Source organism: Mesorhizobium sp. A623, from assembly GCF_054489405.1.
In genome coordinates, this window is record NZ_JBTMXB010000031.1 from 1 (window position 1) to 53263 (window position 53263).

42 protein-coding genes and 12 pseudogenes are annotated in these 53263 nt (G+C 59.4%); 22 read left to right on the top strand and 32 right to left on the bottom strand.

Features of this window, described 5'->3' with window-relative positions; all coding sequences use genetic code 11:
- Positions 1-231: 231 nt before the first annotated feature.
- The 3 genes and pseudogenes from ACX3P1_RS22215 to ACX3P1_RS22225 form a co-directional block, all read right to left on the bottom strand.
- Complete coding sequence (locus tag ACX3P1_RS22215; RefSeq protein WP_459081816.1) at positions 232-630, bottom strand: helix-turn-helix domain-containing protein; 399 nt, start codon at positions 628-630, stop codon at positions 232-234.
- 75 nt (positions 631-705) lie between these two features.
- Positions 706-876, bottom strand: a pseudogene (locus ACX3P1_RS22220) (acetyl-coenzyme A synthetase N-terminal domain-containing protein); the annotation flags it as partial.
- Positions 877-988: 112 nt separating this feature from the next.
- A pseudogene (locus tag ACX3P1_RS22225) lies at positions 989-1156 on the bottom strand (transposase); the annotation flags it as partial.
- A gap of 84 nt (positions 1157-1240) precedes the next feature.
- On the opposite strand from ACX3P1_RS22225, the pseudogene ACX3P1_RS22230 reads away from it, so the two are divergent.
- The 3 genes and pseudogenes from ACX3P1_RS22230 to ACX3P1_RS22240 form a co-directional block, all read left to right on the top strand.
- Positions 1241-1387, top strand: a pseudogene (locus tag ACX3P1_RS22230) (c-type cytochrome); the annotation flags it as partial.
- A 407-nt stretch (positions 1388-1794) separates the two neighbouring features.
- Positions 1795-1896, top strand: a pseudogene (locus ACX3P1_RS22235) (DUF982 domain-containing protein); the annotation flags it as partial.
- 11 nt (positions 1897-1907) lie between these two features.
- A complete protein-coding gene (locus tag ACX3P1_RS22240) occupies positions 1908-2039 on the top strand; it encodes a DUF982 domain-containing protein (protein WP_459081780.1) in 132 nt (43 codons plus the stop codon).
- A gap of 625 nt (positions 2040-2664) precedes the next feature.
- Here the strand turns inward: ACX3P1_RS22240 and ACX3P1_RS22245 are convergent.
- Complete coding sequence (locus ACX3P1_RS22245; RefSeq protein WP_459081781.1) at positions 2665-5550, bottom strand: Tn3 family transposase; 2886 nt, start codon at positions 5548-5550, stop codon at positions 2665-2667.
- Positions 5551-5675: 125 nt separating this feature from the next.
- On the opposite strand from ACX3P1_RS22245, the gene ACX3P1_RS22250 reads away from it, so the two are divergent.
- The gene (locus tag ACX3P1_RS22250; RefSeq protein WP_459081817.1) at positions 5676-6290 is read left to right on the top strand and encodes a recombinase family protein; all 615 of its coding nucleotides are present in this window, start codon (positions 5676-5678) and stop codon (positions 6288-6290) included.
- A gap of 51 nt (positions 6291-6341) precedes the next feature.
- A pseudogene (locus ACX3P1_RS22255) lies at positions 6342-6760 on the top strand (arginase family protein); the annotation flags it as partial.
- Between the two features lie 57 nt (positions 6761-6817).
- On the opposite strand, the pseudogene ACX3P1_RS22260 reads toward ACX3P1_RS22255, so the two are convergent.
- From ACX3P1_RS22260 to ACX3P1_RS22275, 4 genes and pseudogenes are all read right to left on the bottom strand, one after another.
- Positions 6818-7333 (bottom strand): annotated as a pseudogene (locus ACX3P1_RS22260) (MFS transporter); the annotation flags it as partial.
- A 12-nt stretch (positions 7334-7345) separates the two neighbouring features.
- Positions 7346-8149, bottom strand: a complete 804-nt coding sequence (locus tag ACX3P1_RS22265) for an NAD(P)H-dependent oxidoreductase (RefSeq protein WP_459081782.1) — start codon at positions 8147-8149, stop codon at positions 7346-7348.
- A 72-nt stretch (positions 8150-8221) separates the two neighbouring features.
- On the bottom strand, positions 8222-8593 hold the full coding sequence (locus tag ACX3P1_RS22270) for a carboxymuconolactone decarboxylase family protein (RefSeq protein ID WP_459081783.1): 372 nt from the start codon (positions 8591-8593) through the stop codon (positions 8222-8224).
- A gap of 132 nt (positions 8594-8725) precedes the next feature.
- Positions 8726-9175, bottom strand: a complete 450-nt coding sequence (locus tag ACX3P1_RS22275; protein ID WP_459081784.1) for an EthD family reductase — start codon at positions 9173-9175, stop codon at positions 8726-8728.
- Between the two features lie 106 nt (positions 9176-9281).
- On the opposite strand from ACX3P1_RS22275, the gene ACX3P1_RS22280 reads away from it, so the two are divergent.
- Entirely contained in the window at positions 9282-10208 is a 927-nt protein-coding gene (locus ACX3P1_RS22280) for a LysR family transcriptional regulator (RefSeq protein WP_459081785.1), read from the top strand.
- 106 nt (positions 10209-10314) lie between these two features.
- Positions 10315-11031 (top strand): annotated as a pseudogene (locus tag ACX3P1_RS22285) (Tn3 family transposase); the annotation flags it as partial.
- A gap of 53 nt (positions 11032-11084) precedes the next feature.
- Here the strand turns inward: ACX3P1_RS22285 and ACX3P1_RS22290 are convergent.
- Both ACX3P1_RS22290 and ACX3P1_RS22295 read right to left on the bottom strand, forming a co-directional pair.
- On the bottom strand, positions 11085-11546 hold the full coding sequence (locus ACX3P1_RS22290) for a LysR family transcriptional regulator (protein WP_459081786.1): 462 nt from the start codon (positions 11544-11546) through the stop codon (positions 11085-11087).
- Positions 11547-11836: 290 nt separating this feature from the next.
- Positions 11837-12784 carry a LysR family transcriptional regulator gene (locus ACX3P1_RS22295; RefSeq protein WP_459081787.1) on the bottom strand — a complete coding sequence of 316 codons (948 nt, stop codon included), beginning with the start codon at positions 12782-12784 and terminating at the stop codon, positions 11837-11839.
- Positions 12785-12945: 161 nt separating this feature from the next.
- On the opposite strand from ACX3P1_RS22295, the gene ACX3P1_RS22300 reads away from it, so the two are divergent.
- From ACX3P1_RS22300 to ACX3P1_RS22325, 6 genes and pseudogenes are all read left to right on the top strand, one after another.
- Complete coding sequence (locus ACX3P1_RS22300; RefSeq protein ID WP_459081788.1) at positions 12946-13734, top strand: NAD(P)H-dependent oxidoreductase; 789 nt, start codon at positions 12946-12948, stop codon at positions 13732-13734.
- 343 nt (positions 13735-14077) lie between these two features.
- Entirely contained in the window at positions 14078-15091 is a 1014-nt protein-coding gene (locus ACX3P1_RS22305) for a zinc-dependent alcohol dehydrogenase family protein (protein WP_459081789.1), read from the top strand.
- A 111-nt stretch (positions 15092-15202) separates the two neighbouring features.
- Positions 15203-16399, top strand: coding sequence for an alpha-hydroxy acid oxidase (locus ACX3P1_RS22310; protein ID WP_459081790.1), 1197 nt, complete (start codon positions 15203-15205; stop codon positions 16397-16399).
- 58 nt (positions 16400-16457) lie between these two features.
- Positions 16458-17183, top strand: coding sequence for a DJ-1/PfpI family protein (locus ACX3P1_RS22315; protein WP_459081791.1), 726 nt, complete (start codon positions 16458-16460; stop codon positions 17181-17183).
- Positions 17184-17214: 31 nt separating this feature from the next.
- Positions 17215-17646, top strand: a pseudogene (locus ACX3P1_RS22320) (fumarylacetoacetate hydrolase family protein); the annotation flags it as partial.
- 72 nt (positions 17647-17718) lie between these two features.
- Positions 17719-19074 carry an ISKra4 family transposase gene (locus tag ACX3P1_RS22325; protein ID WP_459081818.1) on the top strand — a complete coding sequence of 452 codons (1356 nt, stop codon included), beginning with the start codon at positions 17719-17721 and terminating at the stop codon, positions 19072-19074.
- A 55-nt stretch (positions 19075-19129) separates the two neighbouring features.
- Here ACX3P1_RS22325 and scpB (ACX3P1_RS22330) read toward each other — a convergent pair whose 3' ends face one another.
- The 5 genes and pseudogenes from scpB (ACX3P1_RS22330) to ACX3P1_RS22350 all read right to left on the bottom strand — a co-directional run bounded on the left by scpB (ACX3P1_RS22330) (position 19130) and on the right by ACX3P1_RS22350 (position 22921).
- Positions 19130-19834 carry an SMC-Scp complex subunit ScpB gene (scpB, locus tag ACX3P1_RS22330; protein ID WP_459081792.1) on the bottom strand — a complete coding sequence of 235 codons (705 nt, stop codon included), beginning with the start codon at positions 19832-19834 and terminating at the stop codon, positions 19130-19132.
- Positions 19835-19839: 5 nt separating this feature from the next.
- Complete coding sequence (locus tag ACX3P1_RS22335; protein ID WP_459081819.1) at positions 19840-20862, bottom strand: DUF1403 family protein; 1023 nt, start codon at positions 20860-20862, stop codon at positions 19840-19842.
- Between the two features lie 333 nt (positions 20863-21195).
- A pseudogene (locus ACX3P1_RS22340) lies at positions 21196-22160 on the bottom strand (3'-5' exonuclease).
- 88 nt (positions 22161-22248) lie between these two features.
- Complete coding sequence (locus ACX3P1_RS22345) at positions 22249-22572, bottom strand: helix-turn-helix domain-containing protein (protein WP_459081793.1); 324 nt, start codon at positions 22570-22572, stop codon at positions 22249-22251.
- Positions 22559-22921: a type II toxin-antitoxin system RelE/ParE family toxin gene (locus ACX3P1_RS22350; protein WP_459081794.1), complete on the bottom strand. Its 363-nt coding sequence runs from the start codon at positions 22919-22921 to the stop codon at positions 22559-22561. Before ACX3P1_RS22350 ends, ACX3P1_RS22345 begins: the two co-directional genes overlap by 14 nt.
- Before the next feature lie 225 nt (positions 22922-23146).
- Here ACX3P1_RS22350 and ACX3P1_RS22355 point away from each other — a divergent pair, with 225 nt between their 5' ends.
- From ACX3P1_RS22355 to repC, 4 genes are all read left to right on the top strand, one after another.
- Positions 23147-24178, top strand: coding sequence for a site-specific integrase (locus tag ACX3P1_RS22355; RefSeq protein ID WP_459081820.1), 1032 nt, complete (start codon positions 23147-23149; stop codon positions 24176-24178).
- Between the two features lie 486 nt (positions 24179-24664).
- A complete protein-coding gene (gene repA / locus ACX3P1_RS22360) occupies positions 24665-25882 on the top strand; it encodes a plasmid partitioning protein RepA (RefSeq protein WP_459081795.1) in 1218 nt (405 codons plus the stop codon).
- A complete protein-coding gene (gene repB / locus ACX3P1_RS22365) occupies positions 25879-26859 on the top strand; it encodes a plasmid partitioning protein RepB (protein ID WP_459081796.1) in 981 nt (326 codons plus the stop codon). The genes repA and repB overlap by 4 nt, the downstream gene beginning before the upstream one ends.
- Before the next feature lie 219 nt (positions 26860-27078).
- The gene (gene repC / locus ACX3P1_RS22370) at positions 27079-28278 is read left to right on the top strand and encodes a plasmid replication protein RepC (protein WP_459081797.1); all 1200 of its coding nucleotides are present in this window, start codon (positions 27079-27081) and stop codon (positions 28276-28278) included.
- Between the two features lie 15 nt (positions 28279-28293).
- Here the strand turns inward: repC and ACX3P1_RS22375 are convergent, their stop codons facing one another.
- A complete protein-coding gene (locus tag ACX3P1_RS22375) occupies positions 28294-28926 on the bottom strand; it encodes a YdeI/OmpD-associated family protein (protein WP_459081798.1) in 633 nt (210 codons plus the stop codon).
- 71 nt (positions 28927-28997) lie between these two features.
- The gene (locus ACX3P1_RS22380; RefSeq protein WP_459081799.1) at positions 28998-29192 is read right to left on the bottom strand and encodes a hypothetical protein; all 195 of its coding nucleotides are present in this window, start codon (positions 29190-29192) and stop codon (positions 28998-29000) included.
- Between the two features lie 340 nt (positions 29193-29532).
- Here ACX3P1_RS22380 and ACX3P1_RS22385 point away from each other — a divergent pair, with 340 nt between their 5' ends.
- Together ACX3P1_RS22385 and scpB (ACX3P1_RS22390) are read left to right on the top strand one after the other, a co-directional pair.
- Complete coding sequence (locus tag ACX3P1_RS22385; protein WP_459081800.1) at positions 29533-30519, top strand: DUF1403 family protein; 987 nt, start codon at positions 29533-29535, stop codon at positions 30517-30519.
- Positions 30520-30521: 2 nt separating this feature from the next.
- Positions 30522-31238, top strand: a complete 717-nt coding sequence (gene scpB / locus ACX3P1_RS22390; RefSeq protein WP_459081801.1) for an SMC-Scp complex subunit ScpB — start codon at positions 30522-30524, stop codon at positions 31236-31238.
- Between the two features lie 649 nt (positions 31239-31887).
- Here the strand turns inward: scpB (ACX3P1_RS22390) and ACX3P1_RS22395 are convergent.
- The 11 genes from ACX3P1_RS22395 to ACX3P1_RS22445 all read right to left on the bottom strand — a co-directional run bounded on the left by ACX3P1_RS22395 (position 31888) and on the right by ACX3P1_RS22445 (position 48967).
- Positions 31888-32460, bottom strand: a complete 573-nt coding sequence (locus tag ACX3P1_RS22395; protein WP_459081802.1) for a phospholipase D-like domain-containing protein — start codon at positions 32458-32460, stop codon at positions 31888-31890.
- Complete coding sequence (locus ACX3P1_RS22400; protein ID WP_459081803.1) at positions 32457-34529, bottom strand: hypothetical protein; 2073 nt, start codon at positions 34527-34529, stop codon at positions 32457-32459. The genes ACX3P1_RS22395 and ACX3P1_RS22400 overlap by 4 nt, the downstream gene beginning before the upstream one ends.
- Before the next feature lie 142 nt (positions 34530-34671).
- The gene (locus ACX3P1_RS22405) at positions 34672-39012 is read right to left on the bottom strand and encodes a helicase-related protein (protein WP_459081804.1); all 4341 of its coding nucleotides are present in this window, start codon (positions 39010-39012) and stop codon (positions 34672-34674) included.
- A complete protein-coding gene (locus ACX3P1_RS22410; RefSeq protein WP_459081805.1) occupies positions 39009-41513 on the bottom strand; it encodes a hypothetical protein in 2505 nt (834 codons plus the stop codon). The genes ACX3P1_RS22405 and ACX3P1_RS22410 overlap by 4 nt, the downstream gene beginning before the upstream one ends.
- Before the next feature lie 245 nt (positions 41514-41758).
- On the bottom strand, positions 41759-43363 hold the full coding sequence (locus tag ACX3P1_RS22415) for an HsdM family class I SAM-dependent methyltransferase (RefSeq protein ID WP_459081806.1): 1605 nt from the start codon (positions 43361-43363) through the stop codon (positions 41759-41761).
- A gap of 576 nt (positions 43364-43939) precedes the next feature.
- Positions 43940-44701, bottom strand: a complete 762-nt coding sequence (locus ACX3P1_RS22420) for a protein phosphatase 2C domain-containing protein (protein ID WP_459081807.1) — start codon at positions 44699-44701, stop codon at positions 43940-43942.
- A gap of 1 nt (position 44702) precedes the next feature.
- Entirely contained in the window at positions 44703-45410 is a 708-nt protein-coding gene (locus ACX3P1_RS22425; RefSeq protein ID WP_459081808.1) for a hypothetical protein, read from the bottom strand.
- Positions 45407-45976 (bottom strand): hypothetical protein, encoded by a 570-nt coding sequence (locus ACX3P1_RS22430; RefSeq protein ID WP_459081809.1) that lies wholly within the window; start codon positions 45974-45976, stop codon positions 45407-45409. Before ACX3P1_RS22430 ends, ACX3P1_RS22425 begins: the two co-directional genes overlap by 4 nt.
- A gap of 245 nt (positions 45977-46221) precedes the next feature.
- A complete protein-coding gene (locus ACX3P1_RS22435) occupies positions 46222-47256 on the bottom strand; it encodes a CBASS cGAMP-activated phospholipase (RefSeq protein ID WP_459081810.1) in 1035 nt (344 codons plus the stop codon).
- Positions 47253-47708 (bottom strand): hypothetical protein, encoded by a 456-nt coding sequence (locus ACX3P1_RS22440; RefSeq protein WP_459081811.1) that lies wholly within the window; start codon positions 47706-47708, stop codon positions 47253-47255. The genes ACX3P1_RS22435 and ACX3P1_RS22440 overlap by 4 nt, the downstream gene beginning before the upstream one ends.
- Positions 47708-48967, bottom strand: a complete 1260-nt coding sequence (locus ACX3P1_RS22445; protein ID WP_459081812.1) for a nucleotidyltransferase domain-containing protein — start codon at positions 48965-48967, stop codon at positions 47708-47710. Before ACX3P1_RS22445 ends, ACX3P1_RS22440 begins: the two co-directional genes overlap by 1 nt.
- 213 nt (positions 48968-49180) lie before the next feature.
- Here ACX3P1_RS22445 and ACX3P1_RS22450 point away from each other — a divergent pair, with 213 nt between their 5' ends.
- The 3 genes and pseudogenes from ACX3P1_RS22450 to ACX3P1_RS22460 all read left to right on the top strand — a co-directional run.
- Positions 49181-49501, top strand: coding sequence for a helix-turn-helix domain-containing protein (locus ACX3P1_RS22450; RefSeq protein ID WP_459081813.1), 321 nt, complete (start codon positions 49181-49183; stop codon positions 49499-49501).
- Positions 49498-50421, top strand: a complete 924-nt coding sequence (locus ACX3P1_RS22455) for an ImmA/IrrE family metallo-endopeptidase (protein ID WP_459081814.1) — start codon at positions 49498-49500, stop codon at positions 50419-50421. The genes ACX3P1_RS22450 and ACX3P1_RS22455 overlap by 4 nt, the downstream gene beginning before the upstream one ends.
- Positions 50422-50524: 103 nt before the next feature.
- Positions 50525-50810 (top strand): annotated as a pseudogene (locus ACX3P1_RS22460) (transcription elongation factor GreA); the annotation flags it as partial.
- Between the two features lies 1 nt (position 50811).
- Here ACX3P1_RS22460 and ACX3P1_RS22465 read toward each other — a convergent pair.
- The 4 genes and pseudogenes from ACX3P1_RS22465 to ACX3P1_RS22480 all read right to left on the bottom strand — a co-directional run.
- Positions 50812-51183, bottom strand: a pseudogene (locus tag ACX3P1_RS22465) (1,3-1,4-beta-glycanase); the annotation flags it as partial.
- 538 nt (positions 51184-51721) lie between these two features.
- A complete protein-coding gene (locus ACX3P1_RS22470; protein ID WP_459081815.1) occupies positions 51722-52015 on the bottom strand; it encodes an I78 family peptidase inhibitor in 294 nt (97 codons plus the stop codon).
- Positions 52016-52843: 828 nt separating this feature from the next.
- Positions 52844-53047: a DUF982 domain-containing protein gene (locus ACX3P1_RS22475; protein WP_459081821.1), complete on the bottom strand. Its 204-nt coding sequence runs from the start codon at positions 53045-53047 to the stop codon at positions 52844-52846.
- 39 nt (positions 53048-53086) lie between these two features.
- Positions 53087-53197: pseudogene (locus ACX3P1_RS22480) on the bottom strand (DDE-type integrase/transposase/recombinase); the annotation flags it as partial.
- Positions 53198-53263: the final 66 nt, after the last annotated feature.

Consider the following 53263-nt stretch of genomic DNA (forward strand, 5'->3'; position numbering starts at 1 on the left):
CACGTGAGAAACGGGATGCTGTCGCCCGTCGAATTCGAACGGCAGCAGAAAACGTAACCTGGGAGCGTCTACAAAACTCGGGGCTATTCAGATCGATGAACGAGGAATGGTGACTTTCGGCTTATAACGAGGCCTATCCATTCAAAGAAACAGGGCCGCTGGAGAGATGGCTAGACGGGTATCCCGGAGGCTGATCGAGTGAACGTTGAGACCGCTGGCGTGTAATCGGGATTATGCGGCAGCGTGACCCTTATCTTGATCTCGGCTTTCCTCCAATTGCAGCAAGAGAACTTCCACCCTCTGCTGCGAGATAACGGCGTTCGCTGACGCGCTGCGCAGTTTCTGAAGAAGCGATTCGGAATCGTCCTGGACGTTCCGGTCCACAGGCCCGGAACCCAGGCCGGTCAGCAGCCAAGAAGGGCTTACACCCAAAACACCGGCCATCATGGCCAGCCGGTTAGAGCGAGGGCTGGAGCGGTCGCATTCCCATGCGTGCCAAGTAGACGTTTGCACACCAAGTCGACGTGCTGCCTGGGCCATGGTCAAATGTGAAGCCGAGCGTGCAAGAGATATTCGTCCACCGATCGTGTCGTCGGATGCTACGTCGTTGTCTTCGTTTTGGGTAAACATAGCTTGTCTCCTTCGGTTGTTGGTGAATCTCCTACTGTCGCGCCATGGCGAAGCGGCGGCAACCCCCGCCATGGCGCAACAATAGGAAACGTTGGTCTCGCCGTCTTCGAACCATTTGATCGAAACGTCGCCGTCGAAGGACGCATTCTTGACCTTGGTGTAGGGCTTGAACCAGTCGATGCGCTTGCCCTGCTCGCCCCAAAACTTGTCAGGATTCTTGACGCTGTCGGCGTACCATTCGAGATACGGCCCACGTCGCGCGTGCCAACGCGCATTGGCGGGTACCAGAGGGCAGCGCCAGTCTCGCGATTTTTCAAGACCCTCACTCCCACATGTTGGCGCAGTGATATCCGACCAAGACCTCGGCAGCCCCTTCCAGAAGCTGCGTACGCCAGGACGTGATCTGATTGGCGTGGATGTCATACTGATCGGCCAATTCGGCCAGCGTCTTCTCGCCCTTGATCGCGGCAAGCGCAACTTTCGCCTTAAAGGCCGGGCTGTGGTTCCGGCGCGGTCGTCTGGTCATGGTCTCTCCTGTTCACGGGCATCATGCCGATCTCAGGCAGAATTTCCACTTATCACCGATGCCCAGATTTCTCGAACCAGCTCTGGCGTGGTCTGGGACAAGGCCACGCTGACCAAGTATCTCCACGATCCCAAGGCGTTGGTCAAAGGCAACAAGATGGCGTTCCCCGGACTGAAGAACGACGAGGATGTCGCAAACGTCATCGCCTATCTGAAGCAGGAACCGCAGTAGTCTGTTTCGCCCCGTTCTGCGGGCGGTGTGTGCGGCGGCCATCCCGTTCGGCTTCGTTGGCGGATAGGTTGCAACTGTGCAGTTGACGTGCAAGCTGAGGTCGGTAGCAGGAGCCCTGCAGCCGAAATAGCGATCGCGGTTGATGGCGGCCAGACGACCGAAACCGGCAGCGGCGTCGGCAGCGGTCGAGCGGGTTTCTCTAAATGCAGGGGTCCTATCAGCAGCACTTAGAGACCGTCGAGTTCGCGCCGGGCGCCACAGAAATTCGCGATAATCGCCTTGATGCAAGTCACGCGCGATAGTAGTTATATCAACTTGCTTGAAATCTGTGGTTGTAGTGGCCATATTGGGGATGAGGTGCCTTGCCAGATCGGCGCCCAGTTGCTTGCTCAAAAATGGAGGAAGTGATGAGTGATACAGGCTTTTCCAACCCAGTTCGGCTCAAAGTCAGGAACACTGGTCGCCGTATGGTTGCCAACCCCTGGGAGGCCATCGAGGTGTTGTACGGCCATTGGCCGCAATGGCGCACGTGCGTACCTACCGCTCTGCATACAGGGCGTGCCGCGATGCGATTGATGGCTTACGGAAGCCTCCTGAGGTGAGGCGTGCCTTCATGGCAGTCGCCCGTCGAGCTGGGATATTGGTCTGTTAGGGCCGCCGAGGCCGAGACTCTACAGAAAAGAAGTAACGATTTCTGGGTTCGTGTCTCCGCCAGTTTCCTTGTCTTCTTTGAATTGAACTGGGTTAGCCCCTGCCATTTCGGCATGCGAGGTGCGCTCCGCGGAGGCGATGCTGTGCCGACCGGTCGAGGCGAGAAAATAGCAACTGGGAAATCAGATCGTGTTGAATAGTTTTGATTTTGTATTGCATCACAGAGCACGATAACAATTTTATAGAATTGTCGTGTCGATTGATTATGCGGATCTTTTGATAGAATAGGAATATAGTATTGCTTGATTATATTAATGAAATCATCGATGCGCACGGCGTTACGAACATGGAATTACGCATTTCGACGCTAATTGGTGCTTTGTATATAGGTTATTTGAATCTTTTCATTATCTCGTGGTAGGAGTACTGGAACTCGACGCGAACCGGAAAATGGAACGAGGTGCTTGAACTCAAATAACGCTCAATTTCGCCAATCTCGGGGTCCGGAAAGCCAAGATAGAGGCTCGCATCGGATACCCCAACTGCCAACATAGGAGTGCGACCATGGCCTTGACGAACTGGGCGGAATACAAGGGGTTATTTGCGGGATGGGGCGAAATCCTACTTTAAGCGATGGGCCACCTATACTCTCCGATTAAATTTATATGTTCCCAGCCAAGCGGCGAGACGTGAGCGAGGAGTTCAGGCGGAACTGGTAAACCGGCATTGTCTCGACTTTTGACGGCATCGCCTAGTTTCAGGGTATTCCAGAAGATGATGATAGCGGTGAGAAGATTGAGGCCTGCGATTCTGTAGTGCTGGCCTTCGGTGGAACGATCACGGATTTCACCGCGCCGATAAAAATTAACTGCTTGCTTCAAGGCATGATGTGACTCGCCTTTGTTCAGGCCGACCCGTGCACGCCGCTGCATACCGACGTCCATGATCCAGTTGATCATGAAAAGCGTGCGTTCGATCCGGCCAACCTCCCGTAAAGCGACAGCCAGTTCGTTTTGCCTGGGATATGATGCAAGTTTCCGTAAGATCTGGCTGGGTAGCATGATACCGGCAGTCATCGTGGCGGCAACACGCAGGATATCCGGCCAGTTCCGTTCAATGAGAGGTTCGCTGAGCTTGCCGCCGATCAGCGGACGTAAATGGGCTGGCGCACTTGCTGGATCAAAAGCATAGAGCCGTTTGGACGGTAAATCCCGGATATGCGGGATAAATGCAAAGCCAGTGATCGAACAGGCGGCAAAAACGTGATCGGTAAAGCCACCTGTATCGGCATATTGCTCGCGGATTCGTTTGCCTGTCTCGTTCATCAGGAGGCCATCGAGAATATAAGGGGCTTCACTGGCTGTGGCGGGGATCACTTGTGTAGAGAATGGAGCATACTGGTCCGAGACATGGCTGTAGGCCTTGAGTCCGGGCTCGTTTCCATACTTGGCATTGACTAGATTCATTGCCTCGCCTTTTTGGCTGGCCCGGAAAAACTGTCCGTCGCTTGATGCGGTCAGGCCTGTGCCCCAGAAGGCCGCCATGGGTAGTTTGGCGTGCGCTTCAACAACCATCGCCAAGGCCCGGTTGTAAGCCTCGCCTTCTACGTGCCAACGCGCTATACGCATCAGTTCCCAGAAGCCGTGCGTGTGAGTTGCTTCGGCCATTTTGCGCAGACCGAGGTTGATCCCCTCGGCCAGAATGACATTCATCAGGCCGATCCGGTCGGCGCATGGCGCCCCAGTGCGCAAATGCGTGAACGCATCTGAAAAACCTGTGATGGTGTCGACCTCAAGCAACAGATCGGTGATCTTGGTATCGGGCATGCGTTTGTAGAGATCGAGCACCATATCCTCGGCGCCGCCCGGCACATCAGCTTCCAGTTTGTCGACATGGAGCACACCGTTTTCAATGGAGCCGCCAGGAATCGTGCCATTTCGGGCCGCGCGCCCCAGGGCTTTGAGCGCAATGTCCAGCCGTGATCTTCGGTCTGATAACCATTCCTGAGGTCGCAAGGGGATGGCAAGATGAGCAGTGTGAGTGACAGCCTGTGCTGGAACCAACACCTGCTTCAGATCGCCATAACGGCGCGACTGGGTCAGCCAGATATCGCCGGACCTGAAAGCATCCCGCAGATGAAACAGCACACTGACCTCCCAAAGCCGGTGATCGTCATTGGGTTGCGCGCGCAGATGGCGATGCCATTTTGATCCGTTCCGTAGAAAATCCCGTGGATGCTCCTTGCCATCACCGCGGCGCAATATCTGCACCGCGTTCAAGAGAGGAATGGCGACCGCTGCTGCGTGAATATCCAGCAGCATCAACATTCTTGGCGTATAGCGGCGAAACCGGTGATATCCAGTGAGCACGTGACTGAGAGGGTCTGTAGCCAGCGTGTCCGTCAGTCTTGATGCAGTGGCGACAAGCAAACGCAACCCGTCCCAGCCTGGCTTTGTGCTGATGACAGCATCGAGGGCCTCGCCATCATCTTGCGCTCCGATCAAGGTTCCGCCCAGTTCCGCGAAAGATTTCAAGGTCTGGCGAACGGCGATCTTTTCATCGGCAATTTTGGCCTCGCAAAGCCGCTCCGCCGATCGGTAGAGCTTGCCGACAATACGGTCATGCGTCTCGATAATGGTGTCAGCCAGCTTGGATTGCCATTCCGATGCACAGACAGCAAGGATCGCAAGGCGGCGCTCCACTGGCAAGTCCCGCATACCATCGGCGTAGTAGCGCTCCCCGTGTCTGCGCAGACGTGTTACCCGATGAGCCGGCACGTCCAGAAAGAGATCGTCCGGAAGGTGAATTCCTTGCAAATATTCTAGCTTGTCCATCAGGCGATTGGCGTCAGCCGAATTGTTGCCAGGCTCGATCTGTCGCAGCCAGACGAAGCGGGTCACCCGGCCATCCACAGTATCAGCAAGCAAGCCCAACAGTTCTTGGCGAACGTCAGGAGCAAGTCGATCGGCGATTCGTGCCTCTATCCGGCGCTCAGCATCGACCAATGCATCCGCACACAATCGTTCAATTGTGGTGACAGCTGGCAGAATGATCAAGCGATGCCGGCAGGCCTCCACGAACCGATGCACCAGGTCCTCGTTGGAGACAGCGTGCTCTGCTTCTTTGTAAATCCACTCTTTCAGATCACCCGCTTCACGCCCGGTAAAAGAGCAAAAGCCGTATATCTGGCGCAGCTCCGCAAGATGTTCGTGGCGCGTTTCTTCACGAACGGCATAGTCGAGAAGATCGTCTCCGTTCAGTCCAAGCTGCGCTCCGATGAATTCTACAATCTCGAGGGGGATGATTTCCCCTGGCGCCAGTATACGGCCAGGATAACGCAGGACGCAAAGCTGCAGGGCGAAACCGAACTTGTTATGAGCCCGGCGGCGGTGCCTGATATGTTCGAGATCTTCGTCGCTGAGGGTATAATGCCTGAGGAGGCCTGCCTGTTCTACGGGCAGGCGAAAGAGTGCAGTCTTCTGGCGGTCGGTTAAAATGATGCGGCGCGGCATGCTTGTACCTTATTCTAAATTCATCTAGCTTTAAGGGGCTTTGTTTATGATGCCAGTTAAGATACAGTTTGCATGAACAAATCAATCGCGTCTTCTTCACCGCCTCAAACCAACGTTTAAGAAACATGCTGATCGGATATGCCCGTGTTTCCAAAGCTGATGGGTCGCAGTCCCTCGACTTGCAGCACGACGCGCTACGCGCTGCCGGCGTCGAACAGGACAACATCTATGAGGATCGCGCTTCCGGCAGTCGTGATGATCGGTCCGGGCTGACCGCCTGCTTGAAATCCTTGCGCGCCGGCGATGTGTTGGTGGTTTGGAAACTCGATCGCCTCGGGCGGTCACTTGCCCACCTCGTCAATACGGTAAAGGATCTAACAGACAGAAATGTCGGCCTGCGGGTGCTGACCGGAAAGGGCGCCCAGATCGATACCACGACCGCATCCGGTCGCATGGTGTTCGGCATCTTCGCCACCCTGGCCGAGTTCGAGCGCGACCTGATCCGCGAGCGCACCATGGCAGGTCTTGCTGCCGCCCGGGCGCGAGGCAGAAAAGGCGGACGAAAGTTCGCCCTCACCAAAGCGCAGGTGCGCCTTGCACAGGCCGCCATGGCTCAACGCGACACTTCCGTCTCCGATCTGTGCAAGGAACTCGGGATCAAGCGCGTCACTCTCTATCGCTATGTCAGCCCAAACGGCGAACTCAGAGATTATGGAAAGCGCGTTCTCAATTTAACGTAGAAGCACAGACCCTTCGCAAACGCATCCACTTCAGTGTCATAGGATCGCAAAATGAACGCCTCACATGCTTTCCTCGGCTTCGCCGATTACCTTGCGGACGACCAAACGCCACGTATCGTGATCTTCGGCGTCGGTCACGGAAGCACTTACCCGGCAAGGATAACAGCGGCCATGCCCAAGCTGCGGATGCCATCCGCGCCGCGAGCCAGGAAGATGCCTCGCTTGTCGAGCATTGGGATTTCGACCTCAACGGCCCGCTGTTCGACGGCAAGCCGGTGTGTTGTATCGATGCCGGCGATATTCCTACCACGACGTATGACAATGCCGGCAACCGGGCCAAGATTGAGGCGAAGACGCGCGAGATCCTGGCATTGCCAGCCATACCAATCCTGTTTGGCGGCGATTGCTCCGAGACCTTTCCATTTCTCGCCGGTTTTGGCATAGAGCGCGAGCAACTTCGGTTGTTGCAACAGCCTGAACTGAGAGAGGAAGCCCGCCGACGGTTCAAAGGAAATCTGGCGCGGCAGCAGAATTTGCAGAAACGTCGCTGCCAGCGTGCCCAGCCCGGCGATGGCAAAGAAGGGCGCGCGCCAACCAAGTCGCTGGCCGATGAATGTTCCTGACGGAACGCCAACCACCATGGCAACGGTGAGGCCGGCGAACATCAGCCCGCGTGACCGTTCCACCAACGACATCGCGATCGTGGCCCCGATGGAGAAAAAGACGCCGTGCGCCACGCCAGTGACGATGCGTCCCGCCAGCATCACGCCATAGCCGGATGCGAAGCCGCTCAAGAGATTGCCGAGCGCGAACAGCAGCATCAAGGCAACCGCTAGCGGCCGGCGCGGCAGATGCCCGACTAACGCCGTGACCGTGGGGGCACCGACGGTCACGGCGAGGGCATAGCCGGAAACGAGGAGACCAGCCGCCGGGAGTGTTATCCCGAGATCGCGCGCGATCCCGGGAACCAGGCCGATGATCACGAACTCAGTCGTGCCAATGGCAAATACTCCCGCAGCCAGCGCGATCAGCGCAGGCTTCATGATCGTCGTGCCTCACGCGTCAACCGTCTCGACCACCCTATCGGCGACATGCGCGACGATGCCGGTCTGGCCCGGCGCGACGTCATCCGCCATGGTGTGACGATCGGGAAAATCGCCTCCGTTCTGCACACGGAACGGGATTGGCGCGTCGGTGAAAAGCCCGGCGAGTCGCGCGCGCCAGCCCGCCTTGATCGCCTCGACCTCTTCGGCGGTGGAGACATGGCCGGCGCTGTAGACAGCGTGCGTGGGCAGCACCTCCATGCCCGGATAGAAGAGCGCGCCGTGGGTCAGCGGAAAGAGCAGCTCCTCAATCGGTGCGTTGATCCCGCGCGGGCCATAGTCCGCCACAGGTCCACCGGCCTGAACATTTACCAGCGCGCGCTTGCCCTTCAGGATGCCGTCCCCGAAGCGAAACTCGTTGGTGCCGTTCTCGTAGCCATAAGCGAAACCAAAGGCATAGACGCGCTCGATCCAGCCCTTCAGGATCGCGGGCACGCTGTACCACCACAGCGGGAACTGCAGGATGACCGCGTCCGCGGCAAGAAGTTTGGCCTGTTCGGAAACAACATCCGGCGTCTGGTTGCCGGTCGCATAGGCATGGCCCGACTCCATGATGAACGACAGCCGGTCGGGATTGGTGCGGACGGGAAAGTCGTCGGCGTCGAACACCGCTTTCCACTTCATGCCGTAAAGTTCGGATTGCACGATCTCGTGTCCGGCGGCGCCAAGCGTCTCGACAGTAACATCGACCAACTGCCGGGTGAGCGAGGTTGGTTCGGGGTGCGCAGATACAATAAGGATATTCTTCATCATCATGCTTCTCTGGTCTCTGTCGTGGAGTGGAGGGGTGCGCTTCAGCGCTCGCTGGGATGTACCCAGCCAGCGGTTTCACCGGATCGTCAAGCTCGGTATGGGCCAGCGCGTTGGTGAAGTTGGAGATGAGCTTGGCGGCAAGCCCTGTAAGCACTTCGAGCGCCTGACGCTTGATGTAGCCGGCATCGATGAATGTCTGTAGTTCGGCATCGCCGACATGGCCGCGCGCTTGTCGATCAGCAGCGTAACGAAGCGACGCAAAGTTTCCAGCTTGTGATCCCTGATCGGCCGGCCTTCGCGCAGCGCCGCGATAACATCCTCGGGCAGCTTCTTCATCTTCATCAGCATCGAGTGGCTGGCCATGCAATAGTGGCAGCGATTATGATAACTCGCCGTCATCAGGACGGTTTCCTGCTCGACGGGTGACAGCGTCGAACGTTCGTACATGGCGGCCATGCGCTGTTGTAGATCTCATAAGTGATCGGCGCTTCGGCGAGAAGCTGGTGCAGCTTCGGAAGGAATCTGAAGGTCTTAAGCGAAACGCCGATCTGCGCCTGGGATTCTGCGGCCGCGGTTTCTTTAGTGTGATAGGTGAACATCTGCATCTCCCGATTGGATGGTGTTTAAGATGGCGGGCGGCGGTTCCGAACCGGATGTGCCACGCGGTGGGGCCGTGTTTTGGCGTTCGGCCGCTTTCTTTGTGTCGGCCATCAACGTCACGACGCTCACATTTCCGATCTGAACGACCGGCGCGATGTTTGTGAAGCTCGGTCCGTCGCCCTGAATTTCGGCCGCGTGCGCGCGGAATGCTTTTTGAAAGCTATCCGGCGACTCGAATAGCGCGTGAAACGCGGCGATGTAGGGCGCGGGGGCACCCGGCTGTGCGCCGCCAATGCCGGTTTCGACGATCACCCCTCTAACAGCGTCGCCAAGCAGGCCCAGGGTCATGGGCACATGGTTCTCGACATAATAGGCGGCATCGAAGCGCGCTTCCTCAGTATTGGGGTAAAGAAAACTGACGATGATCATCCTTGCCTCCCGCGGGAGGGATTGGTGAAGCCCCCGCATCGGTGCTTGCATGATGGAGGCTTTTCAGCCATATGTGAAATCGATTAAATTTTGTTCAGGAATAAAGGTGGTGGATACCAGCCGCATCGACCTCAACCTTCTGGCAACGCTCGAAGTGCTGCTCGACGAACGGAACGTCACCAAGGCGGCGGCGAAGCTCCATCTCAGCCAGCCGGCAGTCAGTGCGCAACTCGCGCGGCTGCGGGATTTGTTCGACGATCCCTTACTTCTTCCCGCCCAGCGCGGAATGACCCCGACCGCCAAGGCAACAGAACTTGCCCCGCAATTGCGCGAAGCGTTGGATCGGGTGCGCTCGACACTGCAATCCCACAGGGACTTCGATCCCGAAACGGCGCAACTCGCTGTGTCGATCGCTTGCTCGGATTATGTCCAGGCAGCCGTTGTGATGCCGCTCGTCTTGGCGCTCCGGCGGATAGCACCAGGCGTGCGCGTGGCGGTTTGGCACCTGTCCCCCGCCCTCATGGAACAGCAGTTGGCGAACGGCGATATCGATTTGGTGATCGCCACACCCGATCCCGCGATGCAGCATCTACGTGCATGTCACCTTTACGAGGAAACATATGTCCTCATCGGGAGGCAAAGCCACCCGGATTTGAAGGCTGGTCTGACGATCGAGGAATATGTCAGACTGGAACATGTTGTCGTCTCACGGCGAGGCGGCAATTTCGAGACACCAGTTGACGACGCCTTGGGGGTTCTCGGTTATCGGCGCAATGTCGTCATGTCAGCGGGCTCGTTCTTGTTCATTCCCGAAATTGTTTCCAGCAGCGATCTTGTCGCGCTCGTGCCCAGGCGGCTGTTTCGTGCCCAATCGGAAAGGCTGACGATCATCGATCTGCCCTGGCTGAGCGAACGGTTCGATATTGGCTTGATCTGGCACGAACGTTGTCACGGCCATGCCGGGCAGCGCTGGGTTCGCGAATTGATCGGAAAGCTGATGGTCGAGGGCGAAGACGACGCGCCGCGCGCCTAGAATAATCGGGCAGCGACAGTTTCCCGCAATCGCCGAGGCTATCGAGTTTTTCGAACTCGGCGGTGTGGCGGCGGCCCCATTCGCGCAGGGCAGGTTGAACGAGACTGGAAAGCGCATACACGAGCAATACGCCGATACAGGCGGCTTCACCGATCACGTCTTTGCCGCCTGCTCGATTACTGGCTTCTCATTTATCCCGCACATCCGGGATCTGCCGTCCAAACGATTTTATGTTTTTGATCCGGCCAGTGCGCCAGCCAATCTGCGTCCGTTGATCACCGATAAAGTAAAGGAATCTCTCATCGAGCGGAATTGGCCGGATATCCTGCGCATTGCCGCCACGATGACCGCCGGCATCATGCCACCCAGCCAAATCTTGCGGAAACTCGCGTCATATCCCAGACAAAACGAGCTGGCTCTGGCGTTGCGGGAAGTTGGCCGGGTCGAACGAACACTCTTCATGATCAACTGGATCATGGATGTTGGCATGCAGCGCCGTGCGCGAGTGGGCTTGAACAAAGGCGAGTCACATCATGCCTTGAAGCAAGCCGTCAATTTCTATCGGCGCGGCGAAATCCGTGATCGTTCCACCGAAGGCCAGCATTACTGGATCGCAGGTTTGAACCTGCTCACCGCCATTATCATTTTTTGGAACACCCTGAAACTCGGTGACGCCGTCCAAAACCGGAAGCAAGCCGGATTGCCCATTCCGCCCGAACTCCTCGCTCACGTCTCGCCGCTTGGCTGGGAGCATATCAACCTCATTGGCGAATACAGATGGGCCGGTTCCTTAGGGTGTCATTTCGCCCCCTCCCGCAAATGACCCCGAGAACACCCATGGCTGCCTCCAAAAGACAGCCTTTGAATCTGATTTGCTCAGCCTTGGGAATCCCAAGAGTCCACACGGCCTAGCTGATGCCGACGCACCGCGGCTACATGTTCAGCCGGATTTCCATCGACAAAGGTTAGACGTATCGCGCCATACTGCTTTCCGAAAGCTTGGATCAGCTCGGAAAGAAAACCAGAGGCTAGCGACGAAAAGATCCCGATCCGCACATGCCCGCTCTCGCCACGTGCCACCGCGGCCACCTCAGTTCTGGCAAGCCCAATCTGTGAAAGGGCCTTTCGGCCGCGTTCGACGAACTGCTCGCCCGCGAGGGTCAGTTGAACGCCACTAGGTGATCGAGTGAACAACTTCGCCCCAAGGCGATCTTCCAGATCACGCACACGGCGACTGATCGCCGACTCTTGTATACCCAACACACCAGCTGCTCGGCGGAAGCTTCCGTGGTCCGCGGCAGCGATCACATAGTTGATGTGGCGGATCTGAACCGGCAAGTCCGCCGCTCCTAAGCAGATCAACCCGCGCGCGCTTAACGGTAAATGCCTGCCTGGCGCCAGAACCACCTATGCCGGCCGCTCCAAGGAGCCGTATCAGCACGACTTATTGCACGGGCGGTTCCCAGCATCGCATGTAGCCACGCAAGGCTCATCCGCTACGAATGACAGCATGATTAGAATTGCACCAATCGTGAATTCTTTCCCTTGATATCAGCTTGAGTGATAGCGGAAGAAAATTCCGAACGCGCCTCGACGCGTTTGACGGAGGTTCTCATGGTGCGGGCCGCCTATGTCTCAGACTTTGTGCGCTCGGCATTCACGCCGTCTTCAGTCGCCGTGCCTGCGAGTTCGGCGATCAATTCGCGAATCCAGCGCTGGCCTGCGTGACCGTGACCACGTTCGTGCCAGATCAAACTGACGTTAAACGCCTCCGCGAGCCATGGAACGTCAACCATCGTGAGCCGGCCGGACTGGGTCCGAAACAACCGCCGGGGCACAAGTGCAACAAGATCGCTTCCTGAAACAATTTCAGGAACGAAAAGAAAAGAGGCGGCCGACATAACGACGTTGCGTCGACGCCCGAGGATCTCCAGGGCGTTATCCACCGGCGTCTTGAAATTACCGCCGCGCCGCGAGACCACAACATGCTCTAATTGAACATACTCGTCGATTGTCAGACCGCTTTTCAGATGCGGATGATCCCATCGGCCGACGAGCACATAGGTCTCATCGAACAAGGAGCAGGTCCGAAGATGCGGCAGAGCTGGGTCTGGTGTGGCGATGACCAGATCGGTCTCGCCGTTCGTCAGCTGCTGATCCATCTGGGCGGGGATCAAATGTCGAACCGCCACCCGCACGCCGGGAGCTCTTTGCCTCAATGCCAGTACGAGCGGCATAATCACCGCAGCCTGAATGTAATCCGAACAGGCGATCGTGACGGTCAACTCCGCAGTGGTGGGATCGAAATCCCAATGAGAGTGCAAGATATTGCGCAGCTGATCCAGCGCGTCGCGTAGCGGCTGCGCGAGGTCGAGGGCCTTGGCCGTAGGAGTCATCCCGCGCTGAGCGGGAACAAGCAGGGGATCGTCGAAGAGGTCACGTAGCCGCGCCAACTGCGCGCTAACGGCCGGCTGGCTCAGGTGTAGCCGAGCGGCCGCCTTGGTCACGTTCCGCTCGGCGAGCAAGACCTCAAGAGTCGCCAACAGGCTAAGGTCGATGCGGCTGGTATCCACCATATGTATTGCATCTCAAAACACTATCGATTTCACATATGCTTGCGTCAGGTTCAGAAAGCAATGGCAAGCCGCATTTCGGGGCGGTGTTGGTTCCTCCGCTCCAGTCCGCGGTCCATCCAAAAGACCGCAAGTAAATCGCGCATACGCCCCAGGAGACATCCGTGACCAAGAAGATTCTCATCATCTACGCTCACCCAGAGCCAGCTTCGATCACGCGCCAACTCGTCGATGTCAGCGTCCAAACGCTCACTTCCCAGGGGCACGAGGTTTTGCAGTCTGACCTCTATGGCATGCGCTGGAAAGCTGTGTTCGACGCCGAAGACTTCCCAAGCCGCACCAATCCCGAACGCCTCTCGTTCATCATGGAATCGGCCAATGCGTACTCTACCGGCCAACAGTCCCCGGACGTTGCTGCCGAACAGGCCAAGCTGCTCGCGGCCGATGCGGTGATCCTACAGTTCCCTCTGTGGTGGTATGGCGTGCCGGCGATCCTCAAGGGTTGGATCGAGCGCGTATACGCCTTTGGCTTTGCCTATGGCTACAAGAACGGCACCAACGAGTACCGCTTCGGCGACGGCATCCTAAAGGGCAAGCGGGCGCTCGTGAACGTCATGACGGGCGGTCCAGAGGCCGACTACGGTCCGCGCGGCATCAACGGCCCGATCGACCAGTTGCTGTTTCCGCTCACCCACGGCGCACTGTTCTATCCCGGCATGGACGTGCTTCCGATTCATCCCGTCTATGGTGCGGCCCACATCACCACCGGCGAAGAAGTCGAGGCGGTCAAGGCGGCTTGGCGCAGTCGGCTCGAAGGGCTATTCGCCGATACGCCCATCTCGTTCCGCTCGCAGAATGGCGGCGACTTCCCGGATCGTCACACGATGGCCGACGATGTCGCGCCTGGGAGAGCCGGATTCGCGGTCCACTATGTAGACGATGTCACGGCGTGAGGAGCGCGCGGCTTGCTGCTCACACTCGCCGTGGCAGCCTTCGCCATCGGCACGTCAGAGTTCGTGCCTGTCGGGCCGATCCGGGAGATCGTTCGCGATCTCTCGGACGCCAGTCTGATCGGTGGCGAATCCACGGCCATCACTGTCGCCGAGCACTTCTCGCGCCGGGCGCTCGCTACCGGTCTGACGGGTCTTTGCCCCCGTCAGCAATCTCGCCGACGGAAAGCCCAGAGTTGTCCACGGAGTCGGCGGCGAGGAAGCGACTAGGTCCTCACGAGTCAATGCCGTTTGGCAGCTCCAAACGGCGACTAAACCGTGGATAGGCTCAATCAAGAGGTGTCGTATGAAGGCCTTTGCTGTTCGGACTCCAGGCGGTTTGGATCGCCTTGAACTTGTCGAACGTCCTGATCCGGGCGAACCAGGCCCGAACGAGATCCGCGTCGCCATCCACGCGACGTCGCTGAATTACCACGACCTCCTCGTCGCAAACGGCGGTCTTCCCACTGCGGATGGGCGCATCCTGATGTCCGACGGCGCCGGGGTGGTCGACGCCGTGGGCCAAGATGTAACAGCATTTCACCCCGGCGACCGCGTGGTCTCCTGCTTCTTCCCGCAGTGGCAGGCCGGCCCACCCTTCGCAGCGGTCAGCACCTTTTCGGGCACTCCGGGCGATGGCATCGATGGGATGGCAACCACCCATGTCGTGCGACCTGCGTATGGCTTTACGCACTCGCCCGCCAGTTGGTCTCATTGCGAAGCCGCCACAATCACCACCGCAGGCTTGACAGCGTGGCGGGGGCTTGTGGTCGACGGTAGTCTCAAGGCCGGGGAAACGGTGCTGGTTATGGGCACTGGCGGGGTGTCGATCGCCGCGCTCCAGATCGCCAAGCTCATGGGCGCCACGGTCATTGCTACATCATCCTCGAACGAAAAACTTGAGCGCCTGCGCGCCCTCGGCGCTGACCATGTCATCAACTATCGCGAAACCCAGAACTGGGGCGAAGTGGCTAAGCAGTTCACCAGCGGCTGCGGTATCGATCACATCGTCGAGATCGGCGGGCCGGGCACGCTGCCGCAGTCCATTGAAGCCGTCAGAGTGGGCGGACACATCGCTTTGATCGGCGTGCTCACGGGTCGGCAAGGCGAAGTGCCGACCTCGGAACTTATGCGCAAGCAGGTGCGCCTTCAGGGCCTCATCGTCGGCAGCCGACGCGATCAGCAGGATTACGTGTCGGCACTCGACGCCTCCCGGCTTCGACCGATTATCGACCGCACCTACGACTTTGAGCAGCTGCCAGAGGCCTTCCGCTATCAAATCAGCGGCGGCCATTTCGGCAAGATCTGTGTCGAATGGTAGGCCCGGCTGTGCTGTTGAGCGCCGGCCAGGTCGTGGCTTTGTGCATCGATACCCGAATGCCGCGGACGTCCGGGCGCTTGCGCGCAGTGCGCCTGCCACAGGGTTAGGCCTATGCTCGATATTCAAGTTCAAAATGCCGCCACGATCGAGGATCTTGCTCGAATTGCGCGAAGGCGCGTGCCGCGCATGGCGCTCGGTTACCTTGAGAGCGGGACCGGAGCAGAGCTCGCGCTAAAGCGGAATCGGGATGCCCTCGACAACGTGACTTTGGCGCCGCGATATGCGCGTGACGTGAGTGGTCGCTCGACTGCGTCGAGTTTGTTCGGCCGAGCCTACGACCTTCCCATCGGCGTGTCGCCTGTCGGGCTCGCAAATGCTATTTGGCCCGGCGCCGATCGCGCGCTTGCGGCTTCCGCGCGTAGCGCAAACGTACCCTACGGGCTGTCGACCGTTGGAACCACAAGCATCGAGGAAATCGCCAGGCTCACGCAAGGCAATCTATGGTTCCAGCTCTACGCCGCCAAAAACAACGACGTTACCTTTGACCTGATGCGCAGAGCACGAGACGCGGGTGTGGAGGTTCTGCAGGTCACGATCGACGTGCCCATCCAAAGTCGGCGGGTGCGCGACATCCGAAATCGATTCCAGCTTCCGTTTCGACCGGGCCTTGGGACCCTCGTGGATGTGCTGAGACATCCGTCCTGGGCTCTCGCAACTATTGCTTCCGGTATGCCCCGTTTCCAGAGCCTGGCGCAGTACGCCCCAAAGGGCGAAGGGGCTCCCTCGCTTGCCGAGTATGTGGCTGCGCACATCACGGACGCTCTGGACGCGTCCCACCTTAAGCGGCTGCGCGACGGCTGGCCCGGTAAGTTCGTGCTCAAAGGCGTCATGGACGTCACGGTGGCGCAGGACGCTGTGGATATTGGGGCGGACGGCATCGTTGTCTCCAATCATGGCGGACGGCAGTTTGACGCGGCGCCCGCCCCACCCGAGGTTCTCCCGAAAATAGTAGAGGCCTGTCGCGGTCGCCTGGTCGTCATGATGGACAGCGGTATCCGCAGTGGCGAGGACGTGCTTCGCGCGATTTCATTGGGCGCGGATTTTGTGTTCTCAGGTCGGTCGTTCCTCTACGGCGTTGCCGCAGGAGGCCCTCAGGGCGCTGAGAAGGCCTTCGCCATCTTCGGCGACGAGATACGCCGAGGCATGGCGCAGCTCGGCGTCAGCACCCTCCAGGAATTGCGCGCCCGCGGCGCAAGCGACCTGGCGCACGACGTCGCAGTCCGGAGCCGACCGCCAAGTTCAGCTTAACTCGTCCAGGGTTCATACCCGGTCATATGCATTGAATCGAAACTCAAGGAGACGTCCCATGACAGCCCAGTCGCTACGCGGCACAGTAATGAAGCTTCACGAGTACGAGCTGCCGACGTTCCCGAAGGTGAACATCCATTTCCTCGCCACAGCGCCAGGAAATGAGCACCTGCTGAAATTCATGACCGAGGAGCCAGCCGACCCCAAGCGCTTCGCGGGAAAGCGAATTGGCATCATCGCGACCCACGGCGTGGAAGAGACGGAAGTTTCGATCCCCAGGAAGTGGTTCGAAGACAGAGGTGCCGCTTGTCACCTCGTCTCGCCAAACCACGTCGAATATCCGGAGATGCTTGGAATCCAATTCCCCGAAATCGCCAAGACGCACGTCCTAGCGGTTCAGTTCACGCACAATTCCGGCTGGATTCCGATCGACGCTCGAATCGAAGAGATCTCCGTCGACGATTACGATGCCGTCTATGTGCCGGGAGGGGCCTGGAACCCGGACCAGCTCCGAACCAACCCGGCGGTTCTTGCCTTCCTCCAGAAATTCCAAGCATCAGGAAAGCCACTGGGCGCCCTGTGTCACGGCTCACAGGTCTTCTTGAGCGCCAAATTGACGGAAGGCCGACAGGCGACCGGTTATTGGGCGATCATGGAGGACATGACGAACGCCGGGGCCACGGTGATCGATCAGCCGGTCGTGGTCGATGGAAACGTGATCACAGGTCGCTTCATTTACGACATTCCGCAGTTCGTCGAGGCGATCGTAGCGCAGCTCAACTGACGACATTGCCTATAGTCCGGGGAACCCACCAATGAAACTCTGCCGATATGGCGCGGTCGGCGCAGAAAAGCCCGCCGTCGTGGATGCCGCAGGGCAACTGCGTGATTTGTCGCGCCACTGCGCCGATATGGATCCCGCAGCGATCTCGCCGGAAGGGCTGGCGCGACTGTCCGCGCTGGACATCGCCGCTCTTCCGGTCGTTTCGGACCCGCTCAGGCTCGGTCCTCCGGTCAGCGGGACGTCGAAATTCATTTGCATCGGTCTCAACTACGCCTGCCATGCGAAAGAATCCGGTATGCTTGAGCCTGCTGAGCCGGTCATCTTCCTGAAGGCGCCCTCGTCCATCTGCGGACCGAACGACGACACGATCAAACCGCTCGCGTCGACCAAATTGGACTGGGAGGTCGAGTTAGGTGTCGTCATCGGCACACTAGCCCATCACGTCTCCGAAACCGAGGCCCTGTTGGGAGCGGGAAAAAGCTGGGGGTAAGAACCTTCGGCTAATCGAGGCCTTTTCCGGAAAGGGCACTCGGTGATGGGGCAATTGAGGATGAAGGTCTGGGTTGAGATTGTCGGCGCCGATGGCGTTCCGCAGCGTCGGGAGATTGCAATCGTCGACCGCAGTGTCGACGGAGCGCGTCTCGACGAGCTCGGCCTCTCCCTGGAGGATGGCAAGGCGATACATCGCCGCCTGCAGGAGGCGTTAACGCAGTTTCAGACGGATGAAGCTAGTCAGCAGGATAGGAAATGTCACGACTGCGGCCGCCCTCGCGGGGTTCATGACTATCGATCTCGTACGGTCCATTCGCTCTACGGTATTTGTCGCCTGCGCGTGCCTCGGTTCCGCAGCTGTGCCTGCGGAAAGACGGCAACAGCGAATACCGGAAGCATCGAGACCCTGTTGAAGGGCAGAGCAACGCCGGAATTGGAGCGTGTTCAGGCCGAACTCGGCTCCCGACTATCGTTTCGAGAAGCAGCCCGTGTGCTCGATCTCTTTGTACCGGCCGCGCGACCACACAATCATCGAACTGTCGTCAACCGGCTCGCCACAGTCGCCGATCAGATCGAGAAGTGGGATGCCGCCAGCCCCTATCGCATGAGCCAGGCCGGCGGATCCTCCATCTCAGTCTTCATCGATGGCGCCTATATCCGCGCGGTTCCAGGATATCAAAGCCGGCATTTCGAAATCGCAATGGGACGCGTTGTTTCACCGGGACGGCCACCGCGTCAGTTTGCGGCCGCACCGCATGTGGCCACCGGCAAGCACGATGTGGTTCTTGCCGCGATGCGGGCGCAAGGATGGCTGCCTGGCCGAGACGTCACTGTTTTCAGCGACGGAGACGTCGGGCTGCAGGGCATCGTCCTCAGTGCAACAAGGCAGCCCGTGACGCATATTCTTGACTGGTTCCATCTGTCGATGCGGCTCCGGCACATCGAACAGACATGGGAAGGAATCAGGCATGTCGGCGATCTGAACATCTACCTTCGGGATGTTGCGGTTGATGTGCCGAGGCTCCGGCATCTTCTCTGGAGCGGCTACGTCAGGGAGGCGACGAAAGCCGTGAAGAATATGCTCTACCAGTTGGAGCAGCACCCTGGGCTTCGAGACGCCAACCAAAAGCTCAAGCGATTGTCCGTATTGATCAGCAATCTCCAGACCTACCTCGTCCAGAACACGACGTCGATTGTCGACTACTGCCATCGATATTGGTCCCGTCAGCCGATATCGAGTTCTCCGGCCGAAAGCGCCGCCAACAGCCTCGTGAACGCTCGGATGAACAAGAAGCGGCAGATGCGTTGGTCTCCTGCCGGCGCTCATAGGGTATTGCAGGTCAGGGCGGCCGTCGCCGATGGTCGTCTCAAGCAAGCTAAGTTTGCCCTTGCGACTTGACCCCCACTTTTTCCCGCTCCCCACAACGGCCAGCAGCTGCTCTGCTAGCGAGCATTTAGTCTTCGACCTCGAAGTTGGAGTTTTGCTGGGTTGAAAACTCCGGCATGATGTCGCCCGCCAGCAGCTTCTCTTTGCTCAGCAGTCCGGCATCCTCGAGCGCCTCGAAATCCGGCAGATCGCGCAGCGTATCGAGACCGAACTCCAACAGGAATTCTTTGGTCGTGACATAGGTGTAAGGCGCGCCCGGCGTCGGGCTGCGCGGACCGGAGGCGACCAGCTTCGCACCGCGCAGATGGCCAATCAGGTCGCGCGAAACTTCCTTGCCGAAGAACGTCGACAGCTCTCCACGGGTAATCGGCTGGAAGTAGGCGATGCACATCAGCACCAGCACTTCAGATTGTGTCAGGTCGGTCGTCTTCTCATTGCTGCCAACCGCGGCGCGGATGGCGTCGGCATAGGCAGGCCGGGTCAGGTGCCGAAAACCGCCGGCGACGGAAACCAGATCGTAGGGCCGGCCGCGCAGCTCCTCGCGGATGTCGTCGATCAAAAGATCGATGCTGCAGCTTTTCCCGACGATGCGGGCGAGCATTTCGCGGTCGACCGGCTCGCTAGCGGCGAAGATCGTTGCTTCGACCCGATGCATCCATTCGCGCCAGCGCGCCTCCGGCGGCAGATGATCCAGCTCGCGATCAAACAGGCGGTCGCCGGATCGACGGTCATCTGGCTGGCTCCCTCCTCGCCTACGTGCACTCTCCGCCATTGTCTTCACAGCCCGTAGATGCGGAAGGTGGCGCGGCCGGACAATTCACGCACGGCACCGAGCTCGACCAGCCGGTCGAACAGGCGGCGCAGGCCGCGATCGCTCATGCCAGAGATCTGTTCCGAGGCGACGATCGCGTCGTGGGACAGGAGCTTGTCGACAACAGCGTCCGCCGCCTTGGCTCTGAGTTTTGGGGCAACGGCAAGCAGACGGTCCGCACGGCGCCCGAGGTCCGCAGACAGATCGATGGCGCGCAGCGCGGCCCGCGCCTGGGCGGCGAGCAGATTTTTCGCACGCTCGGGATCTGTCTCAATGCTAGTCGCCACAGAGCCGGCTGCCGATCGACGTGCACGAGCGCTTATGCCCCAGGTCGCCTCGGCGCCGAGCAGCGGCACCGCGTGGGTCCAACCCACCCGTTGCGCCAGCAGGGCGTCCGCGAGCAAACATCCGAAGGCTCGTGCGAAGCCATACCTTTCGGCGGCCGTAAACGCGCCGGTCAGCATGCCGACCATTCCGATGTTCGCGGAAAGCTGTCGAAGATCATCCGCCAGTTCGCCGACTGCGTCCTCGTCGCGGCGGAGACCGAGGTCATCCAGCACCGCGCCGATGCTCGCCTCGGTCAGCAGTTTCTCGGCAGGCGTGCCGGCCAGCCGGCGCCAGGCAAGCAGCATCGATCCGGCGGGGCCGACGGACAAAAAATCGCCCGGGCGTGTGAGCAGCACGGCGTCGCGCAGCGCGCCTTCATCCTCGACGCGCCCTGCCTGCTTCGCCGTTACCGCGGCCGCCGAAAGCGCCAGGCGCTGCCGCCAGGCGCCGGCCCACCGCTCCTGCCGGCGGACCACCGCATCGAGCGCGCCGATGGCGGCGCCGGCAACGAGCGCCACATCCTCAACGTCGTTGCTCGCAAGGGCTTGCGCATCGGGGACGGCGCGGCGCAGCCAGGCCGGCACCGTTGCCATCGGCGCGGTCGAAGGGGCGCCGGCAAGCGTGGCGTAGTGGCGGGGGGCGGGTTTTGGACGCAGAATCATCGCAAGCACGATGAGTCATGGCGGCGCTTTTGGCAACAGAAATGGGCAAAAAGCGCTGTGCCTGTCGGCAACATACAACGAATGATAATGTTGCCTTATCGTTCGTAATTGGAACGTGGGCCGAAATGGCTCAAAATGTCGAGCAAAAGCCCGCAAACGGCCCTCACCCCGACTCCGCTCGACGACAGCGATGAAAAATGGCGGCTCGCCATGAGAGACGGCGTCAGCAAAAACGGTCGCGCCTCGGGCCGACATGCCGTCGGCAGAACGCACGGTACCCGCAGATGTGGCCCTCGCGCTGCATCCTGCATTTTCGCGAAACACGCAAACGCGCTATGCCCTGAACCGATCGTGCGCCGTCAACCGTACGCTCGGCGGCTCCGCCTCGTCCCAGCGATAGATCTCGGTGCGCAGATAACGCAGTTCGTCAGCGTACAGGTCTTCATCAACTTCGATCCACCATGCCTTCGGCCGACCATCGCTGCCGTCAGACCAGCGATAGCCCCTCGCCTTCAGATGATCCTTCATATCGAAAGGTGCGTTCTCGGCGAAAATGCGGATCCTGCAGCGGGCGCTTGACAGCAGCAGCTGGGCAAGGGAAGGGCACCGCCCTCCCCCGCCGGTCTTGCCAACACTTCAAGAAGTGCATGGCAATCGTCGGTGGCGCGATGCCCTTCGTGGAACAGGCCGGGCTGCCCAACCAGATAGCCGAGCTTGTTGCCCTCAAAGCCCAGATCGGCCCAACGCACCTCGGTGACCGAGCATGCCCACGCTTTTGGAACGAAGGCCGGCGAAAGTTTTTCGCAAAATGGCCGATCAAATCCGGCATTGTGGGCAATGATCAGGTCGGCCGGCTCAATCAGCGTTTCGAGGGCGGCGATATCGATTGCCTGCCCGGCGACCATTGCATCGGTGATGCCGGTCAGGCGGGTAATTTCCGGGGGGATGGGCGACGCGGGCTGGCGCAGACCACTGTAGACGCCAACCACGTCCCCGATCCTGCCGCTATCCTCATAGGTGAAGGCAACCGCGCCGATTTCGATGACCTCGTCCCTGGCGTGATGGAGGCCTGTCGTCTCGGTATCGACCAAGACTGCGAGGTTGGAATATCGGCTTTCGCTCCGCCTTACGATCGGACGCGGAACCAGCTTGCGCAAGACCCTGTATTCACCGCCCTCTTCCAGTCGTCTTGCTGCCTCCTCCGCGTTCCAGTTCGGAGAGACCAGGCCGCGCGCCACAGCTCGCTTCTTCAGCGCGGAGCGCGGAACGCGGAACTTCCCGATAGCCGGGAGCCTCATCGAATAGGTCAAACTGGGCGGCTGCCGTCTTCATGCTGTCAGCCTCTTCCAATTCGTCGTCCGACTTTATCGTTCATTCTTGCAAGCGCTAGCTGAGCACACGCAAACCGTGCTTTTCGACCACCGACAGCAGCTTCAGCGCCAGCCCGCTCGGCCGTTTGGCGCCGGTCTCCCACTTCTGCACCGTCGATTCCGACGTGTTCAGATAGCGCGCGAACACTGGTTGGCTGACATGGTTTTTCTCGCGCAGCGCCTTGATCGCATCCGGATCGAACGCCGCAGGAACCGCCAGACAGCCCTCGTCGAAGCCGCGCATCGTTGTCTTGTCGATCGCCCCGACCTTGTAGAGCGCGCTGGCCGAGCTGTGGATCGCCTCGAAGGCGTCAGACTTGTATTTTCTAGCCTTGTTCATGGCATATCTCCAAAAAATCCCCGTCTGCGAACAACGCGGCGATCTGCCGGTCCGTCAATCCGAAATAAGCTTTGGCCAGTTTGCGGAACGCGACGAGTTCATTGTCATCGATGTTGGCCCTGTCCTGCTTGGCGAACAGATATTCATAGACCCAGAACGCGCCAGACCTGGCCAGAATGATCGAGCGGTGCCGGTTGTCGTTCAGGCGCTTCTTGAACACGCCGCCGCCCAGATCGTCGGCCTGTCCCTGTGCCACCTGCGCGATAGCCTTGCATAAGACGGCGTCACTGATGCGCGCCTTGCGCGCCGCCTTGGCAAACCAGGCCGTCTTGAATGCTCGTTCCTTCATGCCGTCATGTAGCACCAAGTGCTATAGAAATCAACGTCAATGCGGGCAGTGACCCTGCTTGTCGATGCCGATTCACATTCCGTGTGCGTTGCCATACACTGGGGCGTCGGAAATTGCTTTCCGAGAGAATCTTGAGGCGACGGTCCCGCTCCTGTAATTATGAACCAATCTGAAAATCCATCTGATACCGATACTGGCGATCTGCCCGACATTATTGATGTCGTGATGGAGATGGGGGTCGTGCAGACCAAAGTCCCCTCTCCTCCCCTTCCGGCGCATCTGGAAAAGCTTGCGGACCGCGCGCGCGATTACGTTGAGGCGGCCAGTTCCGCCAATACGCGCCGCGCCTACGCCGCCGACTGGAAGCATTTTTGCGCCTGGTGCCGGCGGCAAAATCTTGAAGCGACGCCGCCTGACCCGCAAACCGTCGGGCTCTACATCACCGCCTGCGCCTCAGGCACGGTGACCGGCGACAAAAAGCCAAACTCAGTATCAACGATCGAACGGCGGCTGTCGTCGCTCTCATGGAATTACACGCAGCGCGGTCAGCCGCTCGATCGCAAGGATCGGCACATAGCGACGGTGATGGCCGGCATCCGCAACAAACATGCCTCCCCTCCCCGACAGAAGGAAGCGATCCTGCCCGAGGATCTGATCGCCATGCTGGAAACGCTCGACCGCGGAACCTTACGCGGACTGCGCGACCGGGCCATGCTGCTGCTCGGCTTTGCCGGCGGCCTGCGCCGTTCCGAAATCACCGGCCTGGACTGCGGTCGCGACCAGACCGAGGACGGTCGCGGCTGGATCGAGGTTTTGGACAAGGGCATCCTGGTCAAGCTGCGCGGCAAGACCGGCTGGCGCGAGGTCGAGATCGGCCGCGGCTCGGCCGACGCCACCTGCCCGGTCGTGGGGCTCGAAACCTGGCTGAAATTCGCGCGCATCGCCCACGGGCCGCTGTTCCGCCGCGTAACCGGCCAGGGCAAACAGGTGGGGTCGGAGCGGCTCAACGACCAGGAGGTCGCCCGTCTCGTCAAGCGCGCCGCGCTGGCCGCCGGCGTGCGCGGCGATCTTTCAGAAGGCGAACGAGGGCAAAAATTCTCCGGCCACTCGCTCAGAGCTGGCCTCGCCTCTTCCGCCGAGGTCGATGAACGCTATGTGCAAAAGCAACTTGGCCATGCCTCCGCTGAAATGACCCGAAAATACCAGCGCCGCCGCGACCGCTTCCGCGTCAATCTCACCAAGGCGTCTGGCCTGTAGGACAAGGCCCCATCTGCGAATGGCGACAAAAACGCTTCACCGTCCGTCGAATACCAAAGCGCGCCCACGCCGTATGCATCAAACCTCAGAACGCTATGTGCGTACGCCCGATTGCAGCAGGAATGCGTCGATTTGCGCGAACTCTACTTCAGTGTGATTTCGAATCGGTCCGACATAGTCTGGGTCGGTGGCTTGGCGCACGATCGGATTGCTCCGGATTTCTGCTATCTTGTGGTCGTGAGAGACGAGCCCCTTGGAATGCCGGGACGATTGAAGCAAATGGCAGAGGCTTGATTCCTGAAGGGCGAAGAGCCCGATCTGACGGGAGTGGCTCTCACTACCCGCTCACGATTGTCAGCTGACAATTGCGATCGCCAGTACTGCAAGGCTTGCCGTTAACCTTCTGTTAACCCAATATTCCTTGACGGTCACGGGAGACTCGGACACATTCACGAAAAAGATGCCCATATGCTGGAAATATCGTGAATGACAACATCAGCCGCTAATCCTGCTGCCGAGCGAGTAATCGCGGCGCAGTCAATTGATGAGACGATATGGGCCGATTCTCAAGCTCTGGGCTCTCAACTCCAGTTGCTACGCGAGCGTTTGTTCCCGCCGTCCGCACAGAAAGAACTTCGCAAGTTTTCCAGTCCTGAAGTAGCAAAGCTTATCGGGGTGACGGAGAGTTATATCAGGCACCTGGCTTTAGCTGAAGAAGGCCCTACCCCCGATAAAACAGCGGGTGGCCGTCGTGCGTACACGCTGGAGCAGGTTCACGAACTCCGTCGTTTTCTCGGGAATTCCAAACCTGCGTATCTGCCTAACCGCCGTCAAGGAGATCATCTCCAGATCATTGCTGTAACGAATTTCAAGGGAGGGAGTGGAAAGACCACTACTGCGGCCCATCTCGCCCAATATCTAGCACTTCATGGGCATCGTGTTCTTGCGGTTGATCTCGATCCTCAAGCGTCCATGAGCGCGCTGTTTGGTTATCAGCCAGAATTCGATGTCGGCGAGAACCAGACGCTTTACGGCGCTATCAGATATGACGGACCTCGGCCGCTATCCGACATCATCCGGACAACGTATTTCTCAGGTCTCGATCTCGTTCCGGGAAATCTGGAACTTCACGAATTTGAGCACGACACGCCCCGAGTTCTCGCGAGTAGAGAACACTCCGAAGATATGTTTTTCTTGCGTGTGGCCGAAGCCCTGAGATCCGTCGAAGATCGCTATGATGTCGTCGTTATTGACTGCCCGCCGCAACTGGGTTTTCTCACGATGTCTGCGCTCTGTGCGGCGACCTCAATTCTGATCACGGTGCACCCGCAGATGCTTGACGTAGCGTCCATGAATCAATTTCTGGCGATGACGTCCAACCTGCTGTCGGTGGTCAAGGATGCTGGTGGCAATCTTGATTATGACTGGATGCGTTATCTGGTTACCCGTTACGAGCCAAACGACGCTCCGCAAGCGCAGATTGTGGCCTTCCTTCGCAACCTGTTCGGTGAACGTGTGCTGACGGCGATGATGGTGAAATCGACTGCCATTTCCGATGCTGGATTATCGAAGCAGACCGTCTACGAGGCATCCAAGGATTCGATGCATCGGCAAACTTACGAACGTGCTCTGGAATCCATGGACAGCGTGAACTCCGAAATCGGGCAACTGGTACTCAAAGCATGGGGGAGGGCGACCGAATGAAGGGGCGCGATATCCTGAAAAGCCTCGTGGAGGCAGGCACGCCGACTGCTCCTGGCGGATTAATGCCTCACCAGAGACCATCTGGTGCCGTCAAGGCTCTGAACATGGGCCTCAATAGGCTCAATGAGGAAGCGGCCGAAGCCAAGGTTTTGCGTGAAGCGTTGGCCAATAGCGAGAGTGTTTTCGAACTTGATCCCTCAGTGGTCGATGCGTCCATCGTTTCGGACCGTCTGTCCTCATTTAATGATCCGGCTTTCAACGAACTGAAAAATGCCATCGAAACATCTGGTCAGCAGGTGCCCGTCCTGGTTCGCCGTCACCCGACAGAGCAGGGAAGATATCAAGCAGCCTACGGGCACCGCCGCATCCGTGTTGCGGGCGATCTCGGACGAAAGGTAAAAGCTATCGTCCGCCCGTTGACGGACGCCGAAATGGTGATTGCTCAGGGACAAGAGAACGGCCAGAGACTCGACCTCTCTTTTATCGAGCGTGCGGTTTTTGCGGCCAAACTGGATGCCGAAGGCTTCGACAGAGATGTCGTCTGTTCCGCACTTGGGATCGACAAACCCGAGGTCTCGCGTTTGTTGACGGTCGCCAATTCGGTAAGCCGGGAGATTATCAATGCTATTGGACCCGCTCCAAAGGCTGGACGGCCGCGTTGGTTGAAACTGGCGGAAACGCTGAAGAGTACTGACGCTGCTTCGCTAATTAGTGCTCGCATACAGCATGAAGATTTCCGGAACGCTGATAGTGATGCGCGTTTCAAGCTGGCGCTGACAGCTGCGACGATACCGAAGTGCGATGATGATCGACAATCGCGTCAAGGTACCCTTCAATCCGGTATCGGCTCGGTCGAGAGCGACGGCAGAACTTGGCGGCTGACCACTACGGATAAGGCCTTTGGTGCGTTCTTGGAGCGCCGTCTGGATACTCTTTTCAAGGAATTCGAGACAGCACAAAAGGGAGCCGTATCGTAAAATTGTCAGCTGACAATCGCCTGGGCTCAGGAAAATCAGCTAGCATTTAAAATTGGAGACTAGAAACCGCAAAAGAAAAAGGCCCCCGACGGCGAACCGTGGAAGCCCTTCTCGACTTGTTGCAGAGTGAGAATCACATTTCCACGAATCAGTGTCAAGCGTTTTGACGTCGAAGTCGGCGAGCAGGATTCTTTTGCCTAACTGAAGGCGAAGGAAAAGATGGAAACGCATATTGCAACGACGCCCTTTGGGCGGCGGCCGATGTCACTTGCCTTGTTGGCAGCGCAAAAGGAAGAAATTCCCGAAGGGAAGGTCGTCGACAAGTGGCAGCTGTATCGCGATCTGTGCGAGGGGAAATCCCTTGTTGGCATCGGAGACCGTTCGCTGGCCATTCTGGCAGCCTTGCTGTCGTTCTATCCGGACAACGAGCTTTCGGAAGAGAACGGCCTCGTCGTGTTCCCCTCGAACAAGCAGCTGTCTCTTAGAGCACACGGGATGGCCGATACGACGCTACGGCGGCATCTGGCGGCCTTGCTCGATTGCGGGCTGATTACCCGTCGGGATTCTCCCAACGGCAAACGATACGCCCGGAAGGGCAGGGGAGGGGCCTTGGAAGAAGCGTTTGGTTTCTCCCTCGCTCCGCTGCTTGTCCGCGCCGACGAGATCACGGATGCCGCTGAACGGGTCAGGGCGACCAACCGTGCCCTGAAGTTCATGAGGGAGCGGATCACGCTCCATCGTCGCGACATCAGTAAATTGATTGAAGCGGCCGTTGGGGAAGACGTTGCAGGAGATTGGGGCGGCCTCTGGAGGCGGTTCCGTGTCGTGGTGGACGCAATCCCCCGCCGGGCGACCGTTGACGGCCTGGAGCCGATTGTGGGTGAACTTGCCTCGATTCGTGAAGATGTCGATATCCTGCTGGAAACTCACATGAATACCGAGAATCCGGTTGGCAATGAATCCCATAGTGGCTGGCAGCAATCTGATTCAAATACCAATAACCTTTTTGAATTTGAACCTGCTCAAGAGAAGAGCAAGGCAACGGTCGAGCCAGAACGGGGTACGCAGGAGCCGCCCAAAGGGTATCCACTTGGGTTTGTGCTGAAAGCTTGCCCTGAAATTGCAGATTACGCGGTCGATGGGATTGGCAATTGGCGCGATTTGATGGCCACTGCCGCCCAGGTGAGGGGCTATCTCGGGATTTCGCCGTCGGCGTACGAGGACGCCTGCCACGTCATGGGGCCGGAAACCGCAGCGATTGTTGTATCCTGCATCCTCCAGCGTGCTCAACACATCCATTCTGCGGGCGGATATTTGAGAGCGCTCACCGAGAAGGCGAGGGCAGGGGAGTTTTCGGTCGGCCCGATGCTGATGGCGGCGTTTAAGTTGAACGGGACAACGTCGAGGATGGCGGGATGACGAGGCTTCAGGAGATCATGTTAGGATGGAACAAACACTCAGGGTCAGTGCGAACCCAAAATCTGTCGTTTCAGCCGTGAATGGTCTCTCCGCGTACGAGCATTCCAACGAAGCCATCGATCTTCCACGCCCTGGTCTCAGCTTTCTTAACCGCGCCAATCCTATACACGATCGCGTATCGGTTAGCGCCGGAGAGTGTAGCAAAGAAAGCTGCGGCCTTCGGGTTCGCATCGAGCGCATTCTGTAAATCCAGTGGAACCTCGGCCTTGCTAGCTGGCGCATACGCAGACTCCCATCAGCCTTCGCTTTATCTATTTCCAATTGTCCAGAGGTCTGCATGCTTCCCGCCGAAATCAGTTCCAGCGCGCGCTTTCGATTGACCTCCGACCACTTGCTGTGCGGCCTGCGTGGGGTAAAGCGAACCAACCAACTGTCAGCGTCGTACTTGTCGAACTGGCCGTCGATCCAGCCGTAGCAAAGGGCGCTGTCGATCGCCTGGGCTTTGGTGACGCTGGCGACGCTCGAACCCTTCTTACGAAATCTAATCCAGGCGCCGTTGGAATCGCTCGGTTGCGCCGCGAACCAGCCCTCCAGTGCAATCTGGTCAGAAAATGAAACAATCGGAAGGCCAGCACGCAATTCAGTCATTTTCGACCCATAGCGCGGTCCGTGGATCCGATAAATGTCCGCCAGATGGGTTCGCCGTAAAGTTCGCGGCTCTATTTCCGACGAGCCGCCCGTCTAAAGTCGATGATTTCGGCCTGCCGATACGGCTTCGAGTGCTCGGCCGTGGCGACGGCCTCGACCAGGATATCAATCGCAAAACGGGATTTCCGGCTCGTTTCGTCGTCGCCCTGCAGTTGGAGCCAAGCTTGCTCGAGCAGCTCGCGGGCATGGCCGAAATTGGAATTCATACGTCGTCTCCGTCCTGTGCCCACCGCACCGCAGAGGTGACAGAGCCGGGAACATGGACGGTAAACGCCCGTGGCCGTATTTGCCTCAAATGGTAGTCAACGGCTGTTAGATTCCAAGAAGCCGATGGATAGATTAGCGAAATCAGATGGATGGTTGGTTCCGGCGGACGAGCACGTCGAGAGAACACGAATTATTCATGGATGGAGACCAAGATTGAGCGGGACGCGACAGCCCTCTAATTGCGACGGCAACTATCGGTCTTTGCTGAGACAAGACAGGCGGTGCGGTTAAGCGTGATAATGGTGGCTTCAAGCGCACTGGCGATCTACCCTCGCCACCATGATTCGAGCCGAAAAATCCTTTGCCCCGCCCCGCGGCAAAACCCTGGCCAACGCCAAAGCCGCTATGCCGGCGCCGCCGTTGGTGCCCGTCTGGGCGGTTCCCCGCGTCCCTGCCAGCAACGACGCCGAAGCTGCCTTCTTGGCCGGCGCAGCGTTGACTACGCTCGACATGCTGGCGCGGTCCGACCCGGCTTGGGCCGGTGCCTGGCGCCAGCGTCTCTCCCTCAAATGCGCCGCAGCCGCGACAAAACTCGCCGGCCGGGCAGAGGACGAGGCGGCGCTGCGTGACGCCTGGTATCTGCGTCCTGCCGACGGCGATCCCGGCCCCGCCGGCAGTATTTTGGCCGCGTGGCGGCAGCTGGCGGCGCGGCCGCCGGTGGTCGACATCGCGAGACTGGCCGAAGTGGTTGAACAACTCGGCCTGCGCTGGGACGACGGTTTTGGCTATCTCCCGAGCGCCATTGACGATGTGGTCTATTCCGGCCGGCCGGCGCCTTTTGCCGCCGCGGCAATCGCCAGCCAGGTCGTTGCCCTGTCGCAGGGAGCGGAATTGTTGGCCTGGTGGTGTGCCGATCTGATCTTGGCGCTAAAACTGCGCTGGCCACGTCCGGTGCCGCTGCTGATGGCTCAGGTTTTTTCGCCCGTATTCCGCATCGATGGTAGTCGGGGGCGGATCAGGCCCGGAGAGGAGGGGTTTGAGCGAGCTGTTTGTCTGGCGCTGGCGCAGGGCGCAGCGGCGAATTGCCAGCTAGGCGCGGACCTGTCTCGGCGCGCCGAAAAGCTCGTTGGAGTGGTCCCTAAACTCCGCGCCAAAGGAGCAAGGGAGGTGATCCAAAAACTGCTCGATGACGATGCCGTGCCAAGCTCACTGACCACGAGAAATCTGTCGCGCTTCGGTTCACGGCGTCTGTTCGAGCGTCTGCAAAAATTCGAAGCGGTGCGTGAACTCTCCGGCCGTTCCTCCTTCCGGCTGTATGGGTTATAACGATGGCAGAACCGTCCGCTCGCCGAAAGGAAAATGCTCAGTCGGCATTGCTGGACATCGAGCTCGAGCACCTGCCGTCGGAACTACGCTGGCGCGAGTGGATGGGCCGGGTCGAGGCGGTGATTTTTGCTGCCAGCACTCCGGTGACCCGCGAAACATTGGCGCGTGTCGTCGGCAAAGGCTGCAACATCGATCTGATCATCGACGACATCCGTGCCGAACTCGCCGGCCGGCCCTACGAGTTGGTGTCGGTCGCGGGCGGCTGGCAGCACCGGACCAGAAAAATCTATTCCGACGCAATTCAAGCGGCGACGGGGCAGAGCACGGCAGAATCTCGCGCGCTTTCGCAGACCGAGGCGTTGGTTTTGATGTGTGTGGCGTATTTCCAGCCGATCACCCGCGGCGATCTTTCCAGCTTCTTTGGCAAGGAGGTTTCTCGCGATCTGATCGGCGTATTGCGCTCACAGGACTTCATTGCCTCGGGTCCGCGCAGTCCCACCCAAGGCGCGCCTTACACCTATGTCACCACGAAAGCCTTCCTTTCAAATTTCGGCCTAGACACGTTGCGCGATCTACCCGATTTCGAGGCGCTCGAGGACGCAGGATTGCTGTCAAAGGAAAAGCTTCTGGCGGGCGAGATTCCGGCCGGATTGGCAAATGACGAAAGCGATGAAGCCGAGGAGCAGAATTTGGATACCGTCATCGATGTGATGCGATAAGCAGACCGCCTTTGTCCGCTAGCTCTCCCGGAACCTACGGCCACGGCGACTGATCGTGCGGCCCACTTTTCGAGAACACGCTCTAGTTGCGAATAGGCAGCCCGAGGCGTGCCCATTCGTCGGGAGGGATCGCAGTTCCGACACGGAAGGCGAAGGCTGCGGCGAACGCGCAATTCCGCACCTTTCTTGAAGGTCTGTTCGACGACATTGCGCGATATATCGATGTATCCCGCGCAGCCACGTTGTCGACGTCGGAAAATCGTCGCGCAATGCTTGCTGAGCCTCAGGTCGAGTTTCTTGGCCCCGGACCGCAAAGAATGGACACCGGATGGCGAGAATTATATCAATGGTCTGTTCAAGATGTTGCACACAGATGGCTCCCATCCGGGCCTGTCTGACGAGGACCACTGCACCTTCCGTCTGCACATTGTGCTTGTGACGGCTCGAACCTTCCTGCGGCGGCTTTGGCAGGGCACTCAGTGGCGAACCGCTGGACGGCGCCGTTTTTTTCTTTCGGGCACTGTGATCGCGCCTGAGGTCGGGAGACTTTGGTCGGTACGAGCCGACCCGCGGGCCACTCGGTACTTTTGCCGGGGCAGATCGCATCGAAAACGTCGTGAAAGCCCGGCCAAGTTCGACTTGGCCTAGATCATCTATCTCCATCCGCGCCTCGCCGAGATGCTTCCGCCATATTGGCAACCGCATCGACGAGCACCTTGACAGCATGCACAGCTGGACCCTCGACCAACATCCCGCATTCGAGGTTAGTTGCCTTTGACCGCCAGAGCAGGTTTGCCGATCCGACGTACGCGGCGACCCCATCAGCCAGCACGATCTTTGCGTGAAACGTCTCCTGCGTAAGGTCGCCGGCGCCATAGTCGATGATGCGCGTGGTCGCCCTTTCAAGGCGGCGCCCCGCCTCTGCGCAGCTGCTCAGCTGCGATGCATCCCTTATGACCAGGATGCGCTCGATTGCCTCGGTAGTCTCGAACAGCTCGGCAGCCCAGGCGGCCCCTACCTTGTCGACGTAAGGGATCATCACCGTGAATCGCTGACGCGCCAACGATGCGAGATGCCGGAAGGCGTCGGTTGTCGGCGTGAGGGTCACGTAGTCACTCGCAATGTCGGCAGCGAGCGCGTCCGCCAATCGACTGGGCGTCGGTGGCATCGTCACGACGAGCCTGGCGGTAGCTCTTGGCGAAATGAATACTTCGTTCGTCATTTCGCCACGGCAGCGTCGAAGAAGCCGACCAGGTCGGGTGCCGATCTGGGTTCCCATTCCGGGCCCTTGCCGCCCTTGAGGACAGCGCGCGACAGCAAGAGGTTGAAGGCGATGCAGCTTACCTCGGATACCATTACGCAAGCCGGGCAGGCGCCGCCCCTGGCGTCGCACAGGCTGCCCGAGCCGCATCGCAACATGCGTGGATCGAGCGCGCGGCGCAGAAACTCATCGGCATGGTTACGCCACATTGCGGAGATGTTGCCAAGGTCAGGAGTCATGCCCTTCCGGTAGATCACAAAGGCGAGGTCCGCCGGGAAGATGTGCTCGCCGATGCCATCACGGTCGACGCCTGACGAATCGGCTAGCGAATGCATCATCTGGTGCGACAGGGTGTGGAGAAGGAGGTAGACATACGCGGGCACTGTGCGCGGATAGCCGCCACTACCCTCGCGGTCCTTGAACATTTCGAGGAATGGGCCGAAATCCTCGTAGCGTTCCAGATAGCCTCGGCCGAGACCATCGTCGGGCACGTCAGTGACCATATTAGCCTTCAGCCAACGGACCACTCTGGCCTCGTCCAGCTTGAAGTAGAGTGCCTCGTTTTGCTGTTGGGTCACGTATATCGGTCGTTTCGTGCCTTGGATCGGCAGCTGGTCGAACGCCTTAAGGCGCACCGGCATGTCGACGCTCGTGCCCTGATGCTCACGCTTGTAGACGGGCGTCGCGGAAACCCGTGTGAAGCCGAAACTGAACTCGCAGATTGGCAGATTGCGGACGATCACCAAGCGCTCCATGCCCAAATGCGCCAGGAGATTCCCAATATTGGACTGGTAGCGCGCCTTGCGCTGGGGATCGTTGACGACGTCGGTCAATGTGATGTCGGGCTCCATCACGTCGACGGCGGCGTGTCGAGCCATAGCCTCTTCGACATGCTCCCGTAGGAAAGCGTCGTGCTGGATAGTGAGCCTGATCGGATCATAGCGGCGCGTCCAGTCCTCGCGCTGCGTGATGGCCCTCAGGACGCCTGTGCTGCCCAGCCTGCCGCGTTCAACAATGCCAGCAGCGAACCACCCCTCGCGCAGCTCGTGTGCGCTATCGCGATATGACCGGGCGCGCTCAGGTCGACCGCTTTCTTCCGCGCGGCGAGCCATCTCGAGGAAGCTAAGGTAGTCGTCCCAGTCGCTGCGGTGTGTCGGGTCGGCCTGCACCGCCGCCCGCACCTCGTCCTCCGCTGGCTCGGCGAACGGGATGTTATGAATTTGAGCCAGCTTCGCCACCAGTTCGCCGACCCGTGGCGGCGTCATCAGCTCGACGACGGCGCTATCCTGGAATTCGATAAAGCTGGTGCGCTGTGGGTAGAAGGTTGAGTTCGCCCGGTACGACACCGGCAGCATATTGATTTCGATCCACTGGAAGGCGCGACCACTGGTACTCTGCTCGGTTTGCAACCGGGCTAAGACCTCGGGCTCGGCCTTCTTGAGCGGGCGCGTATCGCCACAGCCCTCGCAGACGTACCGCCACTCCGAGAAAACAGGGGCGTCGTTCCGCAGCTTGAAGCTGGTTGAACCGCAAGTGCACATCCTGATCTGGCGCGTGCCGCCGGTCTGCGGATCAAAGTTGTAGTTGAAGGGACTGAGGGGCTGAATCTCGCCCGACCAATGTACGTAGACGACGTCGACCTGGGTCCAACGGGCATCGTGTCCGTTGCACTTTCTTGGCAGCGGCTGCCTCGCCTGATCCGCGATGCTCTCGTATTCAAGGGTCGAACCGCAGATGCCGCAGCGGTAAACGAGGGGATAGGGGACATAGCCAACACGGTCCGGTCCTGTCATCTGAAAATCGCCCCGCTCGATCCGGACCTCCCCGGTCCGGGAATCGCGGAAGGGGGCGTCGAGGACGAGTTCGGGCAGGGCGTCAGGAACGGCTTTCATCGCCCGATCGCGCCAATTGGTGGCGAAGTCACTCAGATTCTCGAAGACGAGATCAATCGTCGTCCGGTTGAGCTGCTTGGAAATATCGTTCGCCAGTGGGACGGAGCGGCATATTCCCTTTCCTCCCTCCCACGTCATAAGCACTCCGGGTGCGTAGGAGCTGGCGAGCTGCACTCGCGATCGCGACATAGTCGGCGGCTCTAGCGCTTCCGGCTCGCGCCTTGCCCCGCCGAAAGCCGACGGCCGGCGGTTTGATGTGCGCCAGTCTCCGCCTGTGCCTTTACCCTCGCCCATCGTCGCCTCCGTCTGCGTCCAATTCCGAGGCTGTGCCGCGTTGGGTCCTGATCGCCCGCATCACCTTCGCCAGATCCTGCCGATCGACATCTGTGGATCGCCCCCGCGCAAGGGGATCTCGCCCCGCAGCCACGATGTACCCCGCCTCGTCGACATCGCGCAGCGACGTCATTGGCGGCCGGAACGCCGGCAAGTCGTCCCAATAGTCCCGCAGGCTGGCGATCGTGCCACGGCTCGATATGTCCCGTACGAACGTGTCCACCTGCTTCTCCACCAGGGCGCGGTAGAAGTCCTCGTAGTGTGGAGCTCCTAGCTGTGACGCACCCTTGCCGGCGAAACCACTGGCGCGCAGCATGAACCCGCCCAAAGCCTCGCAAAGCGCGACATGGTTGCGCTGCGCCAAGGTGGCGAACCGGCTGATCTGGTCCATGTGACTTACTTCCGCTTTCCGACCATCGTCTTGGGCCAGGAATTCGCGCGCCTCGCGCAGCATGGCCCATGCCTGAACATACGACGCCATGGTCCGCTTGATCGCGTTCTCTGCCCACCGCTCGACAGCGGGCGGTGCGATCATGCGCTCGAGGAACCGGTGGAAGATGTCATGGGTCTCGATAACGTAGCGGTCGCGACGGTTCTGGGGCGTCGGTAGCAGCATCACGAACCCGACATGCGTGCGACCGACACGGCTCGACGCCTGGATATACTCTGCGATGTCGGAGGGCAGGCCGGCGAAAAACATGCTGTTGAACCGGTCCACGTCCACGCCATGGCTGATCGCCGACGTGGCGACAATGTTGCGAAGGGTTGCTGCAATATCGGGATAGTCCCCACCGACGAACGACTTTTCGGCATCCTCCATCACTGCCTGGATGTCCTTCATGTCGATTCCACCCGATATCAAGCGGCTTTCAAACGCGGCGTGGCTGCGACCGATACGCCTGTGTTGGTGTTCAACTGCCGCACCCAACGCATCAATGATTTGATCGCCACCCTTCTTGTTAGTGACATAGGCGAGTGCGATGCGATGTAGGTCGACAAGCGCCATGATTTCGCCGGCGCGGCCTTGGGCAACAGCGCGATCAATCGCCGCCCGATGCCAATCACCGGCTATGCCCGAAGAAACCGCGTCCCGGATAGCCGCTACAGCTGCTGGGCGGCTGCCCTCGCCCAACATTCCATCCCATAGCGCGGTTATGATGCTGTGGAACGCCGCGAGCACTCCGACCGTCGTGACCGTGTGGGTGGCGTCGTTGGTCATGAGAGACACATAGAGTCGCATCCATGGCGCTGTTTGCTCCGGTGCTTGTGCAAACGACAGGGATGCAGCGAGCGCGACGCGCCCTCCGTTGCCGGCAGGCGGCGCGGCGGGCTCCGCGAAGAACGAGTGGTAGAGGTCCGGCCCTGGATAGGGAAAGCGCAGAGGCACGCGCTGATAGAGTGTCTCAAGCTGGCGCTCAGGCGCCGAGATGGTAGCGGTTGCGGCGATGACCTTGGGCATTCGCGGCGCGCCCCACCCGTCACCGTTCCAGCGGCGCGCGACTTGGAGCCCGTCACCGGCCATGTCGGCCACGTCCTCGAGGATCGTCTCAAGCAGGGAGTCGAACAGCCCGCTGAAAGTGCCAAGACTTTCCTCAAGCAGGTGCGCCTCATCCTGGATAACGAGCGAGGGGAACGGGTCGTGGAAGACACGCGTGCCCTTGGCGTAGGCGGGGAAGACGTTGGAGATGTCGTCTTCGGTGGGGTCGCGGCGGAGGTCGTCCTCGCGTCGCGGAGTGTCGAGGTTGCCCCACCGGTCGATTCGACGGGCCAGGCCGAACATGCCGAGCACCTTGCTGATAGTAGCCGTGTGCTGTCCCAGCATGGCCAGCTTATCGACGGTTCCGAGCACGATCGCGGGTGCACGAGCGTAGATTGCATCATCGGTCAGCAGGAACGGCAGCGGATGCCGCCCGCCATGCTCCCGGTTCCACTCGCAGCCGTCGTTGAAGCAGACGATCGCCGCTCGCTTGCCGAGTGGCCCTTCGCCCTCATCGCGCCTCAGCCCGGTCGCTTCGCCGCATACGGGGCACTCCGGGATCTTGTCGTAGGCCTCGCGCGCCTCGACGTATCGGCGGCCCTGAGCGCGCTGTTCGTCATCTCCCGTCGCGCCGTCGAGCTCGCTATCGTCGGCGAACTCTCGATCGCTCGCCAGCGGGATATCGGCGCGGAATGCACGATAGTTGTTCGGTGTGTTCTGGTTTCCGACCCAGAAGCCCATCTCAAACGGCCAGTTCCCCACGGCATGGCGGCGGCGCACGATTTCGGCCCGCACCACCAGCTTTAGGAGGCGTTGCGCCTGCTGAAGCGTCAGCAGGCGGAGTGGGTAACGGATCATGGCCGTTATGCCACGATCTTTTCCGCGCAGTCGGTCGAGAAACATGGCGAACAGCAGCGTGCCGTAGAACGCCTCGGACTTGCCACCTCCGGTCGGAAAGTACAGCAGGCTGACGCCGTCCTCGTCGAGCATGGGATCATGGTACTCGCGCCACTCCTCAATCCGAGAGCTGAACACCGGGACATGCGCGAGGACGAATGCCATCTGAAACAGTCGCCAGCCCCGCTTTGGGTCGTGGGCGTCGCGTAGAGCGAACGCCTCGTTGGTCATGGTCCATGCGCGCCAGGGAGCGGCGCGGGGCTCAAGGGCCGCGCGATCCGCCCCGGCCAGCCCGGATAGCATTTCATATGCTTTCTTCGACGCGATCAGCATCTCGACGCCGCGTTCGATGTAGCGGGCCTCGGTGCGCTGTGCGGCAATGTCCTTTCGCAGTCGTGCAGACTCGATCTCCGCATCGGCGCGATCTAGGCCCGCCGTTACCGTGTCTTTGAGACGAACCTCTTGCTCGTCGATCCACTTAACATAGGCTCGAGGCAGCTCGAACAGTTTGGTCGCGTCGAACCCTGGTTCCTTGAGGATCGCGAACTGGAACGGTAGGTCGATCTGGCGCGCGACGATGCGCGGCTGAGCGAAGCGTGGCGCGGCCGTCGTGGCGAGGCGTAGTTCGCCTGCAGCCGTGTCGGCGTGCACGCCGCAGTTTAGGCCGATCGCAGGATAATCAAGATGGTCGCGGAAGCGGTAGGACGGTTCCACTCGGTCCAGCCGAAGGGGTCGGTGTGCGGCCTGGGGCAGAGTCAACGAAAGCCCCGCGCCAAACACCGTATTGCACCGACCTTGCGCATCTCGCGGCGTCGGCTCGGGCGACTGGTTATCTAGCATGACACGCAGCGACAGGCGGCTCGGGTCGAGGAAGTCTACCTGCCGCTCCACCTTCAGCACCACTCGTGAGAGATCCGGTACAACGCGTGCACGGTCGACCGGTTGGGCGGCTAGCGCAGCCATGGCCGCCGTCCACCTCGCCTCGTCCAGTGTCTCGCCAGGTTGCACGGTCGCGTCACGCCATGCTTCGGTGGCCCCGTTCCCGGTCACCCACGTCTCGAGCTGCGCCCCGACCGCGTTTGCGAGGATCACATTGTACGCATCGACTGTCGCGGTCAGCGTCGTGTCGTCTGCGTCGGTCGCAAACTCCAGAGTTGGTAGCGCAAGATCGATCCGACGCCATTTCCCGGGTATGGGTGCCGGGTCGACATGATGCAAGGGTATTGCGCGGCTTTCGCGCACGAGGCGCGCAATCGGCGCCGCCTGAGCGACGTTGTCGTCAGGGGTATTGGGATCACCGACCGCATCGTCGGGCGGTTGCTCGGCGTTCAGCGGCTCGGGTTCCCAGGACAGCAGTTTGATGCCATGCGCCGCATACGCCTTTGTCCGGATCCCGGCGAGAATCTGCGCACGCTGCGCGCGCACCTTCGAACGCTTCGCCTCGTCCATTCCCTTCCAGTCGGGACGATCGACCCCTGCCGCCTGCAGCGCTGGAACGCGCTCCGCGCGGATTGCGTCGTCAATTTGCTGTTGGATGCTCTTACGCAGTCTGAAGTCGAAGTCGAGCTCACCACCGCCGGCTACGAGGTCCTTCCAGAGGGGTATGACGCGCACATAAACCGAGAACCGTGGCGTGACTCGGATGGTCGCACGAGTCCCGGCGCCCACGACAAAATCTACCCCGACAGCAGCGATCCGGATGTCCGATGTCTCGTCCACAACGCCGCCAACATCGAACCGTGGGAGCAACTGCCCCGCGAATACGCCGCGACGGGGCGAGCTGCCGAGGATGGTGCGCCCGCGCTCGTCGTCGCCGCTGACTCTAGCGACGAGTGCGTTGACCAGCGCGTCGCACACGGCCTCCTTGAGCTCGACGTCGATGTCACCCAGCTGCTTGTCCGAATGTCCCTTCACGTCACCTCCAAGCTCCGTGTTTCCGCCACGGTCGCCACGTGTTCTTCGGCCATGGCCCGGAGCGCACGAATGTCATCACTCCGGTCGCGATTGCTGGCGAGCGCGGCATGAGGGTCCGTCAGGATACCACGGAAGGCGTCGTGGAAGATGTTGCCCGATCGCAGCCGATGCGAGCGCTGCGCAACCACTGCCCATAGCCAGAAGCTCTCCGCCAGCTTAGTGCCTATCCCCAGCGCACCGGTAAAACGCATGAACGTCTCGCGATCATGGGGCGCGTGCGGCACGACGTCGTGCAGTGGCTTGTCTAGCTCGTCGTCAAGATCCACCCAATAGCGTGCAGTTTCGATTGAAACACGCGGTTCACCCATCAGCGACACGACGACCCGCAGGCGCTCGTTGACTGAATCTCCGGCTATGGCGCCGAAGCGGCTGGCGACCTGCAGATGGTATTCACGAATTTCGGCCGCGGCGGTAGCGCGGACATTCACGAGCGTGCGCGCCCGCTCGACAAAGCCCGGCCCAATCACGCAAACCTCTTCGCCCTTGCGAATCTGCGAGGCCGGTCGCTCGATGAAGGAAGTCGTCGCGGCGCTGTCGTTGCGCAGGACGATGCCTGTTGATGCGCGTGCGATGATGCGCTGTCCATTGTTCATGGATATTTCAACCAGACGGCGCTCGCCTCGAGAACCGCCGCTGAGGTCGACCACCGACCCCGGAGGGAACTCGATGTCATCGGTCGGCATCTCGGAATCAAGCTGCACTGCGTGTCGCCCGATCTCGCTGACGCGCGCGGTCGCTCTGGCAGCGAAGACTCGAAGCCGGACGGCAAGCGCGGGCACGTCGATTTCCTGCGCTAGCCGGTCTGCGTCCCTGGCCGCGAAAGCAAGCGTGTCTGCGTCGGCGAGGATCACGACCTGCTCGGGCAGCCACGGTTCGGCCAGCGTCGCCAGGATGGCAGACCTCGTCGGTGCGACAATGATGGCCCGCTTGAACTGATTGCGCAGCGAACTGGGCATCGCCGTGATGGTGCTTAGCACGCGGGCACCGCCGACGCGGATTATCCCGGTATCGAGCCGCTCCGTCAGTTTTGGATGCGCGGCCGACAGACGGTCGGCCGCGAACTCCGCCACCATGTCGGAACGGAAAACGAAGGCTGATCGGGAGCTGGAGCGAAGCGCCGGCTGTATCGCGTCTGCCAGGAGCGTCGACATCGGCGTCGCCCGTTCAAGGGAACGCATGATGCCGGTCGTTTCAGCAGTGACCTGCGCCTCCGCGTCAGCCTGGCTGGCAAGGCTGCGAGGGTCGGAAAGGGACGTGACATCTGCCGCAACTCGATACGTCGCCAGTCGATCGTTCGCGGTCGCTGTCGATGTTTCTCGCTCGAGAAACCGACTAAGGTCGGCGATCGATCCCGGCAGGCAGGCGGTGCGCCGAACTGTGGCGATCATGTTTCGCGCCGTCTCGGCCCCGGCCGGATCCCCCATCTCCGATAGCCTGTGCGCGAGGCCACGGAGCCGCTCGATATTCCGGTCGACGTCGCCGAAGAAGCCGTCGACTTCTATCCGTGCGCCGCCCTCGAACTGGAGTTTAGGCTGGTTGGTGTCCTGAACGATCCCGGTGGTGGGCGAGTAGACGACGTGTCCCACGGCCGGCGTCACCTTGGCTTTGCGTCCAGGTTGCTTCGTTCCGAGAAGCTGAAACCGAGCGGTTTGGTATGTCCACGGATCATCCGCCAGCACGAGAATGCCGGCGGTTGGATGGACCTCTCGCATGCACTCCACCATGTCGCCAGCGTGCTTCAGCCAGTTCCATCCCAGCCGGTCGCGCGCGGTCCGCGACAAGTCAAGAATCAGGAGGTCGGGCGCCCTCGTGATCCCCCTCAGCTCCATGCCGAGTCGATCCCCAGCTCGGATCGTGTAGAGATAGTACGCAGCCCTCGAGGGGTTGTCCGCGTCTCCGGATCGCTTGTGCGTCGCGATGTCAGTCTTGCTCCGCGTTCGCCAAAGTAGCGAGCTATTGGAGGGTCGCTCTCCCCTCGGCGGACCGTGCGGTACAATCTCATCGAGGATCGGATGCTCGAACTCGGCGTAGTCCTGGCCGTCCGAGGCCCGGCCAGTCAGCTTACGGACACGGGCCAGAACTTGGTGGTAGTCCTTGGCAGCGTCGCTCTTCCCATCCAGGTAGCGCTTCAGGTGGTCGAAGTGCACTTCGCCAATACCGTGGCGATCAACCTGCACGGCGCGTGCCTGCGCGTGTGTGCTCCGGGCATAGGGGAATACGACGGCGCGCACCTCGTCGGCTCTTTTCCGACTGAGCGAGCGTTCGTTCTTGATTGTGATTTCGACGGGCTCCGCGCTGCAGATGGAGGCAATCGACAGCAGGGAGACGATCGCTGAGGGCGACATACGGGTCGGGGGCCACGGCATGATCACCTGAGCCGACCCATCGCTCGCCACTTCGGCAGCCGATCGGACGAGCCGCTCGTAGGCTGGTGTGAGCACAACCGGCTCCGGCGATCCAAGTCGATGAAGGGGCTGTCCGGTAAGAGCCTCGATATACCGTTCGACGTTCCGCGGCGCTCGATGGACAGGTTCCGGGGCCAAGACCGTTTCCGTCGCTTGCCGCGAGGCCATCGACGCTATCTTGGAGGTGAGACCTGCCCGCTTATCCAGCTGCGTCTGGCGTTGCAGCGCCCGGTCCTTGAGTTCAGTGCCAGGTGCCCGGTCAAAAGGTCGGTACCGCGCCATCACGCCTCAACCGATTCTTGCTGACTGCGGTATGCGGTCAACGCTGCGGTTTCCGCGTCTCCGTCGGCCTCGCGGAGCGCAGCCGAGAAGGCAGCCGGCGTCGGAAGATCAAGTTGCCGAAGCAGTGTGACAGAAACCGCTGCCGTTCCAGAAACACGGCGGTATCGCTGATCGACCGCGCTCGTGTTGAGCAGCTTGACGGCGAGGGCAAGCCGTCTGGGGCTCTCGGCGGTGAGAACGATCGTATGATTTTCAGTGACGAAGCCTCCCCATCGCACCACAACGGCAGGATCGACTATTGCCGCGATGAGCCGCCGCGACTGCTTATCGTTTGTCGTGCGCTGCATGACGGCCGCGGGTGTTCGGACCACGGCCGCGCTTGCTTCTGCGAAGGTAACGAAGTCCATCTTCGTACCCTGCTTACCTGCGGGTCGGCATACTTCTCCCGCTCGAACGTTCTTTGCCCATACCAACGGAAAGCCGTCCAGACGTCCGAGCTTCATCACAAGCCGCGCTCGCTCGCGATTCCAGACGAAGTATCCTGCCTTTGCTGTCACGCCATAGTCGGCCAGCGTCGCGCCGCCGATCGTTTCAGGGTCGACCGGCGGTAGCGGCCAAGCGTCCCCGGGCGTCGCGGGCAGAGCCTGTTCGACAGCGGGCGCGGCGGTTACCGCCGGCCCGATGATTGGAAACCGAACCTTCGCATCTGGGCGATGTGCCTTTCCCTTGCGTACTATCAGCACGCTGATGTCTTGGGCTACGTCAAGAAAGACCCCGTCGCGACCTGCGATCGAGCCGATGGTAAGGACCTCGCCTTGCGACCGAATGAACTGGCGCATGCGATCATAGAGCGGGCCCGACCGGAAGCTCGACGGGATGACGAGCGCCACGATACCGTCAGGCTTCGCGTTGCGGAAGCAGAGTTCGGAAAATAGGGCATACTTGTTTATGTGCCCGCTATGTGCGACCCGCCGCCACGCATTTCCGCGGACCTCCTCCATCGACATTCGGCCGTACGGCGGGTTCGCGATGACCAACCCATAGGAGGCTGGGATCGGCACGCGCAGCGCGTCCCCTATGAGAATCACCTCCCGCGGTAGGGGCGCCTTCAGCCGTTCGGCTATCAGCCTGCGTGACAGGGTGGCGAGGCCCGCGTCGATTTCGATGCCGTTCAGCCGGTAGGCGACTTCCTTTGTATCGAGGCCCGCTGAGGTCATCCGTCCAGCGATCGTTGAGAGGAAGGCCGCGCCACCCGCCGCCGGATCGAGGACGTCATCACTCGACAGATCAAATCCAGCCTCGATGGCGAAATCTACGACCGCATCTGCAACCGCTGGGGGCGTAAAATAGGTGGCTTGCGACCGCCGAACTTTAGCTGGCAACATGAGCGTGTAGAGCGTCCCGATCCAGTAATGACGCTCGTCGACGGGCAGAGCATGGAGAGCCTTTCGGAATGGCTCGAGCCGTTCGTCCACGCCGAGATCCGCAAGCAGATCGAGGCATGCATCGGCACGGGCCTGCGGTGACGTGGCCTCACGCGCCAAATCCCGCGCAGCAACGCGAGCACGGGCGAGCAGCGTCGTCTTGCTCCCCTCCGGTTCCACGCATCCCCCCTTTCCCACGGCCCCAGCCGTCCAACGTCACTGCTACATACGTGAGACGATATGCCATAGAATAACACTGTGCATGCAAGATCAACCGTGCTCATAGCGTCAGTAAGCCCGAGAGTTGGCGACATCGATGGCAAGCCGCGCATATAAGTTCTACATGTGGTTGGGAACGCGACGATACATCCTAGAGCGTCAGAAGTTGTACGTCACGTAGGTCAAGGCGCGCCTCTCGCCAACAGTGTTGACGGGGGTGGCGAGACAGAGCTGCCCGGGTCGAGTACGAGCGCCAAGCGCCGGTCCCATCCTACGGCGAAGGCGACATGAGCGAGGGCGGAGGAGGCCGAAGGCACATACTGGGCGCGGAAGGTCATGAAGAGGCTCGCCTTCGGACCACTCTGGCGACTTGTTTGACGTAATTTGGCCGAGCCTGCCGCAACTGCGTATTTTCGTCGGGCGGATCAACATGCATGCCGATCGGCAACAGGCGGAGACAGTGCCGCAGCTACAGCTTGTAGGCGCCATGCGCTGAGGGCAAGGCACCGGCACAAGGCGCAATACTGTTTGCGGGGATTAGCGACTGGGATTGTCTATTTGCTCTTTCACCGTGCTCCTGAAGTACACGTTTTCTGAAGCGCCTCGTCGTTGGGAAAGCCGATCTGTCCGGCCATCATCGAGGTGCCGAATGAGCAACACGCTGCGATCGTCTCTCTCGCTTCTTGTTGGCTGATAGCGTCGATCGACGAATTCCCATTGTTCGGCTAGATTTAGTTCGGCCCAGAATCCATCTGTCGCCGCAACGAGAGAGTTATCGGCTAGCTCGATCTCTGCCACGTCGGGCATGATGAATTCTCGAGATCGGAAGCTCCGCGTCAGCCGATGCCGTGCGCTGACGTTGATGATCTCATCAACCGGCACCTCACCTAAAGCGTTCGCAAGCGTGTGCGGCTGGGTCAGCCATTGAATGGGGCCTTTTTCATCGTAGCATCCAAACAAACAATCGCCGGCGTGCAAAACAAGAGCCCGCCCTGAAGTATCAAGATGCGCGATCCCGTAGCTGGCGCTATCTGATGGAAAAATTTTGGACAGGGATTCGTGTGTTCGGCGCAGCTGCGCTGTCAAAGTCTCGACGGTTATCTCAGCGGCTGATGTGACATACCAATTGACTATGTCGCGGGTGATCTCGCGAACCAACTCTCCGCTCGTGGGCGTCGATGTAGAACCGTCCAGGATGATGAATAGGGCCGTGTCAGCGCGTGTACCGACACCCGCATAGTCGCGGTTGTCCGGAGTTCTTGTACCCTGCTGGCTGTGCCAATCGACTTCAAAGCCCATGTCAGCCACCGCTGGCATATTGGCTTATCGCAACAAATCGCTCGCGCACGATCTCGACCCGGCCTTGGGGGGCTCTGATGTTTCCTTCCAGAAAGTCATCGAAATCTGGGGCTTCAAGCAGAGCTTTGACCTGGTCACCGATGTAGGTGCGGACCTCATCGTCTGCGGCTCCGAGCTCAGCGACCAACTCTTCTCGGCCGTCGACGATCAAAAGTATGTCCTCGGCATCCCGGCTAGAAAGCAGATCGTTCCCACCTCTGCCAAGATATGCCTCCAGCTTCGTCGCGACGAAAAGTGCGGGTGTTAGGAGGCGGATGATGAGGTTCTCGTTCAACGGGCAATCGACCGCAGTCTCGATGCCGCTTTCATACCAACGATTGCTGAATCCGAGGATTTTGGGATCGTCTGGCATGAAATCGACTTTGATCTCGCCGAGATGCATTCGGCAAATGACACTGTCGTTGGGTGATTCCGAGAACCCTCGCTCTCGAAGCTGTTCCAGAAGTTGCGCCCATTCCGAAAAGCCGGCCAGATCGACAATTAGGTCGACGTCGTCAGTCGCCCTGACATCCTCGAGCGTGATGGCATCGGTGATGAAAAGAGCGGTCGTACATCCGCCGACGAACACAAGGCGGTTGCGCAGGTCGTCGCCCAGCGCTTCCGCGACAGCCCTTAGCATTGCTAGCAGTTGGCCTTGGATGCTGGTCATTTCTGCGCAAGCCTTTCCGAAAGACGCTCTGCCGCGAGGCCAGCCTCGCGCTGGTTTCCGAGTCTTATCGCATCCGCAAGGGCAAGATACTCGTACAGCCGATCATCCTTTTGAACGGCTTCAGGAACGCTTTTGAACAACGGCGTCACCGATTGTCCCATGTCGCGGCCGCTGGCATGGGGCCATACATAGATATAGCTGCCGGCGCTTATTAGGGCGTTCTTTAGGACGGGCGCCGCAAATGCGGTCGGGATTCCGCGCTGCATTGCTCCAGGCTTCGCTGGAAAAACGAACTTCAACCCGTGCACGATGAAACTCTGCAGGCTCCTGCGGCTCGGCTTCGCTCGGCCCGTGTCTCTGTCCCTGGCCGCGATACCGGATGCAAGACTTCGATTGATGGATGCATTGACCTCCGTCTTGCTTATGCCAAGAGAAGACTCCAGATTCCGGACCGAGTACGGATCCTCGCCCCGCGCTTCTCGGCGCAGAGTTTCGACACCTTTTTCTTTTTCCTGCTCCTGTAGGCTGATGAGCTTGAGCAGTATGACGATGTCCTGGCTTTTCATTCGATGTTGTCCGCTGTCCTCTGTCCGAGGACTAAGGACGTTTACACGGGCGGCGCTGTTCTGTCAAAGCAGAGGTCGAGAATCCAAAAACACCATAGCCTGATCGCCGGTCACAAGGCCGGTGAGTTCTTGTCGAGGAGTTGACTCGTCAACGCGGGCAGAGCTGCCAACACCATCAGGAATGCGTTGGCCTATCGTGGCCAGTATGGCATCGCGGGATGCGATCGATTGCCATATGTGGCGCATCAACAAACGGGATATTTTTCGAATTTGGTGGCATCGTCCAGCAGAAATAGCGACTGCACATGATGGCCGGACCCTTCAACGAGACTTCGCGCAGTCAGAGGAAGCTCTCGAAGCGACCGACGAGTGTCGTCGAGCTCAATCGGAGTGTCCGTTTCAGGCGGGTCTATCCGAATGACATTGTTCTTCCCAACGAGCAGGTAGGTCTGCCCGAGGGCGTTCTTGGACTGGGCTCGTGCGGCTGCGTTAAACGACCTCATGAACGCCCACTCCTTAGCTCCGCCGGAGCGAGCCCTCTCGTCAACCGTAAAAGTCGACTCGCCGGTACCGATGCTGAGCACGCGAATGTTCTCGCGGGGAACATCATAACAGGCCAAGGCATCGACCACCGCGTTCATCACCGGATTGTTCGCCCAGATCCCTCCGTCGATCATAATGTAGCCATCGTCGTCGACGGCCGGATAGTAAGACGGAGCTGCCGTCGTGTGCAGTGCGACGTGGGCGAACTTCTTGTGCCGATCCTTTTGATAGTCAGGATGGTGAGGCGTCTTGTACAAGAATGGCTCGCCATGCAGGCCCTCGAAGCTCGGTATCACGAGGCGTTTGGTCGAAGTATCCAGGACTTTGTCGCCAAAAATCTTGAGAAGCTCGTCCTTGAGGACGGACTGATCATGTTTGGGTTTGAAAATCCAGCGCGCAAGCTTGGCCAATTTCCGCACACCGGTACTTACGGGGAAGATACGTTCGCCCCGTTCGACATAGATGTTCAACGCCTGCTGCGCAGTCATTCCGTGCGCCAATGCCAGCGCGATAATTCCGCCTGTAGAGGTACCAGCGATCATGTCAAAATGATTGGCAATCGATGTCCCACCCAGGAAGCGTTTTTCGATCTCCGCCAAATAGGCGGCCGGGAAGACTCCGCGAATACCACCTCCGTCAATCGACAGGATACGAAACAACCGGTCTTTCGGCCACGGCAATTTGGTGCGGGTGTGCTGGATCGTCCCATCGGACCGGCGTGGAGGTGAATAGTTCATTGTATCCGATCCTCTATTGAAGCGACGCGCGGTTGTCCGGCGTGTCGTCCTCCGCCTGTCCATCTGCCCGTCATCAGCCAGAGTTCGTAGCAGGCGAGCCAATCCAGCGCCCATGGGACCGTGGTTTCCGCAATTCGCATGGATGCGTCCCACTCGTTGTTCTCGGGGTCAAAAAGACACAGAGTTGGGTCATCGACCGGCGGGTAGATATGGGGAAGTTGGCCCTCCTCGTTACCTGGGAGCCGCACGAGAACTGGTGCTACTACTCTGACTTCTGGCTGCGTGCCGATCCGATAACGAATTTCGAGCGTGTAGCGGACATGTTGCGGCCGCACGTCCCCTACCCAGCGAACCGACTGCGCGCGTTGGTGGATATTTCTTGCGGCTAATTGCGGCCATGTAGTCTTCATGGCCGCAATCTGTTCGCCGACGGACAGCGGAAGGGCAGACATTAGATCTTCTTCCCGAAAAATGTATGCGGCCTAGCGGCTGCCACGGCCGGACTTGCCAGCGGCGCCGCCGCGACGCCGGTGATGATACCCGGTGTCGGGAAGAGGACGCCGCCCTTCTTCGAATAGATCTGCTGCGATTTCTGAATTGCTGAGCCAACTTGGCCAGCAATGTTATCTGCAGCCCTGGTCACCACGCGATCGCCGAAATTACCCCGCAGCCAGTCCATCATGTCGTCGGGGAACATTTCTCCGCGGCGCATTTGCTCCAGGCTGCGAACAAGCGCCCGGAGATGACCGGCGAATTCATCTTGCTGAGTCACCGACTCTGGCCAGCGATCTGTAAACACGTCGTCGGGACAGACGGGGTTGGCGACACGCAGCTTGCGTCCGTACAGCGACGCATTTTCGATGTCGGCGGTGATCCAATTCGCAATTCGGATGATCATTGCCGAAAGTGAGGAATTGGGTTGCGCGGCTTGACCGGCATAAAAAGACAGCATCACGGACGGGGGAATGCGTCCGACATATCCTGCGTATTGAATGTTCCGGAAGCGCTTGATGAGCTGAAGGGCCAGGGTTGCAGTATTCTTGACGATGAAGTGCGTCTGATCAGGGACGTCATCTACCTCCGCATCGGCCTTTGCGATGCTGTGATCCATGTCGCGCCACCGTCGATGGAACTCGCTCGCCATACGGGCTTCGAGCGGAGTTCTTTCGTCATACCAGCCCGCAAATCCATAGGCGTTCATGTCCACGAGGCGATCGTCGCTTGAGCGCTCGGGCCCTTTGGCGTGGGTGATGAAGCTCTCCCGATCCCTCGTTCCGTATTCCCGAAGCGCGGGGGTGATGTCCAAATGCATCTTGTCGGCGTAGTAGAGCGTGACGCAGCGGGTCTGCCTCCTCACTCGCTGGACTGGATAGTTGGCCAATGCAGTCGCAAGCGCGCGAAGGATTTCCAAGGGTTCCATAGCGCGGAAACGGCCACCCAACTGAGAAACAATGTCGAGATCGAATTCGTCGTCGGTACCACGGTTGGAAATCGTGGCGTCGATCGCCATCGAGCCCTGCGGGTAGAAGTGCTCGATCTGATCGCGGAACGCTACCGTCGCTTCCAGATGGTTCCTGACAGCTTGGTATCGGCTCTTCGCCTTGTCGTGGAGGGAAGGTGGGAGCTGGATGCTCAGCGCGATCTCTGCGAGAATGCGGTCGAGCGGATCGTTAAACGGGTTAATTCCAGAAAATGCGTACTGCGTATTCAATGTTCTTCTCCATCCCGGGACTCAATCCCGATTGATCGTGGATCATCATGCCATCCTCCCCTGAGCCAGTAGGTTCACTATGATCTGATTCAAAATGTCGCTACTCCGAACATAAATGGGCGGCTTGAATGCTGCTGTCAAGGGCTCTAAAATTAGCCTAGTCCGAACTTGTGGATAATAGACGTTTGAGACAACCGTTACGGTGGATTTGAAATGAAATTTGGCACCCGGATCAAAGAACTGCGAACGCAGAAGGGTCTGACGTTGGACAAGCTCGCTCAGGAAACAGGCTCCGCTAAAAGCTATATCTGGGAACTTGAAAACAAGAATCCACCACGCCCGTCGGCAGAGAAACTTGCGGCAATCGCCTCGGCGTTGGGCGTCACGGTGGACTATCTGATTGGTTCAGATGAACAGACCCTGGAAAAGGCGGAGGACACTGCTTTCTACCGGGAATATAGTAGTCTTCCAGAAGATACGCGTCGGCAGATTCGCGAGATGGCGAAAATTCTTGGGACCAAAAAGGCGAAATGACTGAAACAGAACGTCCCCGTCCTCTGAAAGAGACTGCTCGCATCACGCAAATGCTGGATATTGTCCTCGGGGCGGATCGTTTCGACCGAGGTCCTGTGGCCATTGCTGAACTCGCTCGGGAATATTCGGCAAAGATCGAACCTAGCGGACCAATTCATGAGGTGGTGGCGCGCAATCTCTCAGGCTGCGTCGGTGCGCTCGTCTACAGTGAAACACAGCCGCGCCAATGGGCTATAATGTATCACGCCAACCAATCCGCCGGCAGACGAGCCTTCACGATTGGACATGAGCTTGGACACTATGTCCTTCATCGGCGAACGATCGAGCAGGATAGCACCTACGATCACGGAATTTATTGCGACGAGAATAGTGTTGTCCGCCGCAATGGTTCCGGAATTGAAAAGGAGGCGGACGAATTCGCCGCGGCGCTTTTGATGCCGTTTCATGATTTTCGGAAACAGCTACCGGCGAAAGAACGCCCGGACTTCGAGGCGCTTGGCCGAATCGCAAAACGTTATGGGGTTTCGTTGACCGCAACGATTCTCCGTTGGCTCGAGTACACCGACACCAGGGCGATCATGATCGTGTCGAACGAAGGATTCGCACACTGGGCGAAATCGAGTGGCCCGGCATTCAAGACAGGCCTATACCTCAAGACGAAAGACACGGTCTTTGAGTTGCCGCAGCAGGCGTTTGCTTCGCGCCGAGACTATTCGGACGCAGCGCTGGTCGGAACAATGAAGGCCGCGAATGTCTGGTTTCCGGAACCGGCCTTCGAAATGTGTTTCCGGTCGGACCGATATGATCAGGAGATAACGCTTCTCCACTTCGAAGGCGAAGGCCCGCGATACCAGGGGGAGGAAGAAACTCCCGATACACTCGACCAATTTAATCAAAACGGTCTGTTCCCGTCTCGGTGATTGAAATCGATGCAATCGTTCTGAAATTGGGTGAACCGATATACGGATACGCTGAGGCGGCACCGTGTGGGACAATTCTGACCCCGTCCAAGGGATTTCGAGATTGAGTGTTGCTTTCACAAAAGAAGACAGTGCCGAAACCGCTTCGGAAACTGTGCTGCCTGCCCGCGCGATTTCCCCAGGACCAAACCTTGTCACGGAAGCGGGACTGCAGGCTCTGGATTTGCAGCTCAACCAAGCCCGACAGGCCTACGAAGCTGCCAGCATAATTGAAGATGTCAATGAACGGCGCCGGCAAGCAGCGATCCCGTTGCGCGATCTGCGCTACTTCGCGGAACGAGTTCGCAGCTCAGCTTGTGCCTAACCCGACATCGACGGAAAGGGTTGCTTGCCACCATCCAGCGTCTGATGGTCGGACCCGCCCTTGATGATGTTGTCCGATGCATTTCCGAACGCATAGCGATTATTGCCGGTGACGACGAGGTTCTCGAAATTATCGGGGAGCTTGTAGCTCATCCAGGTGTCGATCGTGTCGACACCTGCCCCTGCATCCTCGACCGCCCTGTTGATCGTGGAATAGAGATAATAGTAGTCGTCGCCCGCGCCACCATCCATTGTGACATTGACGCTGCTGTCTCCCCACAAGGAGTCGTTTCCGGAAGTGCCGTGCAGTTCCGGTCCCGACTCGGTCGCCGAGGACCAATGAGTGGAACCACCGGTGTAGGCAAGAGGGATACCTTTGGCGTTCACGACGGTACTCATGAGAAATCCTTCCTCGGGGTGTCCGGCCTGCTCAAATTATTCAATTCATTCGATACGAGTCCCGGCGGCCGCTTTCCGAGCAATGTTGCAACGAACGATTTCCTTTCAGCTTGGCCTCCGCCAGGAAGCTTGTCGCTCCACAGGGTCTCGCCCGTCGAAACGAAAACCCCTACTTTCGCCGGGGCTCAATTCGAGATCTTTTATTGCGCTGGTGCACTGTCAGCGGGGGGTGTTGCCTGGGTATCAGCTGGCGCCATCGTGCTGTTATCGGCCGGTGCAGGTGTTGTTCCGTCTGTAGACGATCCGCCCGAATTATCACTGCATGCCGCAGTCGCTGCCAGCATAAGGGCCAGAATTGCGAAAAAATATGGCTTACGGGTCATTTCGTCCCTCACGATAAAGCCCCCACAATTCGCAAAGGGCAGAGGAAGAAGTGGTAAGTCAACGCTTGAAGGACTGGGCCAGGTTCAAAGTTTCTTACCCGATGTAACCCTCAATCTCCTCGCTTGAACGAAACCCCCGCGAAGAGAAGGAGATATTAGCCGCAGCTGGCTCGAACGATCTTGCCTGTTTTTGGATCGGTTTCGATAGTGACGCGTTCCTGCCGGAAATCCATCGTGACAGGGTCGCCAGGCTTGATTTGCCGAACGATCGTCGCACCGGTCAATTGCTTCGCCTGAGCGTCGGATACTCGATCTAGACCGACGAGTGCCGCTGCTGTTTCCTGATCGCAAATGCCCGAACGGGGTGGCGATTTCGCAGCCTCACTCTGGCAACCAGCAGCGAAGGCAATGCTTGCCGCCGTCCCCACCAAGAAGATTCGTCGATGCATAGTAACCTCCGGCATGTTTAAGATTTGGGCATTCAGGATGGCACGGTTGATTGGCCCTCAATAGGCTTGGAATGAAACCCGATAGGAGATCGGGCCTTGTTAGCAAAGGAAGGGCTTGCCGCGAGCCCGGAGGCGGCTGAGTGGCAGGCGATATAATCTACAATAGCAGGGCGAGGCTCGATCGTGGGAGGATCGCCGAAGCGTGATCGAGCCTCAAACCCGCTGACCCCCTCGTCAGCCCTAACATGCTGCCAGCGCCCTATGATTCGGGCAACTATGCACTGTGGATAAACAGACAGCCGTTCCGCCGGGCAACGAAAACCCCGTCAATCGCGGGATTTTCGCATGAGCGTTATGTCTCTGCTATTCCGTGGGTGCCGGCAGAGGCGTTGGTGTCGTGCCAGATGGTGCTGACATTGAGCTTGGCGGGGGTGGCGCTTGCGTTGCAGGCGGGAATTGGGGATCCTGCGACTGTGTCTGACTGCATGCAGCCAAGGCAATTGTCGCCAATCCAATGGCAGCGAGAAGTTGGAATTTACGGGTCATCTATCGTCCCTTCGATTTCGCTCCCTGCGGGTCGGCATCATCGGGATTGAGGACGCGAGGTCAACGTCGCCGCGATCAAAGGTTCTTACCGGCGGATACGAAAACCCGGCGCGAGGCCGGGGATGGAAGGGCAGATAACCGTTGGCGACAAGCCAATCGCGAATGACCAGGCTGGCGAGTTCGTGACGAATTCCACGCACAAGAGATCGCCAACACCCTGATGAAGGAAAAACAGTGCCGACATGTCGTGCTGCCCGTCATCATCACGCCGGTGTCATGACTTCAGGTTGCAAGCCTTTCCTCAGCCAGAGCCTCTGACTCATCCAAAAACTCGACAACGGCATCCTTGGCCTCACCCGGCGGTATGGACCCAGCGTTTGCGGCTTCGGTGCTGCTCGCGGCGGCGTAATAGAGAGGACCTCGTTCCATCGTCGGCCAGCCATCGAGAAATATCGTGGCTTCTTCGACAGAGCCGATCGGACGAATACCGAACTCGCCATACTTGGCTCAGATGGTTGCCTTGAACACCGTTTCAACGCCGCACAGGATAGTCGCGGCGCAGGTGATCGATTTGAAGCCGAGCATGGACCATCTCCGGCGTTTGATTCGCCGATGGTCCTGCTCGATCCGGTTGTTATCAGGCATGAATAGGCGCGACGCGCCAATCCGTATTCCCTCGCATGGACGGATCGACTACCGTCC

What these genes read in the sequence shown, in the direction of transcription:
- ACX3P1_RS22435 (WP_459081810.1), bottom strand. Translation starts at nt 47,256, where the DNA reads ATGAACTATTCACCTCCACGCCGGTCCGATGGGACGATCCAGCACACC.
- ACX3P1_RS22245 (WP_459081781.1), bottom strand. Translation starts at nt 5,550, where the DNA reads ATGCCGCGCCGCATCATTTTAACCGACCGCCAGAAGACTGCACTCTTT.
- repB (WP_459081796.1), top strand. Translation starts at nt 25,879, where the DNA reads ATGAAGGGGCGCGATATCCTGAAAAGCCTCGTGGAGGCAGGCACGCCG.
- ACX3P1_RS22240 (WP_459081780.1), top strand. Translation starts at nt 1,908, where the DNA reads ATGGCGCACGTGCGTACCTACCGCTCTGCATACAGGGCGTGCCGCGAT.
- ACX3P1_RS22395 (WP_459081802.1), bottom strand. Translation starts at nt 32,460, where the DNA reads ATGACGAACGAAGTATTCATTTCGCCAAGAGCTACCGCCAGGCTCGTC.
- ACX3P1_RS22315 (WP_459081791.1), top strand. Translation starts at nt 16,458, where the DNA reads ATGACAGCCCAGTCGCTACGCGGCACAGTAATGAAGCTTCACGAGTAC.
- ACX3P1_RS22305 (WP_459081789.1), top strand. Translation starts at nt 14,078, where the DNA reads ATGAAGGCCTTTGCTGTTCGGACTCCAGGCGGTTTGGATCGCCTTGAA.
- ACX3P1_RS22425 (WP_459081808.1), bottom strand. Translation starts at nt 45,410, where the DNA reads ATGACCAGCATCCAAGGCCAACTGCTAGCAATGCTAAGGGCTGTCGCG.
- scpB (WP_459081801.1), top strand. Translation starts at nt 30,522, where the DNA reads ATGGCAGAACCGTCCGCTCGCCGAAAGGAAAATGCTCAGTCGGCATTG.
- ACX3P1_RS22335 (WP_459081819.1), bottom strand. Translation starts at nt 20,862, where the DNA reads ATGATTCTGCGTCCAAAACCCGCCCCCCGCCACTACGCCACGCTTGCC.
- ACX3P1_RS22355 (WP_459081820.1), top strand. Translation starts at nt 23,147, where the DNA reads ATGGAGATGGGGGTCGTGCAGACCAAAGTCCCCTCTCCTCCCCTTCCG.
- ACX3P1_RS22430 (WP_459081809.1), bottom strand. Translation starts at nt 45,976, where the DNA reads ATGAAAAGCCAGGACATCGTCATACTGCTCAAGCTCATCAGCCTACAG.
- repA (WP_459081795.1), top strand. Translation starts at nt 24,665, where the DNA reads ATGACAACATCAGCCGCTAATCCTGCTGCCGAGCGAGTAATCGCGGCG.
- ACX3P1_RS22275 (WP_459081784.1), bottom strand. Translation starts at nt 9,175, where the DNA reads ATGATCATCGTCAGTTTTCTTTACCCCAATACTGAGGAAGCGCGCTTC.
- ACX3P1_RS22375 (WP_459081798.1), bottom strand. Translation starts at nt 28,926, where the DNA reads ATGACTGAATTGCGTGCTGGCCTTCCGATTGTTTCATTTTCTGACCAG.
- ACX3P1_RS22250 (WP_459081817.1), top strand. Translation starts at nt 5,676, where the DNA reads ATGCTGATCGGATATGCCCGTGTTTCCAAAGCTGATGGGTCGCAGTCC.
- scpB (WP_459081792.1), bottom strand. Translation starts at nt 19,834, where the DNA reads ATGGCGGAGAGTGCACGTAGGCGAGGAGGGAGCCAGCCAGATGACCGT.
- ACX3P1_RS22270 (WP_459081783.1), bottom strand. Translation starts at nt 8,593, where the DNA reads ATGTACGAACGTTCGACGCTGTCACCCGTCGAGCAGGAAACCGTCCTG.
- ACX3P1_RS22380 (WP_459081799.1), bottom strand. Translation starts at nt 29,192, where the DNA reads ATGAATTCCAATTTCGGCCATGCCCGCGAGCTGCTCGAGCAAGCTTGG.
- ACX3P1_RS22265 (WP_459081782.1), bottom strand. Translation starts at nt 8,149, where the DNA reads ATGATGATGAAGAATATCCTTATTGTATCTGCGCACCCCGAACCAACC.
- ACX3P1_RS22350 (WP_459081794.1), bottom strand. Translation starts at nt 22,921, where the DNA reads ATGAAGGAACGAGCATTCAAGACGGCCTGGTTTGCCAAGGCGGCGCGC.
- ACX3P1_RS22295 (WP_459081787.1), bottom strand. Translation starts at nt 12,784, where the DNA reads ATGGTGGATACCAGCCGCATCGACCTTAGCCTGTTGGCGACTCTTGAG.
- ACX3P1_RS22400 (WP_459081803.1), bottom strand. Translation starts at nt 34,529, where the DNA reads ATGACGTGGGAGGGAGGAAAGGGAATATGCCGCTCCGTCCCACTGGCG.
- ACX3P1_RS22440 (WP_459081811.1), bottom strand. Translation starts at nt 47,708, where the DNA reads ATGTCTGCCCTTCCGCTGTCCGTCGGCGAACAGATTGCGGCCATGAAG.
- ACX3P1_RS22420 (WP_459081807.1), bottom strand. Translation starts at nt 44,701, where the DNA reads ATGGGCTTTGAAGTCGATTGGCACAGCCAGCAGGGTACAAGAACTCCG.
- ACX3P1_RS22470 (WP_459081815.1), bottom strand. Translation starts at nt 52,015, where the DNA reads ATGCATCGACGAATCTTCTTGGTGGGGACGGCGGCAAGCATTGCCTTC.
- repC (WP_459081797.1), top strand. Translation starts at nt 27,079, where the DNA reads ATGGAAACGCATATTGCAACGACGCCCTTTGGGCGGCGGCCGATGTCA.
- ACX3P1_RS22215 (WP_459081816.1), bottom strand. Translation starts at nt 630, where the DNA reads ATGTTTACCCAAAACGAAGACAACGACGTAGCATCCGACGACACGATC.
- ACX3P1_RS22455 (WP_459081814.1), top strand. Translation starts at nt 49,498, where the DNA reads ATGACTGAAACAGAACGTCCCCGTCCTCTGAAAGAGACTGCTCGCATC.
- ACX3P1_RS22450 (WP_459081813.1), top strand. Translation starts at nt 49,181, where the DNA reads ATGAAATTTGGCACCCGGATCAAAGAACTGCGAACGCAGAAGGGTCTG.
- ACX3P1_RS22310 (WP_459081790.1), top strand. Translation starts at nt 15,203, where the DNA reads ATGCTCGATATTCAAGTTCAAAATGCCGCCACGATCGAGGATCTTGCT.
- ACX3P1_RS22345 (WP_459081793.1), bottom strand. Translation starts at nt 22,572, where the DNA reads ATGAACAAGGCTAGAAAATACAAGTCTGACGCCTTCGAGGCGATCCAC.
- ACX3P1_RS22325 (WP_459081818.1), top strand. Translation starts at nt 17,719, where the DNA reads ATGGGGCAATTGAGGATGAAGGTCTGGGTTGAGATTGTCGGCGCCGAT.
- ACX3P1_RS22385 (WP_459081800.1), top strand. Translation starts at nt 29,533, where the DNA reads ATGATTCGAGCCGAAAAATCCTTTGCCCCGCCCCGCGGCAAAACCCTG.